Origin of the sequence: Streptomyces sp. NBC_01017 (assembly GCF_045162795.1) — a bacterium.
In the GTDB taxonomy this organism is placed as follows: domain Bacteria; phylum Actinomycetota; class Actinomycetes; order Streptomycetales; family Streptomycetaceae; genus Streptomyces; species Streptomyces machairae.
Genome location: NZ_CP108683.1, coordinates 3,735,303 through 3,792,973, shown reverse-complemented (window position 1 = coordinate 3,792,973; position 57,671 = coordinate 3,735,303). Strand labels below are relative to the sequence as shown.

The 57,671-nt window shown below is 71.1% G+C and carries 43 protein-coding genes and 1 riboswitch (2 of these 44 cut by a window edge); of the genes, 30 read left to right on the top strand and 13 right to left on the bottom strand.

What is annotated here, in order from left to right; genetic code table 11:
- Nucleotides 1-602: the 5' end (the start) of an ABC transporter ATP-binding protein gene (locus OG331_RS17145; RefSeq protein WP_406197036.1), read on the bottom strand. Its footprint begins 1,228 nt before the window's first position; only the first 602 of its 1,830 coding nucleotides appear in the window; the start codon lies at nt 600-602; its stop codon lies beyond the left edge, outside the window.
- Nucleotides 603-808: 206 nt separating this feature from the next.
- Here OG331_RS17145 and OG331_RS17140 point away from each other — a divergent pair, with 206 nt between their 5' ends.
- The 4 genes from OG331_RS17140 to OG331_RS17125 are packed head-to-tail and all read left to right on the top strand — an operon-like array spanning nt 809 to nt 4,409.
- Nucleotides 809-1,759: an ABC transporter ATP-binding protein gene (locus OG331_RS17140; RefSeq protein ID WP_406197033.1), complete on the top strand. Its 951-nt coding sequence runs from the start codon at nt 809-811 to the stop codon at nt 1,757-1,759.
- The gene (locus OG331_RS17135) at nt 1,756-2,490 is read left to right on the top strand and encodes an ABC transporter permease (protein ID WP_406197031.1); all 735 of its coding nucleotides are present in this window, start codon (nt 1,756-1,758) and stop codon (nt 2,488-2,490) included. The genes OG331_RS17140 and OG331_RS17135 overlap by 4 nt, the downstream gene beginning before the upstream one ends.
- Nucleotides 2,491-2,515: 25 nt before the next feature.
- Nucleotides 2,516-3,769 carry a sensor histidine kinase gene (locus OG331_RS17130; protein WP_406197029.1) on the top strand — a complete coding sequence of 418 codons (1,254 nt, stop codon included), beginning with the start codon at nt 2,516-2,518 and terminating at the stop codon, nt 3,767-3,769.
- Nucleotides 3,762-4,409 carry a response regulator gene (locus tag OG331_RS17125; RefSeq protein WP_406197027.1) on the top strand — a complete coding sequence of 216 codons (648 nt, stop codon included), beginning with the start codon at nt 3,762-3,764 and terminating at the stop codon, nt 4,407-4,409. The genes OG331_RS17130 and OG331_RS17125 overlap by 8 nt, the downstream gene beginning before the upstream one ends.
- Here the strand turns inward: OG331_RS17125 and OG331_RS17120 are convergent.
- Both OG331_RS17120 and glgX read right to left on the bottom strand, forming a co-directional pair.
- On the bottom strand, nt 4,406-5,821 hold the full coding sequence (locus tag OG331_RS17120) for a sulfatase (protein WP_406197024.1): 1,416 nt from the start codon (nt 5,819-5,821) through the stop codon (nt 4,406-4,408). The two genes, OG331_RS17125 and OG331_RS17120, sit on opposite strands and share 4 nt — an antisense overlap.
- A gap of 90 nt (nt 5,822-5,911) precedes the next feature.
- Nucleotides 5,912-8,167, bottom strand: a complete 2,256-nt coding sequence (gene glgX / locus OG331_RS17115; RefSeq protein ID WP_406197022.1) for a glycogen debranching protein GlgX — start codon at nt 8,165-8,167, stop codon at nt 5,912-5,914.
- 175 nt (nt 8,168-8,342) lie between these two features.
- On the opposite strand from glgX, the gene OG331_RS17110 reads away from it, so the two are divergent.
- A complete protein-coding gene (locus tag OG331_RS17110) occupies nt 8,343-9,584 on the top strand; it encodes an Ig-like domain-containing protein (protein WP_406197019.1) in 1,242 nt (413 codons plus the stop codon).
- 170 nt (nt 9,585-9,754) lie between these two features.
- The gene (locus OG331_RS17105) at nt 9,755-10,996 is read left to right on the top strand and encodes an Ig-like domain-containing protein (protein ID WP_406197016.1); all 1,242 of its coding nucleotides are present in this window, start codon (nt 9,755-9,757) and stop codon (nt 10,994-10,996) included.
- A gap of 291 nt (nt 10,997-11,287) precedes the next feature.
- On the opposite strand, the gene OG331_RS17100 is transcribed toward OG331_RS17105, so the two are convergent.
- Nucleotides 11,288-12,502: an IS110 family transposase gene (locus OG331_RS17100; protein WP_406209625.1), complete on the bottom strand. Its 1,215-nt coding sequence runs from the start codon at nt 12,500-12,502 to the stop codon at nt 11,288-11,290.
- 605 nt (nt 12,503-13,107) lie between these two features.
- Here OG331_RS17100 and OG331_RS17095 point away from each other — a divergent pair.
- From OG331_RS17095 to OG331_RS17080, 4 genes are all read left to right on the top strand, one after another.
- The gene (locus OG331_RS17095) at nt 13,108-13,875 is read left to right on the top strand and encodes an enoyl-CoA hydratase-related protein (RefSeq protein WP_362384403.1); all 768 of its coding nucleotides are present in this window, start codon (nt 13,108-13,110) and stop codon (nt 13,873-13,875) included.
- Between the two features lie 295 nt (nt 13,876-14,170).
- Nucleotides 14,171-14,674, top strand: coding sequence for an ATP-binding protein (locus OG331_RS17090; RefSeq protein ID WP_406197012.1), 504 nt, complete (start codon nt 14,171-14,173; stop codon nt 14,672-14,674).
- Between the two features lie 189 nt (nt 14,675-14,863).
- Nucleotides 14,864-16,051 carry a YncE family protein gene (locus OG331_RS17085; RefSeq protein WP_406197009.1) on the top strand — a complete coding sequence of 396 codons (1,188 nt, stop codon included), beginning with the start codon at nt 14,864-14,866 and terminating at the stop codon, nt 16,049-16,051.
- 91 nt (nt 16,052-16,142) lie between these two features.
- Nucleotides 16,143-16,775, top strand: coding sequence for an ADP-ribosyltransferase (locus tag OG331_RS17080; RefSeq protein WP_406197005.1), 633 nt, complete (start codon nt 16,143-16,145; stop codon nt 16,773-16,775).
- A gap of 3 nt (nt 16,776-16,778) precedes the next feature.
- Here the strand turns inward: OG331_RS17080 and OG331_RS17075 are convergent, their stop codons facing one another.
- The gene (locus OG331_RS17075; protein WP_406197002.1) at nt 16,779-17,414 is read right to left on the bottom strand and encodes a GNAT family N-acetyltransferase; all 636 of its coding nucleotides are present in this window, start codon (nt 17,412-17,414) and stop codon (nt 16,779-16,781) included.
- Between the two features lie 163 nt (nt 17,415-17,577).
- Between OG331_RS17075 and OG331_RS17070 the strand changes: the two genes are divergently transcribed.
- Nucleotides 17,578-17,796, top strand: a complete 219-nt coding sequence (locus OG331_RS17070; RefSeq protein ID WP_328879202.1) for an EF-hand domain-containing protein — start codon at nt 17,578-17,580, stop codon at nt 17,794-17,796.
- 72 nt (nt 17,797-17,868) lie between these two features.
- On the opposite strand, the gene OG331_RS17065 is transcribed toward OG331_RS17070, so the two are convergent.
- From OG331_RS17065 to OG331_RS17055, 3 genes are read right to left on the bottom strand one after another with little or no spacing between them, the layout of a single operon-like run.
- Nucleotides 17,869-18,426: a glycoside hydrolase family 25 protein gene (locus OG331_RS17065; RefSeq protein ID WP_328423224.1), complete on the bottom strand. Its 558-nt coding sequence runs from the start codon at nt 18,424-18,426 to the stop codon at nt 17,869-17,871.
- Nucleotides 18,427-18,440: 14 nt separating this feature from the next.
- A complete protein-coding gene (locus OG331_RS17060) occupies nt 18,441-19,706 on the bottom strand; it encodes an McrC family protein (RefSeq protein ID WP_406196998.1) in 1,266 nt (421 codons plus the stop codon).
- A complete protein-coding gene (locus OG331_RS17055) occupies nt 19,703-21,886 on the bottom strand; it encodes an McrB family protein (protein ID WP_406196995.1) in 2,184 nt (727 codons plus the stop codon). The genes OG331_RS17060 and OG331_RS17055 overlap by 4 nt, the downstream gene beginning before the upstream one ends.
- A gap of 433 nt (nt 21,887-22,319) precedes the next feature.
- Between OG331_RS17055 and OG331_RS17050 the strand changes: the two genes are divergently transcribed.
- The 10 genes from OG331_RS17050 (at nt 22,320) to OG331_RS17005 (ending at nt 42,272) form a co-directional block, all read left to right on the top strand.
- On the top strand, nt 22,320-23,042 hold the full coding sequence (locus OG331_RS17050; protein WP_406196992.1) for a Crp/Fnr family transcriptional regulator: 723 nt from the start codon (nt 22,320-22,322) through the stop codon (nt 23,040-23,042).
- Between the two features lie 243 nt (nt 23,043-23,285).
- Nucleotides 23,286-24,212, top strand: a complete 927-nt coding sequence (locus OG331_RS17045) for a hypothetical protein (RefSeq protein WP_406196989.1) — start codon at nt 23,286-23,288, stop codon at nt 24,210-24,212.
- Nucleotides 24,213-24,217: 5 nt separating this feature from the next.
- On the top strand, nt 24,218-26,971 hold the full coding sequence (locus OG331_RS17040) for a hypothetical protein (protein WP_406196986.1): 2,754 nt from the start codon (nt 24,218-24,220) through the stop codon (nt 26,969-26,971).
- Nucleotides 26,964-28,664 carry a hypothetical protein gene (locus OG331_RS17035; RefSeq protein ID WP_406196984.1) on the top strand — a complete coding sequence of 567 codons (1,701 nt, stop codon included), beginning with the start codon at nt 26,964-26,966 and terminating at the stop codon, nt 28,662-28,664. The genes OG331_RS17040 and OG331_RS17035 overlap by 8 nt, the downstream gene beginning before the upstream one ends.
- Nucleotides 28,661-29,212, top strand: a complete 552-nt coding sequence (locus OG331_RS17030; RefSeq protein WP_406196981.1) for a Pycsar system effector family protein — start codon at nt 28,661-28,663, stop codon at nt 29,210-29,212. The genes OG331_RS17035 and OG331_RS17030 overlap by 4 nt, the downstream gene beginning before the upstream one ends.
- A 149-nt stretch (nt 29,213-29,361) precedes the next feature.
- A complete protein-coding gene (locus OG331_RS17025; protein ID WP_406196978.1) occupies nt 29,362-31,644 on the top strand; it encodes a VWA domain-containing protein in 2,283 nt (760 codons plus the stop codon).
- A 69-nt stretch (nt 31,645-31,713) separates the two neighbouring features.
- A complete protein-coding gene (locus OG331_RS17020) occupies nt 31,714-35,394 on the top strand; it encodes a tubulin-like doman-containing protein (protein ID WP_406196976.1) in 3,681 nt (1,226 codons plus the stop codon).
- On the top strand, nt 35,391-38,141 hold the full coding sequence (locus OG331_RS17015) for a hypothetical protein (RefSeq protein WP_406196973.1): 2,751 nt from the start codon (nt 35,391-35,393) through the stop codon (nt 38,139-38,141). Before OG331_RS17020 ends, OG331_RS17015 begins: the two co-directional genes overlap by 4 nt.
- A 70-nt stretch (nt 38,142-38,211) precedes the next feature.
- Nucleotides 38,212-40,362 (top strand): hypothetical protein, encoded by a 2,151-nt coding sequence (locus OG331_RS17010; protein ID WP_406196971.1) that lies wholly within the window; start codon nt 38,212-38,214, stop codon nt 40,360-40,362.
- The gene (locus tag OG331_RS17005; protein ID WP_406196968.1) at nt 40,359-42,272 is read left to right on the top strand and encodes a hypothetical protein; all 1,914 of its coding nucleotides are present in this window, start codon (nt 40,359-40,361) and stop codon (nt 42,270-42,272) included. The genes OG331_RS17010 and OG331_RS17005 overlap by 4 nt, the downstream gene beginning before the upstream one ends.
- Before the next feature lie 18 nt (nt 42,273-42,290).
- On the opposite strand, the gene OG331_RS17000 is transcribed toward OG331_RS17005, so the two are convergent.
- From OG331_RS17000 to gcvT, 4 genes are all read right to left on the bottom strand, one after another.
- The gene (locus OG331_RS17000) at nt 42,291-43,658 is read right to left on the bottom strand and encodes an L-serine ammonia-lyase (protein ID WP_406196965.1); all 1,368 of its coding nucleotides are present in this window, start codon (nt 43,656-43,658) and stop codon (nt 42,291-42,293) included.
- Nucleotides 43,659-43,742: 84 nt separating this feature from the next.
- Nucleotides 43,743-45,017, bottom strand: coding sequence for a serine hydroxymethyltransferase (gene glyA, locus OG331_RS16995; RefSeq protein WP_328879070.1), 1,275 nt, complete (start codon nt 45,015-45,017; stop codon nt 43,743-43,745).
- 15 nt (nt 45,018-45,032) lie between these two features.
- On the bottom strand, nt 45,033-45,410 hold the full coding sequence (gene gcvH, locus OG331_RS16990; RefSeq protein WP_328423188.1) for a glycine cleavage system protein GcvH: 378 nt from the start codon (nt 45,408-45,410) through the stop codon (nt 45,033-45,035).
- Between the two features lie 120 nt (nt 45,411-45,530).
- On the bottom strand, nt 45,531-46,652 hold the full coding sequence (gcvT, locus tag OG331_RS16985) for a glycine cleavage system aminomethyltransferase GcvT (protein ID WP_406196961.1): 1,122 nt from the start codon (nt 46,650-46,652) through the stop codon (nt 45,531-45,533).
- 164 nt (nt 46,653-46,816) lie between these two features.
- A riboswitch (glycine riboswitch) is annotated at nt 46,817-46,915 on the bottom strand.
- Between the two features lie 168 nt (nt 46,916-47,083).
- Here gcvT and OG331_RS16980 point away from each other — a divergent pair.
- From OG331_RS16980 to OG331_RS16940, 9 genes are all read left to right on the top strand, one after another.
- Entirely contained in the window at nt 47,084-47,758 is a 675-nt protein-coding gene (locus OG331_RS16980; protein ID WP_406196959.1) for an AAA family ATPase, read from the top strand.
- An 81-nt stretch (nt 47,759-47,839) separates the two neighbouring features.
- Nucleotides 47,840-48,631 (top strand): enhanced serine sensitivity protein SseB, encoded by a 792-nt coding sequence (locus OG331_RS16975; RefSeq protein WP_406196957.1) that lies wholly within the window; start codon nt 47,840-47,842, stop codon nt 48,629-48,631.
- Nucleotides 48,632-48,799: 168 nt separating this feature from the next.
- Nucleotides 48,800-49,600, top strand: coding sequence for an enhanced serine sensitivity protein SseB C-terminal domain-containing protein (locus tag OG331_RS16970; protein WP_406196954.1), 801 nt, complete (start codon nt 48,800-48,802; stop codon nt 49,598-49,600).
- 362 nt (nt 49,601-49,962) lie between these two features.
- Entirely contained in the window at nt 49,963-50,961 is a 999-nt protein-coding gene (locus OG331_RS16965; RefSeq protein WP_391397719.1) for an ABC transporter permease subunit, read from the top strand.
- Between the two features lie 35 nt (nt 50,962-50,996).
- Nucleotides 50,997-52,769: an ABC transporter substrate-binding protein gene (locus tag OG331_RS16960; protein ID WP_406196950.1), complete on the top strand. Its 1,773-nt coding sequence runs from the start codon at nt 50,997-50,999 to the stop codon at nt 52,767-52,769.
- Nucleotides 52,770-52,838: 69 nt separating this feature from the next.
- The gene (locus OG331_RS16955; protein ID WP_406196947.1) at nt 52,839-53,846 is read left to right on the top strand and encodes an ABC transporter permease; all 1,008 of its coding nucleotides are present in this window, start codon (nt 52,839-52,841) and stop codon (nt 53,844-53,846) included.
- The gene (locus tag OG331_RS16950) at nt 53,843-54,940 is read left to right on the top strand and encodes an ABC transporter ATP-binding protein (RefSeq protein ID WP_406196944.1); all 1,098 of its coding nucleotides are present in this window, start codon (nt 53,843-53,845) and stop codon (nt 54,938-54,940) included. Before OG331_RS16955 ends, OG331_RS16950 begins: the two co-directional genes overlap by 4 nt.
- On the top strand, nt 54,937-56,271 hold the full coding sequence (locus OG331_RS16945) for a dipeptide ABC transporter ATP-binding protein (RefSeq protein WP_406196942.1): 1,335 nt from the start codon (nt 54,937-54,939) through the stop codon (nt 56,269-56,271). Before OG331_RS16950 ends, OG331_RS16945 begins: the two co-directional genes overlap by 4 nt.
- 63 nt (nt 56,272-56,334) lie before the next feature.
- Nucleotides 56,335-56,991 (top strand): trimeric intracellular cation channel family protein, encoded by a 657-nt coding sequence (locus OG331_RS16940; protein WP_328879060.1) that lies wholly within the window; start codon nt 56,335-56,337, stop codon nt 56,989-56,991.
- On the opposite strand, the gene OG331_RS16935 is transcribed toward OG331_RS16940, so the two are convergent.
- On the bottom strand, nt 56,900-57,671 hold the 3' portion of the coding sequence (locus OG331_RS16935; RefSeq protein ID WP_406196939.1) for an alpha/beta hydrolase. It continues 467 nt past the right edge of the window; the window shows 772 of its 1,239 coding nt (coding positions 468-1,239); the start codon falls outside the window, past its right edge; its stop codon occupies nt 56,900-56,902. The genes OG331_RS16940 and OG331_RS16935 overlap by 92 nt on opposite strands.

Sequence of the window (57,671 nt, the reverse complement as noted above, 5' to 3'; positions counted from 1 at the left end):
CGCCTCTCGAAGATCACGCAGGTGACCATCATGGGCACCGCCGGGATCAGGATCACCAGCCCGAGCGTCCAGTCCTGGAGCAGCATGATGATCACGCCGACGAGGATCGTCACGGCGTTGACCAGCAGGAACGTCAGCGGAAACGCGAGGAACATCCGCAGCAGCATCAGGTCGGTCGTGCCCCGCGACAGCAGCTGGCCCGACGCCCACCGGTCGTGGAACGCCACCGGCAGCCGCTGCAGATGCCGGTACAGATCCGCCCGCATCCCCGCCTCGACGCCGGCCAGCGGTCGGGCCACCAGCCACCGCCGCAGCCCGAACAGCAACGCCTCCGCGACCCCGAGCAGCAGCAGATACAGCGCCCCGAGCCAGACCCCGGCCGGATCCCGGTCGGCGACGGGCCCGTCCACCATCCACTTCAGAACAAGCGGAATGACCAGCGTCAGGCAGGAGGCGACGACCGCCACGAACGCCGCGGTGAACAACCGCACCCGCACGGGCCGCACATACGGCCACAGACGCAACAGCGTCCGCACGGCGGAACGGTCGGATCGGCCGGTACGGTCAGGGCTGTCCTCGGCGGTTGCACGTGTCGTCACCATCAGCAGCGAGCCTACGGATCGGCACTGACACTGCCCACCGAGTTTTGGCCGGTCCGCGATCGGCCGCTGGTCCTACGACCTGCGTGTTCGAGGGGTCGTACAGACCGAGGGCGTGGGGTCGTACGGCGGCATCAACCGATCGGCCGATGCCGCTTCGAGCGCGACGGCCGATGTGCCGGCCCCCGCCCCGCCGCGACCCTGATGCCATGTCCGTCATCGAAGTCACCGACCTGCGCAAGTCCTACGGCGGCCGAACCGTCGTCGACGGTGTCTCGTTCGCCGTCGACGAGGGCGAGATCTTCGGCATCCTCGGCCCGAACGGCGCCGGAAAGACCACCACCGTCGAGTGCGTCGAGGGCCTGCGCGTCCCCGACGCGGGCCGCGTCCGTGTCACCGGCCTCGACCCCGTCGCCGACCACGACCGCGTCACGCACGTCCTCGGCGCCCAGCTCCAGGAGGGCCGCCTCCAGGAGAAGCTCACCGTGCGCGAGGCGCTCCAGCTGTACGCGGCCTTCTACCCGAACCCCGCCGACTGGCGCCCGCTCGCCGAACGTCTGGGCCTGACCGACCGGCTCGGCGCCCGCTTCGGCAAGCTGTCCGGCGGCCAGAAACAGCGGCTGTTCATCGCGCTCGCCCTCATCGGCAACCCCCGGATCGTGGTCCTCGACGAACTGACCACCGGCCTCGATCCGCGGGCCCGCCGGGACACCTGGCAGCTCATCGAGGAGGTGCGGGACAGCGGGGTGACCGTCCTGCTGGTCACCCACTTCATGGAGGAGGCGCAGCGGCTCTGCGACCGGATCGCCGTGATCGACAAGGGGCGGATCGCCGCCCTGGACACGCCGGCCGGGCTGATCCGCGGCTCCGCAGGCGCCACGGTGATCACGTTCACGCCGTCCGCGCCGCTGGACGAACAGGAGCTGAGCGCCCTGCCCGCGCTGGCCTCCGTCGCGTACAAGGACGGCCGGGTCACCCTGGCCGGCAGCGACGACACGGTCAACGCCGTGATCACCCTGCTCGCCCGCCACCGCATCACCGCCCACCAGTTGCGCGTCAGCGACGCCACGCTGGACGACGCCTTCCTGGACCTGACGGAGACGGACCTGACGAAGACGGACCTGACGAAGACGGACGACCTCACGGAGACCACGCCATGAACACCGCCGTACTGCGCACCGAGGCCCGCCTGCTCGCCCGCGAACCGGGCAGCCTCTTCTGGATCCTCGTCTTCCCGCCCGCGCTGCTGGCCGTCCTGGGCGCCGTCCCCGCGTTCCGCGAGCCCCAGGACGGGCTCGACGGCCTGCGCATCGTCGACACGTACGTCCCCGTGACCGTGCTGGTCGGCATGATCGTCGCCGGTGTGCAGTCGATGCCGGCGGGCCTCACCGGCTACCGGGAGCACGGCATCCTGCGCCGTATGTCCACGACCCCGGTCCGGCCGTCGGCGCTGCTGTCCGCACAGATGCTGGTCCACGCCCTGGCCGCCGTCCTCTCGGCGCTGCTGGCGCTCGCGGTCGGGCGGCTCGCCTACGACGTACGACTGCCCGGACAGCCGTACGGCTATCTGCTCGCGCTCGTGCTCGCGGTCCTCGCCGCGCTGGCCCTCGGGTCGGTGATCTCGGCGGTGTCCCGGACCGTGAAGATCGCGGGTGCCGTCGGCACGGCGGTGTTCTTCCCGATGCTGTTCTGCGCGGGGGTGTGGCTGCCGGTGCAGGCGATGCCCGACGTCATGGCCGACGTGGTGGGGCTGACGCCGTTCGGCGCCGCCGCGCAGGCCCTCAACGAGGCCACGGCGGGGGACTGGCCCGGCTGGGGCCACCTCGGCGTCATGGCCGCCTGGACGGCCGTGCTGTCGCTGGCGGCCGCACGCTGGTTCCGCTGGGAGTAAGGGGCCGGACGTGCAGACTGGTGGCATGACCGCGGTGGACACCGACATCGAGCGGCGCTGGGAGCTGCTCCGCAGCAAGGGACCGTACGGGCTGCTCGCGTTCGCCACGCTGCTGTCGGCCGCCACCGCCGAGCTGACGCCGGACACGGCGGAACGGACCGCGGTCGCGGGACTGGTCGCCGCGGGGTTCGCACTCCAGCTGTGGTGGGTCCGGGCGAGCCGCACCCGGCCGGGCCCGTCCACCGCCGGCGCCGTGTACTACACCGTGCGCTGGGCGCTCGGCTTCGCGCTCACCTGGCTGAATCCGTTCTTCGCCTTCTACGCGGTCACCGGCTACTTCGACTCCGAGGAGCTGTTGCGCGGGCGGCGCCTTCCGTGGATCGGCCCGTTCGCCTGCTCCATCGCCGTCTCGGGCGCCCAGGCCGGGGGACTCCCGTTCAAGGAGCCCGTGCAGTGGGTGGTGTTCGGCGCGCTCCTGGTGGTCAACAACGTCATCCTGACCGTGGTCGGCCACCTCACCTCGCAGCAGGAGGAACGCTCCCGCGCCCGCGCCGAGACCATCGCCGAACTCGAACGCACCAACACGGCACTCCAGCAGGCGCTGGACGAGAACGCCGCCCTCCACGCCCAACTCCTCGTCCAGGCCCGCGAGGCCGGCGTCGCCGACGAACGCCGGCGGCTCGCCGCCGAGATCCACGACACCATCGCCCAGGGCCTGACCGGCATCATCGCCCAGCTCCAGGTCGTCGCGAACGCCCCCGACCTGCCCACCGCCCGCACCCACCTCGACCGCGCCTCCGCCCTCGCCCGCCACAGCCTCGGCGAGGCCCGCCGCTCGGTGCACAACCTCGCCCCCGTCGCCCTGGAGAACGACGGACTGCCCGAGGCCCTGAAGAGCACGGTCGCCGAATGGGCCGAACGGACCGGCGTACGCGCCGAGTTCACGGTCACCGGCACCACGGAGCAACTGCACGACGAACTCTCGGCGACGCTGCTGAGGATCGCCCAGGAAGCCCTCTCCAACACCTCCCGGCACGCCCGCGCGACCCGGGTGGGCGTCACCCTGTCCTTCCTCGGCGACGAGGTGATCCTCGACATCCGCGACGACGGCCGGGGCTTCGACCCGCTCGTTCTGCCCGAGCGCAGCCACGCCGGCGGCTTCGGCCTGGCCGGCATGCGCGCCCGCGCCGAACGCATGGCCGGTTCCCTCACCGTCGAGTCCGAGCCGGGGCACGGCACGGCCGTGTCGGCTCGCGTACCGTTGGTGCGCCATGAGTAGTGACGAGGCGTCCATCTCCCTGCTGATCGTCGACGACCATCCCGTCGTACGGGACGGCCTGCGCGGCATGTTCGAGTCCGCGCCCGGCTTCCGCGTCCTCGGCGAGGCCGCCGACGGGCTGGAAGCGGTGGAGAAGGCCGCCGCCCTCGACCCCGACGTGATCCTGATGGACCTGCGCATGCCGGGCGGCGGCGGGGTCGACGCGATCGCCGAGCTGACCCGGCGCGGCGCCCGCGCGAAGGTCCTCGTACTGACGACGTACGACACGGACACCGACACCCTCCCGGCGATCGAGGCGGGCGCCACGGGCTACCTCCTCAAGGACGCCCCGCGCGACGACCTGTTCACGGCCGTACGCGCCGCCGCCGAGGGCCGCACGGTTCTCTCCCCGGCCGTGGCCTCCCGCCTCGTCTCGGCGGTCCGCACCCCGAAGGCCGCCGGCAACGAGCCCCTCTCCGCCCGCGAGCGCGAGGTCCTGGCCCTGGTCGCCAAGGGCACGTCCAACCGCGAGATCGCCCGCGAACTCTTCATCAGCGAGGCGACCGTGAAGACCCACCTCACCCACCTGTACGCCAAGCTGGGCGTCAAGGACCGGGCGGCGGCGGTGGCCACGGCGTACCAGCGGGGGATCCTGGGCTAGCCCGGGTACGGCAGCAGGGTGCCGGCGGTCTTCTCCCAGGCTGCCTTCAGCTCGGCGAGCAGTTCGGGCTTGTCAGGGGCGAGATCCGCCTGCTCCCGCTGGTCGGCGCCGAGGTCGTAGAGGTGGTCGGCCCCCTTGTCGTCCCGGTAGTACTTCCAGTCGCCGCGCCGCAGGGCCCGATTGGCCCGCACCCGCCAGAACAGGTCCCGCTCCGGCAGCTCCGCGCCACGCAGCAGGTAGTCCGCGAGGCTGGTGCCGTCCAGCGGATACGCCGGGTCGGGCCGCGCACCGCCCAGCTCCAGCAGGGTCGCCGTCCAGTCGGGGGAGAAGACCGGCTCGTCGCTGACCTGCCGGCCGTCGATGCGGGCGGGCCAGCGCAGGATCGACGGAACCCGGATGCCGCCCTCCAGCAGCACGAACTTCTCCCCGCTGAGCGGCCAGTTGTAGGAGTAGCGCTCGCCCCCGTTGTCGCTGGCGAACAGCACGACGGTGTTCTCTTCCTGTCCCGACCGGCGCAGCGTGTCGAGCACCTCACCGACGGCCGCGTCGAGGCTCTCCACCATCTGCGCGTACTTCTCGACCGAGCCGCCGTCGTAGTGGTTCAGCGCCCGGCCGACCTCCGCCTGGCTTTTCGCGGACCGGATCCTCGCCTCGATCTCGGCACCGGTCTCCTCGTCACCCTCCGCGAGCCAGGGCCAGTGCGGGGTGGTGAAGTTGAGATTGAGCAGCCAGGGCGCGTCGTGGTCACGGCTCACGTACTCGACGGCCCGCTCGGTCAGCACGGTCGTGTAGTACCGCAGGTCCTTGTACTCGGCGTCACCCTCGTAGAGGTCGTACGTGCCCAGCTGGCCGAGCTTGGAGAAGTACTCCAGGACGCCCCCGAAGTTCCCGAAGAACTCGTCCCAGCCGGACTTGGTGGGGCTGTGGTCGGGCAGCCAGCCGCAGTGCCACTTGCCGATCAGCGCGGTGGCGTAGCCGGCCTTCTTCAGCAGCGAGGCCAGGGTGGGGTGGGTGGGGTCCAGCCCCTGCGCCCTGTTGGCGATCGGCTCGGCGAGCCCGCCCGGCGTACGGCCCGGATAGCGCCCGGTGTACAGGCTGAACCGGGTCGGCGAGCAGGTCGCAGAGCCGGAGTACGCGTTCGTGAACCGCACCCCCTGCCGGGCCAGCCGGTCCAGGTTCGGGGTCCTGATGTGCGGGGCGCCGTACGAGGACAGGTCGGCCCAGCCGAGGTCGTCGCCGAGGATGACCAGGATGTTGGGGCGCCTGCCGGACGCGCCGGGGCGGCGGGCCTTGAACGGGCGCTCGGCGGGGGCGGCTTCGGCGGCAGCTGCGGGGGTGGTCGCGGCGGCGACGGCGGTCACGGCGCCACCGCCGACGAGACCACCGAAGGCACGGCGGGATATCTCGGGCATGCGCCTCAGTCGATCAGCGGGCGGGACCCGTGACCAGGAAACCGGCGTGTAGTTCACGGGACTGCAACGCCGCCTCAGCAAACCGCTCAGTCAGTCGAGCACCCGCAGCAGCAGCACGGCCCGCGCCGGCACCGTGATCGCCGCCCCCGCCCGGTGCTCCACCCCCGGCGCCTCCCCCTGCTCCTCCCGTGAGGTGTCGACGACGACCTCGTACCGCTGCGCCCACGGCGGCCCCGGCAGGACGAACGTCACCGGACGGTCGCCGGCGTGCAGGACGGCCAGGAAGCTGTCGTCGAGGATCGGTGCGCCACGGTCGTCGCGGCCCGGGATGTCCCGGCCGGAGAGGTACATGCCCAGCGTGGCGGCGGGGGCGTACCAGTCCCGTTCCGTCATCTCCGAGCCGCGCAGGGTGAACCAGGCCAGGTCCCGCAGGCCGTCGGCCGAATGGGCCCGCCCGGAGAAGAAGGCGCGGCGGCGCAGCACGGGATGCCGGTGGCGGAGCTCGATCAGCCGGGCCGTCAGGTCGAACAGGGCCTTCCAGCCCGGGTCCTCCAGCAGACCCCAGTCCAGCCAGCTGATCTCGTTGTCCTGGCAGTAGGCGTTGTTGTTGCCCCGCTGCGTCCGCCCCAGCTCGTCGCCCGCGACCAGCATCGGCACGCCCGTCGACAGCAGCAGGGTGGTCAGCAGGTTCCGCAACTGCCGGCGCCGCAGCGCCCGTACGCGTTCGTCGTCCGTCTCGCCCTCGGCCCCGCAGTTCCAGGACCGGTTGTCGTTCGAGCCGTCCCGGTTGCCCTCCCCGTTCGCCTCGTTGTGCTTGCGCTCGTAGGACACCATGTCCCGTAGCGTGAATCCGTCGTGCGCCGTCACGAAGTTGACCGAGGCGTACGGCCGCCGTCCGCCCCACGCGTACAGGTCGCTCGACCCCGACAGCCGGTACCCCAGGTCCCGTACGTCCGGCAGCGCGCCCCGCCAGAAGTCCCGCACGGCATTGCGGTACCGGTCGTTCCACTCCGTCCACAGCGGTGGGAACGCGCCCACCTGGTAGCCGCCCGAGCCCACGTCCCACGGCTCGGCGATCAGCTTCACCCGCCGCAGTACCGGATCCTGCGCGATCACGGCGAGGAACGGCGAGAGCATGTCGACGTCGTGCATGGAACGGGCCAGCGCCGCCGCCAGGTCGAAACGGAAGCCGTCCACGCCCATCTCGGTCACCCAGTAGCGCAGCGAGTCGGTGATGAGGCGGAGCACGTGCGGCTGCACGACGTGCAGCGTGTTGCCGCAGCCCGTGTAGTCGGCGTACCTGCGCGCGTCCGACTGCAACCGGTAGTACCCCCGGTTGTCGATGCCCTTCAGCGACAGCATCGGGCCCAGCTCGCCCGCCTCCGCGGTGTGGTTGTAGACCACGTCGAGGATGACCTCGATCCCGGCCGCGTGCAGCGCATGCACCATCGCCTTGAACTCGCCGACCTGCTGACCGGTCGTACCGGACGCGGCATAGCCCGCGTGGGGGGCGAAGTAGCCGATGGAGTTGTAGCCCCAGTAGTTGCGCAGCCCCTTGCGCAGCAGATGGTCCTCGTGCGCGAACTGGTGCACCGGCAGTAGCTCCACCGCCGTCACACCCAGCTTCACCAGGTGCTCGATCGCCGCCGGATGCGCGAGCCCGGCGTACGTGCCCCGCAGCTCCTGCGGTATCCCCGGATGCAGCTCGGTGAAGCCCCGTACATGCACCTCGTAGATCACCGAGTCCGCCCACGGCGTCTTCGGCCGGCGGTCGTCCATCCACTCGTCGTCGGGGGCGTCGTCGTGGACGACGACACCCTTCGGGACGTACGGCGCCGAGTCCCGGTCGTCGCGCACGGTGTCGGCGACATGCTGCTGGGGCCAGTCGCGGACATGCCCGTACACCTCGGGCGGCAGACTGAAGTCGCCGTCCACCGCGCGCGCGTACGGGTCGAGAAGGAGCTTCGCCGGGTTCCAGCGGCCCCCGGTCCACGGGTCCCAGCGGCCGTGCACCCGGTAGCCGTAGCGCTGGCCCGGCATGACACCCGGCACGAAGCCGTGCCAGATCTCGTGCGTCAGCTCGGTGAGCCGGGCCCGGGTCTCCTTGCCCTGCGCGTCGAACAGACACAGCTCGACGGCCTCCGCGCCCCCCGCCCACAGCGCGAAGTTGGTGCCCGCCACCCCGTCCGGGCCGACCCGGAAGCGAGCGCCGAGCGGCATCGGCGCGCCCGGCCACACCGGCACGGCAGGGGTCTTGCGCTGCGCCCCGTTCACGACGGCGGCCGGGCGCCCCTCCTCAGCGGCGACCGCCCCGGCCACCGCCTCCTGCTCGGCTGCGCTCGACACCTGTCGGCCTCCCACGGCTCATGGACCACACGCACACGCACACACACGCACAGGGAAAGAGAGCCCACGGTGTCCCGGTCCGCGGCTCCCCATCGCGTCGTCCTCCCCACTGTTCTGCCCACCGCCGGGCTCGCACTCACGTTTCCCCAGGGCCACCCCGGTCGTTGGGGTCTTCGTGAGGCACGTACAAGGGCGCGCGCGGCGCGCGAGGGCCGTGTTGGCCGCCGTACTGACATGGGCAGGACTGCTGGCCGGTGCTGCCGGCTGTACTTCGGACGGCGGTGGCACGGACCGGACGCTGGGCAAACCCCGGGCACCCGAGGACGTCATCCGGGTCACGCCCGACGACGAGTCCAAGAGCGCCCGCCCCGACGACCCGCTGCTGGTCCGCGTGCTCAGCGGACGCCTGGAGTCGGTGAAGGTCGTCAAGTCCCAGGACGCCCAGGACACCCCGGTGCCCGGGCACATCTCCGCGGACGGCCGGCGCTGGGAGCCCGAGGACCCCGCGCTCGCGCTGGCCGCCAAGTACACGATCGACGCGGTGGCCGTCGACGGCCACGGACGCCGCAGCGCACGGCACACGACCTTCACCACGTACGTCCCCGAGGAGCGGTTCATCGGATACGTCGCCCCGGAGAACCGCTCCACGGTCGGCACCGGAATGATCGTCTCCCTGGACTTCAACCGCGAGATCGTCAACCGCGCCGCCGTCGAACGCGCCATCCAGGTCACCGCCGAACCCGACGTGGAGATCCGCCCGCACTGGTTCGGCCCGGGCCGCCTCGACTTCCGCCCCGAGCACTACTGGAAGCCCGGCACCCAGGTCACCGTCGCGCTGCGGCTGCGGGACGTCGAAGGGGCGCCCGGGGTGTACGGGCAGCAGTACAAGACGTTCTCCTTCACCGTCGGCCGCCACCAGGTCTCCGTCGTCGACGCGGCCAAGCACACCATGGAGGTCCGGCGCGACGGCGAGCTCCTGACGACCGTGCCGATCACGGCCGGCGCTCCGAAGAACACCACCTACAACGGCAAGATGGTGGTCACCGAGATGCTGGAACTGACCCGTATGAACGGCGCCACGGTCGGCTTCAAGAAGGCCGACGGCAAGGGCGAGTACGACATCCCGGACGTCCCGCACGCCATGCGCCTGACCAACTCGGGCACCTTCCTGCACGGCAACTACTGGGCGGACGCCTCCATCTTCGGACGGAGCAATGTCAGCCACGGATGCGTGGGGCTCAGGGACGTCAAGGGCGGCGGCTCGGAGACGCCGGCGGGCTGGTTCTTCGACCGCAGCCTGGTCGGGGACGTCGTCGAGGTCGTCCGCAGCAATGACAAAAAGGTCGCTCCGGACAATGGCCTCGGAGGATGGAATATGGGCTGGAAGGAGTGGAAGACGGGGAGTGCGGTGAAGTAACAGGACAGGGGGGTGGGTTGGCCGCCCGGCCGACCGTCCGTCGATGTTGGAACGGAACGGTGACAAACGCGCGGCGTCGGCGCCCTGGCCTTGTGGTTAATATGCGCCGATGCGCGTGGCAAATGCGCGGGCGCGCGGGCCTGACCAGGCCCGGGGGAGGGGAGAAGGACTTGAACGTGCGGCCGATATCGGGGGCGTCGGTTGACGCGCGCGGGAGGCGTGGGCGCAAGGGGCTGACGGCGATGGCCGGAGTGCTGCTGCTCGCCGTCACCGCGTGCGGCGGGGGCGGCGGATCGGACTCCGGGGCCGGTGACGGCAAGGGCGGCGACTCCGCCACGGCGGAGGCCAAGAAGTCCCGTGCCGTCGTGACCATAGCTCCGGGGGACGGCGCCAAGTCCGTCGAGACCAGCGGGGCGCTGAAGGTGACCGCGGCCAAGGGCAGGCTGACGGACGTCGAGGTCAAGGACACCAAGGGCAACGCGATAGCCGGGAAGATATCCGGCGACGGCGCCACCTGGACGCCGTCCACGCACCTCGCCGCCGCCACGAAGTACACCGTGCATGCGGTCGCCAAGGACTCCGACGGCCAGGAGGCCGCCAAGGAGGCCGACTTCACCACCCTGACACCGAAGAACACCTTCCTCGGCCGGTTCACCCCCGAGGACGGATCCAAGGTCGGTGTCGGAATGCCGTTCTCGATCCGCTTCGACCGGGGCATCACCAGCCCCGAGGACGTCGAGAAGGCCATCACCATCAAGACCGAGCCGGCCGTCGAGGTCGAGGGCCACTGGTTCGGCAACGACCGCCTCGACTTCCGGCCCGAGAAGTACTGGAAGGCCGGCACGAAGGTCACGGTCGACCTCAACCTCGACGGCGTCGAGGGCCGCGACGGCGTCTACGGCGAGCAGGACAAGAAGGTCACCTTCACCATCGGCCGCAACCAGGTCTCGGTCGTCGACGCCAAGGCCAAGAAGATGAAGGTCATGCAGGACGGCAAGGTCGTGAAGACCATCCCCGTCACCACCGGGGCGCCCGGGTACGAGACCTGGAACGGCCAGATGGTCATGACCGAGAAGTTCGTCCAGACCCGCATGAACGGCGACACGGTCGGCTACGAGGGCGAGTACGACATCAAGGACGTGCCGCACGCCATCCGCCTGACCGATTCCGGCACCTTCATCCACGGCAACTACTGGGCCGGCGGCGCTTTCGGCAACACCAACGCCAGCCACGGCTGCGTCGGCCTGCGCGACGTCAAGGGCGCGTGGAGCAAGGACACCCCGGCGGCGTGGTTCTACAACCACTCGATGATCGGCGACGTGGTGGTCGTGAAGAACTCCGCGGACGGGACGGTGGCCCCGGAGAACGGCCTCAACGGCTGGAACATGTCGTGGGAGAAGTGGAAGGCGTAGTGCCCAATTGAACGGCGTGCGGCCCTGGTGTGAGGTACGGCACCGGGGCCGCACGCGTTGGTCCCCGTGCCGTCCGTGCTGTGCCTGCCTGGGGGGGTGCCCCTATCTGTTTCGTCAACCCTGGCGGGGTTGACTTGTAGGGGTTCGTGATGGTTTTCGGGAACGTTCCGCGAAGCGGGACGTTCCCGGTGAATCGGGTGCGGTGCGGGCAGCCTGGTGGCCGCCTGGCAGGGGTGGACGTGCCGGTGGCGGGGTGGAGCGGGCTGGAACAGGTAGGGGGTGGTGCGGGTGTCAGGCGGCGAGACCTAGGGTGCGGGGTTCGTAGAGGGTGCCGGTGCGGATCATCGCGTGGATGACGTTCACGCGTTGCCTGGCCAGTCGCAGGATCGCCTGTGTATGGGTCTTGTTGCGGGCGCGTTGGCGGTCGTAGTAGATCCGCGAGGACGGATCGGACTTGCAGCCGATCGCGGCGAACGCGGCCTGGAACAAGGCGCGTTTGAGGAGCCGGTTGCCGCGGTGGGGTGCGTGCTCGCCGCGGATGGAGGTGCCCGAGGACTTGGTGGCGGGGGCGAGTCCGGCGTAGGAGGCGAGGTGTCCGGCGGTGGGGAAGCCGGTGCCGTCACCGATCGCGACGATCACGGCAGCGGTGGTCCTGACGCCCATGCCGGGCAGCGACGTCAGGAGGTGGAAAAGAGGGAGGGCCTCCAGCAGGGCGGCGATCTCCCGCTCGGTGGCCTGCCGCCGGCTGTGGGCGGCGGCGAGCTGGGCGGCCAGGCCGGGCACGATCAGCGCGGACGTCTCGGTGCCCGGGACGATCAGGGTCTGCTCGGCCAGTGCCTCGAAGATCTCCTCGGTCAGGTGCTTGGCCTTGCGCGAGCCATGCGCGGTGAGTAGGGCCTGGCAGCGGGCCCGGCCCAGCTTCCTGATCTTCGCGGGGGAGCCGTGCCGGGTCAGGAGGGCCTGGACATATGGGTAGGCCAGGCGCTTGCCCAGGACGCGTTCCAGGGAGGGGTGGATCTGGGAGATCAGGCCGCGCAGCCGGTTGGTGGTGCGGTTGACCTCGCCGGCCAGGTCGTTGTCGTAGCCGGTGAGCATGGTCAGCGCGGCCAGCGTCTCGTCGTCGCGGTCGATCGCGCGCAGGGTGTGCGGCAGGGTGCGGGCGGTGTCGGCGATGACGAACGCGTCGCGGGCATCGGTCTTGGCCTCGCCGGGATACAGGTCGGCAGCCCGCCGCATCGAGAGTCCGGGCAGGTAGGCCACCCGGCAGCCCGCCGCGCGGGCCGCGGTGATCGGCAGGGCACCGATATTGGCGACCTGGTCGACCACGACCAGAACGGTGCCGAACTTCGCCACCAACTTGGTGAACAGCTCGATCAGCTTCGGCTCGGTATTCGGCAGCCGCTTGTCGTGGACGGTCTTGCCCTGCTCGGTCAGACCATGGGCGTGGTGGAACTCCTTGCCCAGGTCCAGACCGAGGAACAGACGTATATCGACGGTGTCGACCATGCTCACGTGCCCCCAGATCCTTCTACGCGTACTCGATGTGCAGTTCCTGGCCGTCCCTGCGGCACCACACGCCGGCAACCACGTTACGCAGACATGCCACCCGGCAAGCGGCCCGGCGTTGCACCGGACCCGGGCGGTCGTCAGGCCCCTCATCAGCGGTCAAGCGGTGCCCCGAAGCCCGGCGGCAACACCCCCCAGGTCATCACCTCGACAGGGGGCAAACAGCCATACCGGACCCGGGGGCCAGGCGCCCCGTTGCAGGGCCATGAGAAAGGTAACGGGGCAACCCCCAGACCCCCGGCCGAGTGTGATCGACCGCACCCGAGCCGCAGCCGTTAGTCCCCGTGCTGTGCTTGCCTGGGGGGCAACCCCCAGACCCCCGGCCGAGTGTGATCGACCGCACCCGAGCCGCAGCCGTTAGTCCCCGTGCTGTGCTTGCCTGGGGGGGCAACCCCCAGACCCCCGGCCGAGTGTGATCGACCGCACCCGAGCCGCAACCGTTAGTCCCCGTGCTGTGCTTGCCTGGGGGGCAACCCCCAGACCCCCGGCCGAGTGTGATCGACCGCACCCGAGCCGCAACCGTTAGTCCCCGTTAACCTGCTGGCATGACCGTGAATCTCGAAGTCGCCGAAGGCGTCGGCACCCTCCGTCTCGACCGCCCGCCGATGAACGCGCTGGACGTCGCCACCCAGGACCGGCTCAAGGAGCTCGCCGAGGAGGCGGGCCGTCGTGATGACGTACGGGCCGTGGTGATCTACGGCGGGGAGAAGGTGTTCGCGGCGGGCGCGGACATCAAGGAGATGCAGGCCATGGACCATGCGGCGATGGTCCTGCGCGCCCGGGCCCTGCAGGAGTCGTTCACCGCGGTGGCCCGGATCCCGAAGCCGGTGGTCGCGGCGGTGACGGGCTACGCGCTCGGCGGTGGCTGCGAGTTGGCGCTGTGCGCGGACTTCCGGATCGCCGGGGACAACGCCAAGCTGGGCCAGCCGGAGATCCTGCTCGGTCTGATCCCGGGCGCCGGCGGCACCCAGCGGCTGGCCCGGCTGATCGGCCCGTCGAAGGCGAAGGACCTGATCTTCACCGGCCGTATGGTGAAGGCTGACGAGGCGCGGGACTTGGGCCTCGTGGACCGCGTGGTGGCGCCGGACCAGGTCTACGCCGAGGCGCACGCCTGGGCGGCGAAGCTGGCTCAGGGGCCGGCGATCGCGCTGCGTGCCGCGAAGGAGTCGATCGACACGGGCCTGGAGACGGACATCGAGACGGGCCTTGCGGTGGAACGGGGCTGGTTCGCGGGCCTGTTCGCCACGGAGGACCGGGAGCGGGGTATGCGGAGCTTCGTGGAGGAAGGGCCGGGCAAGGCCAAGTTCCTCTGAACGTCGGGAAATCCGGGTCTGAAACTCCCCCGAAGCACTTGCAATTGACAGGACGTCTGATCCGGGTCCCTCGATGGGGCGGTTTATGGCAGCTTTAAGGCAGCCTTAAGCGTGCCTTGTCGAGGGAGCCTGTCGATTGCCTCCAGCCGACCCTTCGTCGCAGCTCAGCTGGGCTGCGGATGGCTCCGAACTGCCTCCGTCATATGCCAACCGGGTCCCGCGGAATGACCGCTTCCGGGGGATGTATTCCTCCGGAACGGCCCCGGAGGGCCCCGCGGGCGGCCATGATGGGGGCATGGCGGGGCTGGATGGTATCGAACAGCCGCGGGGACACAGCCGTGCGACCGCGGCGCGCTGGTCGCCGGCGGTCGAGGACGAAACTGCTGCGAAGGCGCTTGAGCTGTTCGGCAATCCCACGGAGGCGGAGGTTCCGCTCCCCTCCCGCCCGGAATCGGCCGCCACGGCGCGACGACTGACACAGGTGGTGGTCCTGCGTCAGTGGGGCCTGACCCCGAAGATGACGGAGGACGCGGTCCTGCTCGTCTCGGAACTGGTCGGCAACGCCGTCCGCCACACCGGCGCCCGCGTCTTCGGCCTCCGCATGCGCCGCCGCCGCGGCTGGATCCGCATCGAGGTCCGCGACCCGTCCCGGGGGCTGCCCTGTCTTATGCCGGTCCAGGAGATGGACATCAGCGGCCGGGGCCTGTTCCTGGTCGACAAACTCTCCGACCGCTGGGGCGTGGACCTGCTGCCGCGCGGCAAGACGACGTGGTTCGAGATGCGGGTGGCGGACCGCTGACGGTTGCCTCCGGCGGTTCAGCCGGGTGCGGCGGCGCGGTCCCCTGCCCGTCCGGCGTTTGAGGCGGAATCAACTGGTCGACGGCGACCCGCGTAACCCCGGCATTGGGTAAATAACACGTTTTCCCACCCAGTGCTCATTAAATAGTCGCAGTCGCCGCCCTCCCAGCCACCCCCGGAAGACCTGCCGATGAACCTCACCCACCGCACCCTCCTCGCCGGCATCGGCCTCCTGGCCCTCGCTGCCTGCGGCACGGAGTCCCCCAAGGACAAGAGCCGCCCCTCCACGGACCCCCGCCACGGCACCCAGGCCGCCATCCCCGCCCCGGCGAAGAAGGACACCGTCCAGGGACTGCCCGGCATGCCCCCCGTACTCGACCCGAAGGACGTGTACGCCGCCGACCGCCCCAACAAGCTCTCCCCCGTCGTCAAGGACTTCCCGTCCCGCGTCTACGTCCCGAACACCGAGTCCGACACCGTCTCCGTCATCGACCCGAAGACGTACGAGATCGTCGAGACCATCCCCGTGGGCCGCCAGCCCCAGCACGTCGTCCCGTCCTGGGACCTGAAGACCCTCTGGGTCAACAACAACCGAGGCCACACCCTCACCCCCATCGACCCGAAGACCGGCAAGGCGGGCAAGGAGGTCGAGGTCCACGACCCGTACAACCTCTACTTCACGCCCAACGGCAAGTACGCCATCGTCATGGCCTCCCTCGACCGCGAACTCGTCTTCCGCGACCCGCACACCATGAAGCGGCTCAGGACCGAGCCGGTCACCTGTTACGGCGTCAACCACGCCGACTTCTCCCTGGACGGGCGGTACTTCATCGTGTCCTGCGAGTTCAGCGGTGAGTTGCTGAAGGTCGACACCGAGAAGATGAAGGTCGTCGGACAGCAGAAACTGCCCTTCGACGGGGCCATGCCGCAGGACGTCAAGGTCTCACCGGACGGCAAGCGGTTCTACATCGCCGACATGATGGCCCACGGCATGTGGGTCCTGGACGGCGACAAGTTCACCGAACCCACCCTCCTGCCCACCGGCAAGGGCTGCCACGGCCTCTACATCAGCCGCGACTCCCGCGAGATGTACGTCTCCAACCGCGGCGAGGGCACCGTCTCCGTCTTCGACTTCACCAAGAACGAGATCACCAAGAAGTGGCACCTCCCCGACGGCGGCAGCCCCGACATGGGCGGCGTCTCCGCGGACGGCAAGGTGCTGTGGCTGTCGGGGCGTTACGACTCCGAGGTGTACGCCATCGACACCCGCACCGGCGAACAGCTCGCCCGCGTCTCCGTCGGCAGCGGCCCGCACGGCCTCGCCGTCTACCCGCAGCCGGGCCGCTACTCCCTCGGCCACACGGGCGTCTTCCGCTGACGGACGGCCAGTTGACCGGCGTTCAGCGGACACGCCGCCGTACGGGTGACGATCCACGGCCCGCCGTCACCGGCCCGGGATCGTGCTTCCCATGATCTCAACTCGCCTGCGGCGGCGGGCCGCTGCCGCCGTCCTGTCCCTCTCGGCCGTCCTCGCCACCACCGCCGCCACGGCTCCCGAGTCCCCCGCACCGGCTCGCGCGGCCGCCGTCAGGGTCGCCGCCCCTGCCCCGGCCGCCGCCTGTCCCGTCCAGTACGACGACCCGATCCAGGCCGCCGCCGACCGCCGCGTCGACGTCGACCGGATCACCCCCGAACCGGCCTGGCGCACCGGCTGCGGCACCCTCTACCGCGCCGACGGCCGCGGCCCGGACATCGTCTTCGAGGAGGGCTTCCGGCCCAGGGACGTCATCGACGGCCAGTACGACCTGGAGCAGTACGTCCTGGTCAACCAGGCCTCCCCGTACGTCTCCACGACCTACGACCACGACCTCTACAAGACTTGGTGGAAGTCGGGCTGGAACTACTACATCGACGCCCCCGGCGGCATCGACGTCAACAAGACCATCGGCGACACCCACAAATGGGCCGACCAGGTGGAGGTCGCCTTCCCCGGCGGCATCGACCGGAAGTACGTCATCGGTGCCTGTCCGGTGGACAAGACCACCAAGGTCGAGATCATGAGCGACTGCCGGAGCAACCCGCACTTCGAGGCCTGGCACTGACGCCTACCAGGCGTGCAGCAGCAGCTCCGCGCCGACCGGCCGGTAGCCGGCCGCCTGGAACGCCCGCACACTGCGGGCGTTCCCCGGCGCGACCTGCGCCCACAGCGGCTCCGTGACGACATGCCGGGCCGCGCTCACCAGCAGTCGCCCCAGCCCCCGGTGCCGTACGCCCTCGTCCACCTCGACCGAGACCTCCAGGCGGCCCGCGACCCCGCGCCCCGTCACCAGCACGCCGCCCTCCACCGCCCACGCGCGTACGTCGTCCCGCCGGCGTCGGGCGTAGCCGACGCGGGGGTGCTCGGCGTCCTCGATCTCCTTCAGCGCGATCGGCGGCTCACCCGGCAGCGGGGAGCCGACCAGAACCGCGTCGATGGTCTCCGACGCGCGCCCCGTCCGCTCCACGAGCGCCGCCAGGAAGCGCGGGTTCATCGGCGCGGCCAGCGCGTCGCAGCCGACGTGGCGCAGTGCGGCGTACACCCAATCCGGATCCTCGTCCGTGAACACGACGGAGTGCGCCGTGAAGGCGAGGACGCCCGCGTTCCGGGCCGAGGGCTGGGGCACGACCGTCGTACGGCCGTCCTCGGGCGGGAAGACACCCCGCGCCACCGCCTCCAGAATTTCCTGCAAGGTCTCCGCCACGGCCGCCCCGTCCTGCCCCTTGACCGGCCCGCATCGGCGCACGTATGGAGCTCGCCTGGTGGTCGCCGCGCTGGAGGCGCGGGCGGGCGGTTAATCTGACCTGCGGCAGCATGCCAGCACAACACGACAGACGCGAGCAAAACGCGAGTAAAGGGGCGGACCGGTGGCGCACATCGACATCGAGGAAGCACGCAAGCAGTTCGAGCGCATCGATGCGGACGGGGACGGCACCATCACCGCCGCCGAGTTCAAGTCCGCCCTCGCTCAGGGCGGCGACTGGAACGTGACCGAGGCGGTCGCCGAGGCGATCATCAAGAGCCGCGACCTCAACGGCGACAAGCTGCTGTCGTTCGACGAGTTCTGGTCCCACCTGAACAAGTGACGTGTGGGAGGGGTGCCCTCCGCCCGAGCGGCGGAGGGCACCCCTTCGCCATGTCCGCCGCCGGAACCGCCGTCAGGCGTTCTCGGCCCACTCGCGCAGAGCCGCCTTGCTCGCGAAGTTCGCGACGTTCTTGTCCAGCGGGTTGTCCGTGTACTGGTGGAAGCGCCACTTGGCCTGGATGCGGGGCTTGCCCGCGGTGACGTAGTCGGCGATCCAGAGGCCGTCTCCGGCATAGGACGTGGTGTCCACATTGAGCCAGTAATTGCGATTACAGTACAGAACGACCGGATTGTTAGGTCGCTTCTCCTTCACCTTCCTGATGAACAGGTCCTTCTCCGCGTTGCTCGCATGCGTCCCCTCGCTCGTCGTCTCCCAGTCGACGGCGAGGATGTCGCCCGCCTTCTCGGGGGCCTTGCTGACGAAGTAGTCGGCCTGGGCGGAGAGGTTGCCGGGCCACAGGAAGTGGTAGAAGCCGACGACCAGGCCGGCGTCGCGGGCGCGTTTGGTCTGGGCGGTGAGTTTGGGGTTGATGTAGGAGCGGCCCTCCGTCGCCTTGATGAAGACGAAGGAGAGGCCGTCCGTGTCGTAGGACGAGGACTGGTACGCGCTTACATCGATGCCGCGGAGCATGGGGGGAGGCTCCTTCAAGTGTCAGTGTCAGTGGGGGGATGGGAGTTGGAATTGGTGTATGCCCCTCCTTCGTGGGGGCAGAACATCGCTATTCGTGTCGCCAGCTCCGTGACCGTGCTGAGGAGGTCCGCGGGGGGTTGGGCCAGGTCGACGGCGTGGGTCGTGACCGTGATGCCGGCTCGGCGGATGGTGTGGTGGGTGGGGGCGCTCGGGGAGTCCTGGGATGCGGCCGCGTACACCAGGTGGCCCTGGTGGAGGCCGAGTGCCGTGCAGTAGGCGAGCAGTTGGAACATGTGCTCCGTGCGGGGCGTGGTGTCGAGGTGGGCGTACTTCGCGTCCACGACCGAGACCGGGCGGCCGGAGCGGTACAGCACCAGGTCCGGCCGGAAGCGCACCTGCCCGGCCTCGTCGAGGCGGTGGTGGCCCTCCTGGGCGGCGCATCTGATGCCCTGGGGGGAGAGGGCCGCGCGCAGTGTGTCCTCCAGGAACCGCTCGAAGACCTTCGGCATGTCGAGCAGGAAGCCGTCCACCGTCACGGTCGCCTCGCCGTCCGGGCGTACGGAACGTGCCGACAGCAGCAGCTCCGCCAGGCGCAGTGCGTGTCGGTAGCGGGAGTTGAGGCGGGTCGGTGTCCAGCGCGGCAGGGGTGCGCCGGGCGGCATGTGCTGGACGCCGCTGAGGTGGTCGGCGAGGTGGCGCAGGGTGAGGGTGGTGGGGACGGGGACGCCCGGGAGCCGGGCGGCGAGGTGCAGGGCGGCGAGCAGGATGCGGTTCTCGGCGATGTCCGGGGTGTGGTCGTCGTAGCGGACCGCGACGGGGAGCGGCATGCCCACGCGGCGCAGTTGGTCGGCGGTGCGGATCCGGCCGCGCAGCAGGGGCAGTTCCTCCTCGACCGTGCGGTAGCCGTGCAGCACTCCGGCGTCCAGGGTGCGGCGTGCGGTGCGGGCGAGCAGGTCCGTCAGGGCCGGCAGCAGGTCGTTCGAGGCGGCGGCCGTGACGTCGTCCGGGTGCCAGGGGTCGGTGGGGGAGTAGGTGAGCAGGAACAGCAGGTCGTGGACGGCCAGTTTGGGGCGGAGGTGGACTCGGATCGCCTCGCCGGCCGGGGTGCGCAGCCGGATGAGGCCCACTTTCTGGTTGCCGGTCAGCCGCCATCGGCCGCCCGCCGCCGGGGTCAGCCGCAGCAGTCCCGGCACGCTCAGGAGGCCGGCGATCTGGTCGGCGGTCAGGTCCCGGACGGTGCCGGGGCCGGTCTCCCGTACCTCCAGGCTCAGTTGGGTCACGAGTCGAGTGCCGTGTGCAGGGAGTCGAGACCGTACTCCTTCGCCACGTCGACTCCCGTGCCGTACAGCTGGTCCTCCAGCAGGGGCAGGATCTGGGTGCGCCAGACGAGGTCCAGCACCTCGGGCCGGTCCACGCCCCGTCTCATCAGGTACGACGGTCCGATGGCACGGTCGGCGTCGCCCAGTCGCGCGTTGAGTTCGTCCAGCAGCCGGGCGGGGGTGCCGGGGAGGCCGCGGTCGCGTAGCCAGCGGTCCAGGAGGCCGTGGACCGGCGGTTGTTCGGGGGAGAGCCGGCGGAAGGCGAAGCGGCGTCGCATGGCGGCGTCGACGAGCGCGATCGAGCGGTCGGCGGTGTTCATCGTGCCGATGAGGAAGAGGTTGCCCGGCAGGTGGAAGGGGTCGTGCGGGCTGTACTGGGTGGTGACCGGCTCCTCGCGGTACTCCAGCAGGAAGTACAGCTCGCCGAAGACCTTGGCCAGGTTGGCCCGGTTGATCTCGTCGATGATCAGGATGTACGGGTTCGCCGGGTCCTTGGCGGCACGCTCGGCGAGCAGCCTGAACGGCCCCGGCAGGACGTCGAACACCACCGAGCCGTCCTCGCCCCGCACGGGCCGGAACCCCTCGAAGAAGTCCTCGTAGGTGTAGGAGGGGTGGAACTGCACGAGTTCCACCCGGTCGGGGCCGGCCAGGTGCCGGGCGAGGGCGCGGGCGAGGTAGGTCTTGCCGGTGCCGGGCGGGCCGTGCAGGACGAGCTGGCCCTGGTCGTGGAGCTGTTCGGCCGTCTCCCGCAGCCAGTCGAGCGGCATCAGCAGCCGCGTCGCGAGTCCCTCGGTGACGGGCGGCAGTTCGAGCGGCTTGGTGACGTCGACGTCGACGAGTTCCTCGGCCACGACGTCCTCCAGGCCCGCGCGTTCCGCCAGCTCGGCGGCCACGCTGCTGATGTCGTACACCGTCGGCGGCAGCGGGAGGCGGGCCTGCACCGTCCCGGGCAGCTCCGCGCGGTTGAGGGGCCGTCCGGCCGTCGCCCAACTCACGTGCCGGCGGCGGGCGTTGTCGAGGCCGTCCGAGGGGTCGTACGTCGCCGGGCCCTGGACCGTGCCGACGTGGACCTCGTCGGGGGTGACGGTGACCACGAGGTCGCCGGGCTGCATCACGGTGAGGAAGACGTGCAGCTGGTACGCGGCTTGGCCGCGCATCTGGGTGCTGGCCTCCGGCATGGCGTCGGCGACCGCGCGCTGGACCTCCTGCTTGGTGGAGTCGGCGGGGATCTCCGGTACCTCCCGCCAGGACACCGAGCAGTAACCGTGCTCGATCCAGGCCGGGATGAAGTTGCGTCCGTCGACGTTGTAGCCGCGCACGAGCCAGCCGCGCTGGTCGTGCTCGACGGTGCCTGCGCGCCATCGGCGGACCCAGGGCTCGTCGTAGAAGTCGACGTGTTCGCCGGTCTGTTCCTCCAGTGTCCTGCGCAGTTCCAGCAGGTCGCGGTCGTCGTCGCCGGACGGTTGCGGGAGCTCGTCAGCGAACGCCTTGACGATCTCCTGCTTGTGGTAGGCGCTGGCGATCGGCTGGAAGGTTGCCGGGAAGAGCGTGTACAGCAGGACGTGGATCTGGGCGCGGCCCTTCTTGTGTCCCACCGACCGCTGCACGTCGAGGCACTCGTCCCGCAGGGCCCACGGGTCGTTCAGCAGTGCCTCCCGCTCGGGCAGGGGCCTCGCGGCGATCCGCTCCACCAGCAGGACCAGGATCTGGAACTGCGCCCACCGGTAGTTCAGAAAGCCCTGTCCGCCGTGCAGGAAGCCTGTCAGCGCGGTCTCCAGATCGACGTCGATCGTCGCCGCATCCAGGTCGGCCCAGGACAGGACCTCGTCGAGGATCTGGAGCTTCTTCCTGATGCCGATCTGCTCGGGCACCAGCGGGGCCATGTTCACGAACAGCAGCTCGGCCGCGAGGGCGATCGTCGCCGCTGGCGCGCCGTCGAGCTGGCGCCGCAGCTTGACGAGGAACGTGTCCGACGACGAGTCCGGCTGGTCCACGAAGCGGGCCCGCAGGTCGGAGGCGGTCGCCGCGGTCCACGACTCCAGGTCCCGCGCGATGGCCGACTGCCCGCTCAGCAGCCCGCCCCGGAAGATCCGCTGTACCACCGCCACAACCCCGGCGGCGCTCTCCGGCCGTCCCGCCATGCCGCTCACCCCCTCGTGCTCGAAGTGTCCAGCCTAGAAGGGCTTTTGGGTGGGCGTCCCGGGATCGGCCGACTCACCGTCCGCTCACATTGCCCTCACCTCGCCACCAAGGCATCCACGCCACAAACCCGAGTTTGCGCCAACTCCTCCTCAGTAGGCCGATTATCGGCCTCCGGGGCCGACGGTCGTTCGTGCGCCGGGGTTGACCTCAAGGTCGTTCTCAAAGGCGCAGACAGGGGGCGCACGCTCTGTGATGTGCGCCCCCTGAGTGGGGTGCGACGGGGATGTCGAGGACAGGGTGATCTACCTGGCATTCCTCAAGTACCGGTCAGTACCCCCGGTGTGGCGCAATTCACTCGACCCGGAACATCGCTCTGCCAGCATCTACACCCATCGAAAATCCAGGCGTCCGGAATGCGGCGGGGGACCGGCCATGGGACTGCTCGGCAATGAGCTGGCATTCGCTCACGCACTGACTGCCCAGGAGCGCGAGAGCGTCATGGCCCTCGGCAGCCGGAAGCGTTTCCCGGCCGACGCCCACCTCCTCACGGAGGGCGACCGGTCCAGTCATGTCGTGATCATCATGCGGGGGTGGGTGACGGTGTCCGTGGTGACGGACCGTGGGGCCACCCGGCTGATACTCGGCCTGCGCGGCCCGGGTGAACTCCTCGGGGAGATGGCCGCGTTGGACCCGCATCCCCGCAGCGCCACCGTGCGCGCGCTGGGCCCCATAGAGGCCCAGGTCATATCCGGGGATGCGTTTCGTCGTTTCCTCGCCCTGCATCCCAGGGTTAGCGGCCTGGTGATACGTCAGCTCACCTTCCGCCTCCGCAGCGCCGACCAGGAGCGGTCCGCGCTCGCCTCGCTCACCGTGCTCCAGCGCCTGGCCAGCCGGCTCATCGAACTCTCGGGAGCCGAACCCGCCGGCCCGTACACCCCTTCCGGAGCGGGTCCTTCGAGTGACCCCTCCGCCTCCGGCCCCGTCGTGCACCTCGCCCAGGACGAGCTGGCCGCCACGATCGGGGCCACCCGGGAAGCCGTCGCCAAGGCCCTGCGCCTCCTGCGCACGCAGAACATCGTCCGCACCGGCAACCGCATGGTCGAGATCCTCGACCCCGCACTGCTGGCCCTTCTCGCGGACGGTCATCAGGAGTAAACCCGCGCCCCGCCGTGTGTAAACGGCTACAGACGCCACTCCTCCCCGGCCCGACGCTGAAGGGACGGAGCGTTTCTCCGGCAGGACGGACCACGCCTTCGCCAGGACGAACCACTTGCCCGGCGGGACGAAGGACCTCTTCGCCGGGACGAACGACCTCTCTTCGGCACGACGAACCACCTCCCTTCGGCACCACGAACCACTTCTTCGGCACGACGAACCACTCTTCGGCAAGGACGGAACATGCAGGGGGCACGGGTGAACCACGACGCTCTGGACATCACCGAAGCGCACTACGAGTTGGTGATCAGCGTCGACGCCAGACGTTCCGGCGCCTACGACGACGTCGACAAGGTGCGGATGCGCGAGCGCATCTACCGCGTGCTGGAGACGGCGTTCGCCCACGCCAAAGTGGCGCGGGACGCCGTACACCTGGAGGACCGCGGCGACGGGGTGCTGCTGTCGGTGCCGGGGCGGATCGCGGCGAGCCGGCTGCTCGGCCTGTGGCTGATCGAGGTGCACGAGAAGCTGCGGGACGAGAACCGTGGCCTGGCCGTGCCCCTCGGGCTGCGCATCGGCATGCATGTCGGTCCCGTACGGCACGACGGCCGGGGCATCAGCGGACGCGCCGTCGACCTCGCCTGCAGGCTGGCCGACTCCACCGTCGCCCGCCGGCTGCTCGACGCCGAGAAGGCCGACCTGGTGCTGGTGACGTCCCAGTCCCTGTACGACGACGTGGTCGGCGCCGGCGGCAAGTTCATCGAGCCCGCGCACTACTCGCCGGCCCGGCTGGAGCTGAAGGAGGGCGAGGTCACCGCCTGGTTCCATCTGCCCGGGCGGACCGCTCCGGTGATCCCGGAGCCCGACCCTGCACCGCCGTCGCCATCGCCGTCGCCGTCGCCTTCGCCGTCCCCTTCACCGTCGTCGTCCGCTGCCGCCGGCGGCCCCCTGCACGCCGTCAACGGTGACGAGTCCGACGACGCCGAGGAGTTCGACGACAACGACGAGTTCGAGGTCGTGGGCGACGGCATGGCCGGTCATCGGCCCGGTGGCGTCGGCATTCATTACAACGTCATCGGCGACATGTCCCATCACCACGACAACGAGTACCAGGGCAACGTGCACATCGGCCGGAACACCGGCCGCGACGCCGAGCAGGGGAGGGGCTGAGCCGAGTGAGCGACGACGAGCAGGCGGGCGGCGCGGCCGACGACGCCCCCGAGAAGCCGGCCGGTGGCCGGTCGTCCGACGCCGACGACAAGAAGGCCGACGACAAGAGGTCCGGCGACCGGAAGGCCGGGGACCGGAAGGCCGGCGACAAGAAGGCCGGCGACGACAAGAAGCAGGCCAGGGACGACAAGTCCCGGGACGACGAGGGCGAGGACGACGACGAGAAGTCCGCCGAGGACGAGGCGGAGGACGAGGAGGACGAGCGGGAGAAGGAACGGGAGCGCGCCGCCGGGCGGTTCAAGGCGTACACCCGCGATCCCCTCGCCGAGGACCAGGGCGAGGACGGGCCCACCGACCTCGCCGCCGCCGCCCGCACCCGCCGGGCCACCCGGCTGCTGTTCGACGTCGGCCGGGACCTGCACCGCTTCGACCGCTCGTACTTCAACAACGCCCACATCGGCGACATCAACCTGCGGCTCGGCGCCCGCCGGTTCGGCGCGGGCATGCGCAGCGGACCCGTGCCCGAGGACGAACTGCGCAGGCTCCGCCGGGCCCACGTCGAACCCGAGGGGTACGTCCGGCTGCGCACCGCGCTCCGCGCCCGGCGGCTGCTGGTGCTCGGTGCCGCGCCCGGTACCGGACGTACCAGTACGGCGCTCTCGCTCCTCGACGAGGTCACCACCTCGGCGGCGAACGGCACCGGCACCGGCCCGGACGCGGAGCCCCCGGCCGGCTCCCGGGTGCTCAGGGTCGATCCGGACGGCGGGGTACGGCAGTTGGCCGCGTCGCTGGACGAGTCGCGGGGCGGTGAGGGCGAGGAGGCGCGGGCCGGCGTCGGGTATCTGCTGGAGCTGTCCCTCACCCGGCCCGGAGCACTGCCCCCGGACGAGATGGACCTCGACGAGCTCGCCGCCGCCCTGGCCCGCTGCGAGGCCTTCGCGGTGATCGTCGTGACGGTCGGGTCGGCGGCGAATCCGCTGCTCGCCGGGCGGTACGGCATGATCTGCCCGCCCGCGCCGACCGAGGAACTCCTCGCCACCCGGCTGCGCGAGCGGCTGGAGGAGCACGCCGCCGGAGCCGGGGAGGACGACACCGCGCCCGCCGACCTGCTGGCCCGCGCCGAGCGGGTCGCGGACCGGGAGGAGGTCAGGAACGCCGTCGGACTGAAGGATCTGCGGCCCGCCGAGGCCGAGGTCTTCGCATCGCTGCTGGCCGGGCACGTGCTGGGGGATGTCTCCCGAGACGCGCTGCTGGACGGGTGCCGGAGCCTGGCCGCCGTACAGGCCCAGGAGTGGTTCGCCGGAGTGGACCGGGCGCTGACGGCCCGGCCGGCCGAGGCGGAGCGCGGGGACCGGAACCCGGGACGGTCGGGTACGGCGACGCTGTTCCACCCGGTGGCGTTCCGGATCGCGCTCGCCGTACTCGGCGGGGCCTCGCACAGTGCCGTTGCCGCCGCCGCGCACCTGCTGACCTGGGAACTGTCCGTGCAGTCGGACCCGGACAGCACCCCGGCCCGCCCGCTGTTCTGCGACGACCCGGAAGCCGACCGGGCGCTCTCGCGTGCCGAACTCACCGAAGGCAAGGTCGAGGTGGACGGGCACGAGGTGCCGGCCCGGCTGATCTGGTACCGGGGATCCGCCCTGCCGTCCGCGGTGCTCACCGAGTTGTGGGACCGGCACTTCCCGGTCCGGGCGCCGGTGGTGCGCTGGCTGCGGCAGCTGGCGGACGACCCGCGCGACCAGGTGTGGATGCGCGCCGCGGTCGCCGCCGGAGAGCTGTGCGTACGGGACTTCGACCACGGCTACACGGAACTGATCCGCCCCCTCGCCGAGGCGACCACGAACCGCCGGCTGATCTTCGCGGCCACCACGCTGGACCAGGCGGCCGGCCACGCCTCGCACCGCAAGGCCGTGCACCGGCTGATCGGCGACTGGAGCAAGAAGGGCACCCCGTCGCAGCGCTGGAGCGCGGCCTGGGCGCTGGGGTACGGCAACGCCGCGGCCACCATGGACGACACCCTGGACGCCCTGGCCCGCATCGGGGTCCGTGACGAGGGGGAACTGGTCACCGTCGCCTCCCACAACGTCGTACGGCTGCTGGTGCTGCCGGACGCCGCCGAGGTGCTGGCGCGGATGGCCGAGTGGACCCACCACAAGCGCGAGCCGTACCAGGACCTGGGGCTCGCGGCGACCGTCCGGCTGGCGCTGACGACGGTGGACGAGCTGCTGATGGACCCCGACTCCCTGGGGGACGACAGCGATTCCCCCTGGGCGGACCGCGGGGACTGGCCGGTCGCGCTCGCCCTCGCCGCCATCCGGCCCGAACTCGTCGAGCCGATGGCCGACTTGATGTGGACCGCGCTGAACACGGCGCGGTCGAAGGACGTGGCGATGGACGCGCTGGAGGAACTGCTGCGGTCGGCCGTGCGCAAGGACGGCACCGAGTGGACCCGGCCGGGGCTGGCGGAGCTGCTGCCCGCGCTGGCGACCGAGGAGCACGACCGGCGGCGGCTGGACTGGCTGCTGCGCCGAATGATGAGCGACCCGGAGAAGCCGCTCCCCGACGCGGACGCACGCGACCTGTGGTGGCTCGCCGTCGCGCCGGAAGAGCGGGCGAGGCAGGACGGGCCGCGCCAGGACCGGCGGCGTCATGAGTGGCCGGGTCCGCACCGGCCGCATCCGGACAGGCCGCGTCAGGAGCGGCCGCGTCAGGACCGGCCGCGCCGGGAGAGGACCCGCGAGGAGGAGAGGCATGGCTGAGAACGAGGACGAGGCGCTCGACGGGGACGAGGCGGTCGGCGCCGACCCCGCGGGGCCCGCGGGTCCGTTCCTTCGGGACTTCAACACGCTGACGGACGGGTTCCCCAAGGTGAGTCCCCGGTCGGCGCTGGTGCAGTTCTACCGGAACGGCGGCTACACGGTGAAGAGGGCCTCCGGGGTCCAGCATGTCGACAGGCCGGTGCTGGCCCGGACGCACAGCATGTGCGAGATCGCGCTCGGCACCTATGTGACACCGCTCCAGATGGAGCTCCCGGCCGCCGGCGGCACCACCTTCTTCAAGGCCGAGGTGGACATCCAGTGGGCCGTCACCGACCCGCACCTGGCCGCCCTGGAGGTCGTCACCGACGTCGCCAACCGGCTCACCTCCCCGGTGCTGGAACGGCTGCGTGAGGTCACCACCACCTACCGGGTGACCGAGGCCGAACAGGCCAACCGCGCCATCACACGCGAGTGCGCGGGCGGCCGCTGGGCCGACCTGGGCTCCGAACTCGGTCTGCGGGTACGGCTGTACGTCCGGCTGCGGGTGGACGACCGGACCATCGAGCACGCCGACGAGGAACGGGACGCGCACGCCCAGGCCAAGGTGATCCGGCTGCGGCAGGAGTCGTACCGGCGCATGTTGCAGGGCGGGGAGCTGGAACAGCTCAGCTTCATGCTCGCGGCCGACCCCGAGGGGGCCAAGGACTTCCTGGAGAAGATCCGCCAGGAGGGCAGGCAGGACGAGAAGGACCGGGTCGCCCGGCTCTTCGCCATGGCATCCCGCGGCGAACTCGCCACCGTGGACGTGGAGACGCAGGTCCTGAACCTCCTCAACCAGGGCGACGGACGGCCCATGGTGGGTCCCATCGGGACGGTGCCCGCTCGTCGGCCCCGGGAGCTGGAGGCGTCCTCCGGCCGTCCGTTCAACCCGGACTGGGCCTCGGACGAGCCGCCCAGACGGCGCCCCCAGCGGGCGGAGCCCTCCCGGGGCGAGCCCGACCGGCGGTCCGACGGACGGGGCGCCGACCGGCGGGGGCCGGACCGGCGAGACCCCGACCGGACGGAGCCGTACCGGGGAGGGGAGGGCGACTACGACGCCGACTACGACGCCGAGTACGCCACACCGGGCACCCGCAGCCGGCGCGCGAGCCAACGGCCGGCCCCGTACCCGGACGACGACCCCGTTCACGACGACGGGCGCGCCCCGGGCCGGCGCCGGACGCACCGGCCCGACCCCTACCCGGACGACGACCGCGACCACGAGGACCGGCGCGTCCCCGCCCGGCGTCCGACCTACCGTCCGGAGCCCTACTCCCCGCGCGACGACGCCGATTACGACGACCCGCGCTCCCGCACGCCCCGGCAGACCTACCGTCCGGAGCCCTACTCCCCGCGCGACGAGGCCGATTACGACGATCCGCGTGTCCCTGCCCGGCAGCGGACCCACCGGCCCGAGCCGTACCCGGGGGCGGACCCCCAGGACGACGACCCGCGCTCCCGCACGCCCCGGCAGACCTACCGGCCGGAGCCCTACTACCCGCAGGACGAACCCGAATACGACGACCCGCGCACCCGGGCCGACCGGCGCCCGACCCACCGGCCCGAGCTCTACCCGGTGGACGACGACCGGGAGCCGCCGCGCCGCCGCCGTGCCGAGGACGACGGCTGGTCCTGGGCGGAAGAGGACCGATGAGCGCCGACGGGGCGGCACGCACCTCCCCCGACCCGGTCGTGCCCGTGCCGGACGGGGGTCGGCACCACCACGACCGGGCGGGGGAGCGCATCGCGGAACGGCTGCTGAACTCCGCCCGGGAGGACCTCGGCCGGGCCGACTCCAAGGCGGCCGTGCTGCTCTCGGGGACGCTCGCGCTGCCCGCGTTCCTGGTCGGCTGGCACGGCACCCCGAGGTGGGACGGGTTCGCCGACGTGACGCTGATCCTCTCCGGGGTGCTCTGGGCCGTCGCGGTGTCCGCGCTGGTCGGGGCGCTGATGCCGCGCACCGGCACGGTCCGCGGCCGGGACGAGGTGACGTACTTCGGCGATCTGGTGGCCGCCCGCGACCTGGCGGAGCTGTCCGCCCGGGTCGCCGAGGCCGGGCGCGATCCGGCCGCGTGGCTGCTCGTCCAGGCCGTGGACGCCAGCTCGATCCTCACCGCCAAGTACCGCGCCATCCGCTGGGGAGTGGGCTCGCTCGCCCCCTCCGCGGCACTGGCCGTGGTCTGGGGGCTGACCGCGCGCTGACGCGACCGGCCGGCACAAGGCAAGCAACGCAAGCACCCGAGCAACGCAAGCACCCCAAGCAACCTACGCACGCAGAGCAGAGACTCTCCGAGAATCAGGGGACGGCCGTGGAAAGAGTCACGGGAAGACGGCAATCACGAAGGGGCCGGGTGCGCCGCGCCGCGGTCTCGGTGCTGGGCGGCACCGCGGTGTTCGCGTCCCTGCTGGCACCGGCCGGTCAGGATCCGGTGCCCGCGGCGGACTCCGAACCGGCGTTCCCCGCGGTCAACTACGCGGTGGCCGTGGACGAGTCGGCCAGCCTCGCGCCCGAGGACATGAAGGCAGAGAAGGCCGCCGCCGCGCGCATCGCGCTGGGCGACGTGTCCTCGTCCTCGCATGTCACGGTCTTCGGCTTCGCCGCCGCCGAGAACGACGACCAGCGCGCGGTGGACCCGGTCTGCCCGCGCACCACGCTCGACGCGGCGGGCCGCGAAACGGTCGGCAGGTGCGTCGGCAAGCTGCGCAGCCGCAAGGAGAGCGAGGGCACCGGCACCGACCTCCCGAGCGCCATCCGGCAGGGCGTGCACGACCTGACCGACGGCTCCGACGCCTCGGAGCCCCGGGTGCTGTTCCTGCTGACCGACGGGAAGATGGACGTCAAGGACAGCCCCAAGTACGGCGATCCCGCGCACCGCCAGGCCGAGGGCGAACGGCAGTTGAAGCAGGCGTTGAAGGACGCCGCCGCGCAGAACGTCCAGATCTGGCCGCTGGGCTTCGGCCCCGACCCGGACAAGGGGCAGCTCGACCAGATCGCCGCCGGCGGCTACCAGAGGGGCTGTGTCGAACTGCCCTCCGCCACCCCGAAGGCCCACAAGGTCAACGGGGCCAAGGACGTCGGCCCCACGCTGGAGCGGATCTTCGCCGCCGCCCACTGCCTGCGCCACGAGGAAGGCCCCAGCAAGCGGCCCCCGGCCACGCTGGAGATCGGCATCTCCCCGCTGGCGACCGTGGGCAGCATCGTCGTCGACAAGGGCGACCCCGAGGTCAGGATCAGCTACATCGACCCCAGCGGCGACAAGGTCCCCACCTCCGGGACGTACAAGAAGTCCCGCTTCGAGCTGGCCGGCGGCACCGGACCCGTCGAGGCGCTGAAGATCGTCGACCCGCTGCCCGGCACCTGGAAGGTGAAGGCCGAGGCACCGGAGGGACATCGCTCGCTGCCCGTCGCGGTCAGCGTGCTGTGGCAGGGCGAGCTGCGCGGCGCCATCACCATGGACCCGCCCTCGCCGCAAGCCGGCGAGAAAGCCACCGTGACCATGCGACTGCAGACACGCGAGGGCTACGAGATCAAGGACCCGCGCGACTACGAAGGGCTGCGCGTGCGCAGCGAGCTGACCGGGGACGGTTTCTCCCCGCTGGCACTCGACCTCGCCGACGGCGGCAAGGGCACCGACCCGAAGGCGAGCGACGGCTCCTTCACCGGCACCGTGACGATCCCGAAGGACGCCGACGGCGCGCTGAAGGTGAGCGCCACCCTGACGGCCTCCGGGCTCAGCGCCGACACCCGCAGCGAGGGCAGCACGGTCGCGCCCGGCGAGCTGCCCGTCACCGCCGCCCTCGAACTGCCCGCCGCCGACACCCACCCCGGCGCCACCGTCACCGGCACCCTCGCCGTCCACAACACCACCGACACCCCGCACACCCTGCGGCTGTCCGTGGCCGACCTCCGGTCCGGGCTGCTCACCGTCAAGCCCGCCGAGATCACGCTGAAGCCCGGCGAGTCCGGCACCCGCGAGGTGCAGGTCGAGGTCGCCCCCGCGGACGTCTTCGGCGACCGCCTCGGCGACGACGGGCTGAAGCTCGCCGGCACCGTCACCGCCGTCGACACCACCGACGGCGACCGCACCCTCGTACGGTCACCGCTGTCGGTGCGGGTCGTGCCGGAGCCGGGGATCTGGGAGAAGTACTGGTGGGCGTTCGTGTCGGCCGCCGTCCTGATCGCCCTCGCCGGCGCGGCCCTCGTCGCCTGGCGGCAGCTGCGCAACCGGCGCAAGGACCCCTACGGCCTGATGCTGCACCTGGTGTCGGAGGACGGCCGGGTCCTCAACGAGCACCCGGCGGGGCACGGCAACAGCAAGCACTGGTACGAGTTCGCCGTCGTCGAGGCCCATCGCAGCCCACGCATCGAGCGGCGCCCGCACGGCCAGTACGCCGTGCAGCGCAGCCGTGAGGGCGGAGCGGTGCTGCGCACCAAGGGCGCCGGCCGTACCGCGCTGACCACCGGCGGTCAGGTCCAGCTGACCGACACGCTGAGCCTTGCCCTGGGCGAGGACACCCGGCCGGGGCGCAGCAACCGCCGCAGGCCGCCCGCCGCGGGGGCCACCGTCGGCGCAGGCTCCTCGACCGGCCCCGGCGACAGCGGCAACGACAGCCCCTTCACCTCGTACCTGTGACCCGCACATCCACGGACGTACCCAGCACGAACCTGCGGCCGCGTCGGCCGTAGAGCGGGGAGGAAACCCATGAAGATCTTCCAGCCGATGCTCTTCGTCGGCCTGGGCGGCACCGGGGGACTGGTCGGTGCCGAACTGGAACGCAGACTGCGCGCCGAACTGTGCGGCCCCGACGGCATGGCGCTCAGCCGGCAGAGCGGCCACGCCCCCTTCCAACTGCCCGACTGCCTCCAGTTCGTGTACGCGGACTACAGCGAAGCCGACCTCCACCGGCTGCCGCAGTTCAATGTGGACCCGTCCCTGCGGGCGGCGTACGCCCGGACCTCCCGGGCCACCCACAACCTGCTGCCGAACTTCGACGCCTCACCCGAAGTCACCAAGATGCTCCGGGCCGTTCTGCGCGACGAGGTCGCCGACTGGTTGCCGCCGCGCATCGACGAACCGAAGGTCACCCCGCTGCACGCCGGTGCCGGCCAGCTGCCCACCGTCGGCCGCGCCGCCCTGTTCGCCACCCTGAGGCACAGCCTCGCGCCCGTCCTGGAGCCGCTGCTGCAGGCGATCGACTCGATGGCCAGGGCGGCGGGCGAACTGAGCGAGCTCGGCGGCGGCAAGGTCAACGGCTGCGACGTCTTCGTGGCCTTCTCGGTGGCCGGCGGCACCGGCGCCGGGATCTTCCTGGACTATCTGCACCTGATCAACCACGCCTTCCAGATGCGCCGCTTCGACGGCGTGAAGATCTACCCGCTGGTCGTCATGCCGTCGTCGTTCTCCGCCGCCACCGGTGGCGGAAGGGAGGCGGAGCTCAATGCGGCCCGGGCGCTGGTCGACCTGTTCCGGCTGGTCGACACGCAGAACGCGCCGTCGGAGGGCGCGGAGATCGGCGATCTCGACCACGAGGTCGGCCTCGGCATCCGCTACCCGGGCATGATGCCCATCCGGCTGCGCACCGGCATCCTGCCCACGGCGTTCCTTTTCAGCCCGACCGCCGGCATCCGCGCCGACGACCTGCGCCGCTCCATCGTCTCCCTGGTGATGTCGCTGATCGGCACCGAACTGGGCGACGGCCGCGCCCAGGGCCGCAAGCAGGCCTCCGACGACGACTTCACGACCTTCGCCGCGAGCTTCATCAACCGGGGCGTGCAGCGCAGCGCCGTCTCCCCGACCGGCATCGGCCGGCAGGGCGTCTCCACCAGCCTGGTGGCGTCCATGACCGCGCCGATGGACCAGCTCGCCGACCTGGTGGCCGGGCGGCTGCTGCGGCTCGCGGTCACCGATCTCGTGGCCCGGCCGCGGGCCGCGCTGCGGGACGGTGCGGTGCCGATGATCCGGGAGCTGTTCGCCGACTCCCACCTCGAAGAGCTCTGGGAACGCAGGCAGTTGCCAGTGCCCGAGCCCGATCCGCTGCCGCGCGGCGGCAAGAACATCGAGCAGGCGCTGGGCGAGCGCGTCGCGGACATGCAGCGACTGCTGTCCGACCTGCGGTCCGAGGCCGAACGCGCGGCCACCGCCATGGCCGACCGGTTCGCGCCGCGCCCCGCCATCGACAAACTGCTCCAGAGCGTGGACCCCTTCCTCGCCGAACGCGTCGTCAGGGGCGTCCCCGACAGCGACGAGCCGATCGCCCGGCTCGGCTTCCTCGGCATGCTGGACAACCGCGCCCGCAGCCCGCAGCGCCCGCCGGGCGTGAAGGAGCAGCCGCCCAAGATCCCCCGGATCAAGGGCCAGTTGGGCGGCCTGGCACCGGCCCGCTGGGGCGACGACGACGTCCAGGCGGCCATCCAGGAGCAGGACGCCTGGTACCAGTGGCGCTGCCGCACGGTGTGGCACGAGGCCTGGCGGGAGCAGCAACAGCACTGGCAACCCCACGCGGACGCGGCCGGCGCCGACATCGTGCGCCTGGTGAACGCCTTCCGCACGCACAGCGACCAGGAGCGCAAGACCTCCGAGCAGAAGGGCCGCGAACTGTACGAGGACCGCACCGGGATCTCGTATCTGCTGCCGCCGCAGCGCACCCTGAACCACTTCTACGAGGACGTCGTCACCCGGCTCATCCGCCGGGAGGGACTGCGGGAGAACGACGACGAGGCCGCGCTGCTGCTCAAGCTGGTCGACGGCGACACCTGGCGTCAGGTCCACACGCTCAGCCGGCGTGACCCGGAGGGCTCGGTGGCGCGGGTCAAGGGGCAGCTGGAGGCCCGGATCACCCGGCTGTTCGCCGAGAGCGGCGCGCACCTGGAGGAACGGCCGCTGCTGCCGTCGATGGGCATGCTGCTGGCCGCCGCGGCGGGCGACGCGGACGCCACCGAGCAGGTCAGCAAGGAGGCGCTCGACCTGTTCGGCCGCAAGCTCGCCGGGCTGCTGCCGGTCGGGTTCACCCCGGAGGGCACCGGACTGCTGCGGGTGCTGGTCACCCACCCTCGGGTGCAGGCCGTGGAGGAGGTTCAGGAGTACCTCGGCAAGACGCTGCGGCTGCCCACGGACGCGAAGAACTCCGTGGAGTACCGGGGCGTGGAGAGCGACTCCGTCACCGTGGTCCTCTTCCGCAGCGAGATGAGCCTCACGCAGGTGCCCGAGGCCCGCAAGGTGCTGCGCCAGTGGGCCCGCGCGAAGGACTCCGAGCAGGCCCAGGACGTCCTGCGGTGGCGGCAGCGGCTCGGCTTCCGCGACAGCTGGATGGTGAGCAGCGAGGAGGACCGGCGCGTCATCATGCACAGGCTGCTGTGCTGCATGTGGAACGGCCAGGTCGACGTGGTCGACGGCGACCCCGCGTCGCCGGAGCGGGTGCGGCTGCGGCTGTTCCCGGACAAGGGCGCGCACGTCCCCGGCGTGCGGCTGCGCCTCGGGGACTACCCCGGCGGGGTGTCCAGCTGGGCCGAGTTGCTGCGTGCGTACGAACGCTGGACGGTCCTCGACGACGAGCGGACCGTCGAGGACTACTGCCGTGAGCTGATGGGGGCCCAGCCCTCCGGCCTCGCCCGGACCGGCAGCGAACCGCACCCCCTCTTCACCGACCTCGTCGAGAAGATCGCCCCGCGCCAGCTGGAGCTGCTGGCGGACCGCCGGGAACAGGGCGGCGAGCGCGTCGAGGGCTGGGTGCGGCCGCTGTGGGAGTTCTGGGCGGAGACCCTCCCGGCCGCCCTGGACACCGAGTTCGGCGACCAGCGCGCCGTCCAGCCCACTCTGCGCACCCTGCTGGAACACGTCCGAGGCGGCACCCCGACCGGCCCCCGCACCCCGGACGGCCTCACGGAACCCCGCCGCCGCCCTCAGGACGACGACTTCGGCACCGCCCCGGTCGACTCCTTCGACTCCCGGGACACCTACCGACGCGACGACGGCGACCGGGACGAGAACGCCGACGAGCGAGCGCGGGGCGGGGGTCGGTACGGCGACGACGACGGGCCGTACGGCGGCGAACGCGGCGACAGCCGTCATGAGGGCTACGACGACTACGACCGGCCCGGCAGCGGGCGCCGTCGTGAAGAACCGGGCGAGGAGCGGGACTTCTGGGGTGAGCCGCGTGACGGTGGCGGCGGGCGCCGTCGCGGCGCACGTGGCGACCACGACGAGACCGGCGGCGACGACCGGCGGGACGGCGAGGACCGCGACGGACCGGGCGCCCGGCGGCGCGAGCGTGGTGAGGAGTACGGCACCCGGACCACCCCCCGGGACGGTGACGACCTGCCTCCACCGCCGTGGGACGACGACGCCGCCCGGCGCGGCGGCTCCTGGGACGGTGACGTGCTGTGAGCGTGCGGCAGGACTTCGGTGCCGTCATCCATCTCGACCTGCGGGCCGGGGCGGCAGCGCTGCACAGCCCGTCGGCACTGCGGGCCAGGGTCGCCCAGGAGTTGGGCCGGGCCGGGCTGCCCGAACCCGACGATCCGCTGTTCCTGGTGGTCGACACCCCGGCCGGGCTGACCGATCACCGGCCGCAGTACGAACTCATCACCGGCTACCGGGCCGTGGGCGAGGTCAGGCTCCTGGTGCTGCTGGTCGGCAGCGCACCGGGCTCGTTCGCGGGCGAGGAGGGCGGCTTCCAGCCCGACCGCCGGCTGCTGCGCCCCTCGGTGCTGCGGGCGCCGGGCAGCGCGCTGCTGTGGGCCGGCGACCTGCGCTCCGCCCGCACCGCGCTGGAGCAGCCCGCACCCGACGACCCGGACGCGCTGGCGGTCCTCGTCGACGTGCTGTCGGTCCCGGACGTCTACCTCAGCGTGCTGCACGGCATCCAGTCGCTGCCCGAGGCCGTCGCCGCGCCCGGCGTACGGCTGCTGGAGCAGGACTTGCCGCCGGAGGTGCGCGACCGGGCCTGGCGCGACGCGCTCACCCGGTTCGCCGGCGAGGACACCGAACTCGCCCCGGACGTCCTGCTGACCGCCTCCTCCGGCGCCGATCTGCCGGAGCCGCTGCGCCGTCTGGTGGTGGGCCGGGGCGGCCAGGACCTGGGACACCGGGAGCCCGGCGGAGTGGCGGAGGACGCCCACCGCGCCTGCGCGGACGCCCTCGACCACGCCGAGGACGCGCTGGCCGGGCTGCGGACCCTGCCCGGGCTCCTGCGCGCCTCGCGCCGTGAGGCGTTCGAGGCGGACGTCGACCAGGCACGTCAGGCGCTGGACAACTACCGGGACCTCGTCGCCACGGCCCTGCGCAGCGGCGGCGGCACGGCAGCGTCCGCCGCCGAGTCGGCGACCCGGCTCGCGGCCCTCGGACTGCGGGTGCCGTCGGCCGAGGGCATGGGCGAGCGGATCGGCGAGGGGCTGAAGGACTTCGCCGGGAAACTGCTCGGTCAGGGGCTCGCTCTGCGGTCGGTGGCCCAGCGCTTCACCGGCCTCGCGGGGCGCGCCGAGCCACTGCCGGGGACGGCGTTGCTGCCGAGGCTCGCCCCGTACTCCGCCGAGGCGGTGGCCCGGCAGACGGGGACGGCGGACGCCGGGGCAGCCGGCCTCCCGGTGACGGGGCCGTTGGCGGCGGCCTGCGCGGGCCTGCTCGGTGCCCTGTGGTCGGGGCCGTTCCTCGCCCTGGCGGTCGTCGTGCCGCTGCTGTTCGTCGGCATGGCGATGCTCGGGACGGCCCGGCTGCGCGGTGCGGGACGCCCCGGCCGCTGGGCCGTCGCCCCCAGGGTCGCGGCGGTCGGCGGCACGGCGGTCGGCGCCGGGGTGTCATACGCCACCGAACCCCCGGTCTGGCTCGGCACGATCGGGCTGCTGCTCGGCTTCGGCGTCGCGCTGGAGACGGTACGCCGGCTGTGGCGGTCAGCCGCCGCGGACTGGGCGCCGGGCCACACAACTGCCGTACTGCGCCGGGCTCTTGACGGGCTCGACGCCCTGCTGGCCGAGGCGGTCCGGGAGCACTGGGCCGTCGAGGAGCGCCTGTACTGCGCCGACGCCGCCCGTTCCGTCGCCGGCATGCTGCGGGCGACGGCTGCGGCGGCGGAGGCCGAGGCGGTGCCCGAGCCCGCGCGGGTCGCGGCGGCCGGGGTGCCCGGCGGCTTCGACATACCCGGCGCCCGCACGCCTGCCGAGGACGACTGGCTCGCCGACGACCTGGACCTCGGCCCGGACGACGCCGGTGCCGGGGCCGACGACGGTGAGAGCGACTGGGCGAGCGTGTACGCCTGGGACGACGGTCCGTCGTGGGAGGAGCCCGCACAGGAGAAGGGGCACGAGACGGGTCCGGAGCAGACGTCTGCCGCCCCGTCGCGGGACCGCGCCAGGGGGGTGCCGCGCTGGCTGGACCGGGAGAGCGGTGAGGGCGGGCCCGACCTGGTCGCCACCTTGTCGGCCGATCTGACGGACGCCGCCCTGGAGGCGATGAAGTCCTACTGGGGTGCCGTCGAACGCGGCCAGGCCGGCACCCTCGCCGTCCGGCGCACCGAGGAACGGGTCCGCGCACTGCTGTCGACGGCCCGTCATCACCTCCAGCACAACGGCGTCCTGGCCCCGCCTCCGTTCGCCGCTCCCCGCCGCGTGCGCGCCACCTCGGCCAACCTCCTCGGCACCGACCCGCACGGACCGGCCGACCTGGTCGGCGCCGAAGCCGACCGGCAGGCCGTCGTACAGCTGTCCTCACCCGAGCAGGGCGCACTGCTCAGCCGCGATCCGGCGGCCGCGGTGTGGCTCAGGTTCGCCCCCAGGGCCGTACGCGACGAGGTCGAGAAGGCCTGGCGGTCCAGCGGCTCGGTCCACCCGGACGAGGTCCTGTGGACGTCGTCGGGACGCTACGCCGGCCTGGTACGGCTCACCCCGCTCCGGATCGGCGTGGTGCACACCGTCCGCCCCCGGCACGGCGCCGAGCCCGACGGGACCGACGCCGACGCGGCACTGGACTTGGACGACGCGCTGGACACGTACGGCACGACGAACCCGTACGACCGTGCCGAGCCGGTGAACCGCCACGCGCGCGCCAACTCCCATGACTGGACGGCCCAGTCCTACGACTGGCCCGACACGGACGGACGGCCGGACGCCGGCGACCGAGGGGACGGCGACCCCTGGTGATCCGTCTCCCGCACCCCGTCCGGGTGCACCCGCACACCCCGGTGCTCAGGTACGAACGAAAGGACCGCCGGTGAGCAGCATCCCGTATCCCCCGCAGGGGCCGGGCGGTCCGCCTCCGGACAAGCTCGCGTTCACCGTGCCCTCGGGGCGGCGCCGGGTCACCCCGGTGCGCGTGGGCCGGGAGGTCCGTCGCGACCGGCCGCTGCCCCAGCTGATCCGCAAGGCGAGGCTCGACGACGAGGGACAGCAGTGCGTGCAGGTGCGCCTGAGCGCCAAGGACGCCGCGAATCCGGCGGCGCGCGCCCTGCTGGACACGGAGGCGGGCACCGCGCTGCAACTGCAACACCTGCTCGGAGACACGGAGTTCGCGGCCCTCTTCCCGAGGATCGTCGGCTACGAGCTGGACGCGGCCGAGCCGTTCCTGCTGTACGACCCGCCGCGTGGCACGCCCGTCGCGCGGATTCACGTGATGTCCGCGACCGACCAGGACGTTCTCACCAGGGATCTGATGCTGGCCCTGTGTCTGCTGGAGGGCCAGGGGCTGGTACCGCGCGACATCTCACCCAACTCCGTGCGCTGGGACGGCGCCAAGGTGCAGCTGTGGGGGCTGGAGTCGGTGACCCGGAGCGGCCGGCCGAGGCGCCCGTGGGGCCGGACGCCGTTCTGCCCGCCGGAACAGCGAAGGGGCGAGGGGCTCGCCGACTCCCGGGACGCGGTGTGGAGCGCGGCCCAGGTGCTCTACCAACTGGTGACCGGACGGCCCGGACCGGCCGACCGGACACCTCCCGACCTCGCCGAACACCGCAGGCTCGACCGGACGTTGCGGGACGCCTTCGCGCCGCGTGCGGCCGACCGGCCGACGCCCGCCGAGGTGCTCGACCTGGTGAAGCCGGGCGCCGCCAGCCGCGTCCGGCTCGCGGTGCCGCCCGACGAGACGCGCCCGCACCACGAGGCCTTCGACGAGGCGCTGCGCCTCAAGCGCGCGGCACCGGCCGGGCGGAGCGACGGAGCGGCCCGCGACGACGGCGAAGTGCTGTGCCCGTACTGCCTGGAGACCATCCAGCTCGACCTCACCAAGCTGTTCGTCACGGACAGCCGCATGCAGTACAAGCCACTGGACCTGGCGGGCATCACCAACCCCGTGCGGCGGACCGACATCATGCGCGGTGCCGTCCAGAAGTGCATGGCGGACCCGGACTTCCCCGAGCACTTCATCCCGGTGCCCTATCTGACGTACGGCCGCCCGCTGACCGTCGCGATGGTCGGCCAGTCCTCCACCGGCAAGAGCCATCTGCTGACCCAGATGATCGCGGCCATCACCGACGGCGGGCTGGAGCCGTACGGCCTGAAGTGGCAGTCCGTCAATCCGGAGCAGCATGCCCGGTTCGTGCGGGAACGGGTGCAGCCGCTGCGCAACGGCAAGGTCCTGGACCACACGGCCGCGCTCGGTCTGGACGATTTCGCCCGCTTCGTGGAGTCCCTGCTGATCACCGACGCCCGCGGGCAGGTGCGCCCGGTCGCCTTCTTCGACCTCGGCGGCGAGGACCTCGTACGCACCGACGCGGCGCTGCGGTTCCTGCTGGGCGTCGACGCCCTGGTCTTCGTCGTCGACCCGGCGCTGGCCCTCCCGCTGCCGCAGCTGGACCACGCCAGGGAACGCTGGGGAGTCGAGGTGAACCGGGACGGCGACCTCGCCTTCGGCACCGTCCTGGACCGGCTGCCCAAGAACGGCCCGTACGTGGACGTGCCGGCCGCGATGGTGCTCGGCAAGGCGGACCTGCTCAGGTTCCAGCCGCCCGTCGACCGGTGGCTGACCCGCCCGCCGGCCGGCTCCCTCGACCCGGCGCTGATGCGCGAGGAGAGCCGGGATGTCCACGGGCTGCTGCGCCGGCACGCCGGCCAGGCGTGGCTGCGCCCCTTCGACGCGATCCGCCGCTGCACTCTGCACATCGCGTCCGCGACCGGCGGCCAGGAGGACCAGGGCCGCTATCCGGCGGGCGCGGGGCCCCGGCGGGTGCTGGAGCCGCTCGTCGCGCTGCTGGCGATGCACGGCCTGATCCAAGTGCCGGGCGGCGCCGAGGCGTTGGCCGTGGGCGAGGCGCCCGCGCTGGAGGCGGTGCCGTGGGACGAAGCCGGGGGATTCGAGGCGACGTCCGCAGGATTCGAGAGGTCTGAAGGGCCCGAGGAGCCCGAGGGATCCGAGGGAGGGGAACATCGGTGAGCGACTTCCAGGACCGGGGACCGGTCCACCAGGCGGTCTTCCGCTGGGACGGCAACCACGGCCGGCAGGGCACCGGCATGAACGCCGTCGCGCACTCCTGCGAGCCCGAGCGGGCCGAGGAACTCGGCCGGGAACTGGGCCCGTTGCTGTGGGTGTCCGGCGCGGCGGCGGCACGCCCGAGCGTCGTGCGCACCGTGTCCCGCGACGGTGACGTCCTGCTCGTCCAGCGCTGGCCCACCACCGACCGGGGCGGCCGGCCCAGCACGGTCAGCCATGTCCTCATCGGCGACCGAGGCACCCTCAGGGTCCGTGAGTGCCTCGGACTGGCGTACCCCGGCTGGCGCAAGCAGGAGAGGGCCGAGCAGGCGTCGGGGCGGCTGCCCGAGATCGACTCCGCGAGACTCGACGACCTCGCGCACAAGCGGCTGCCGGAGATGCTGGAGCGGCTGCCCGAGGTCGCGCACGCGCTGATCCTCACCACCGCGGAGCTGCTGCGCGATCCGACGCAGCGGGTGTCGCTGCTCCTGGAGGAGGAGACCCCGCGCGACTGGCCGGACCGGGACGCCGTACCGCTGGTGTATCTCGGGCTCTTTCTGCTGTTCGGGCGCTGGCTGGGGCAGGAGTGGACGTTCGCCACCTGCGACTCCGTCGACACCCACGCGCTGCGGCTGATGGCCGTCCCGCGCTGGGAGCCGGACACGGGCGGTTCCGGCCCGCTGGCCAGGGTCATGGGCCGCCCGCACGGCAAACCACGCTTCGAGCACAAGGCGGCGACCCGGCTGGTGGACTACCTCCTCGCGCACCGGGAGGCGGCTCCTGGCGTACCGCAGCTCGTCGGGGAACTCCCCGACGGCGCGACCCTGGACTGGGAGCGACGCCGTGACCGGCTCTGGAGAATCCTGGGGGAGGAGAGGGAGCAGGACCGGGATCGGGAAGCGAGGCGAACGCGGGACCGGGAGCCGGAGCGGCCCACGACACCCGCCGCCGCCCGGGCCATCGTCGCCCCGGAGCCGTACGGAGAACCGTATGCGAGCCCCGCACTCGCGACCTCTCCACCGGCGCCGCCCCCTGCCCCCGTGACGCCGTTGCCGCCCCCTGCCCCCGTGACGCCCCCGCAGCCTTTCCAGCCGCCGCACACCCACGGGAGCCCGAACGGCCACGACCCCCATGCCCTGCATGTCCTGCGCCGGGACCTGCGTGAGTACCGGCGCGGGGACGGGAGCCGGCGCAGCATCCTGATGGCGGATCTGCGCACGCGGCCCGACGAGGTGCTCCTCGGCGAGCTGCGTTCCGCCGAACTGCCGCGGGACTCGGTGGAGCTGCTGCTGAACGAGCTGGGCCGGCCGGACCGTGTCGAGGTGCGTCACCTGGACGTGCGACACGAGCTGTGCGCCGAGGTGCTGCACAGGAACCTGTACTTCACCCCGCAGACGGCGAACGGGGAACACCCGTCGAGGAAGGCCATGACCGACCTCTCGGCCGACCTCTTCACCTGGGCCGTCGCGCCGCTGGCCCGCGACGAACGCTATCTGCGCGATCTGCGGGAACTGCTGTACCGCATGAGCCGGGACCCTCACCCCACCACGGGCAACTGGCTCCGGCAGAGCATCATCGAACCGGCGAACGGCAGGGTCCCCGACCTGCCGCCGGTGCTGTGGAGCCAGCTCCTGCGGGACGCGATGACCCGCAACGAGGGGCCACCACCCGCACCAGCCCTGCCCCGCCCCATGACCGTGCCCCCGGCGCCCCAGGCGATCCCGGCCCCCGCGCAGCCGGCCGCCTTCACGCCGGAGCCGCTCACCGCCATGGCGCGGATCTCCGACCTGATGAACAACCCCGGCTGCTTCATCGGAAGCAGCCTCGTCGTGATCGCCGTACTACTGGGGGTTGCCCTGATGCTCTTCGTCTAGCACGTGATCCCTACGGGATCAGCACTCGATGATGTTGACCGCCAGTCCGCCCCGGGCCGTCTCCTTGTACTTCACGGACATGTCGGCGCCCGTCTCCTTCATGGTCTTGATGACCTTGTCCAGGGACACCTTGTGCGAGCCGTCCCCGCGCATGGCCATCCGCGCCGCCGTGACCGCCTTCACGGCGGCCATGCCGTTGCGCTCGATGCACGGGATCTGGACGAGGCCGCCGACCGGGTCGCAGGTCAGGCCGAGGTTGTGCTCCATGCCGATCTCGGCGGCGTTCTCGACCTGCTCCGGGGAGCCGCCGAGCACCTCCGCAAGCGCGCCCGCCGCCATCGAGCAGGCCGAGCCGACCTCGCCCTGGCAGCCGACCTCGGCGCCGGAGATGGACGCGTTCTCCTTGAAGAGCATGCCGATCGCGCCGGCGGCCAGCATGAAGCGGACCACGCCCTCCTCGTCCGCGCCGGGCACGAAGTTGATGTAGTAGTGCAGGACGGCCGGGATGATGCCCGCCGCGCCGTTGGTCGGGGCGGTCACGACCCGGCCGCCCGCCGCGTTCTCCTCGTTCACGGCCATCGCGTAGAGCGTGATCCACTCCATGGCGAGCGCCTTCGGGTCGCCCTCGGAGCGCAGCTTGCGGGCCGTGTTCGCGGCGCGGCGCCGGACCTTCAGGCCGCCCGGCAGGATGCCCTCCCGCGACATCCCCCGCGACACGCACTCCCGCATCACCTGCCAGATCTCCAGCAGGCCTGTGCGGATCTCCTCCTCCGTGCGCCAGGCCCGCTCGTTCTCCAGCATCAGCGCGGAGATCGACAGGCCCGTCTCCTGCGTCAGCCGCAGCAGCTCGTCGCCCGTGCGGAAGGGGTACTTCAGGACCGTGTCGTCCAGCTTGATGCGGTCCGCGCCGACCGCCTCCTCGTCGACGACGAAGCCGCCGCCCACCGAGTAGTACGTCTTGGAGAGCAGCTCCCCGCCGGACGCGTCGTACGCCCACAGCGTCATGCCGTTCGCGTGGTAGGGCAGTGTCTTGCGACGGTGCAGGACCAGGTCCTCGTCGAAGGAGAACGGGATGTCGCGCTCACCGAGCAGCCGCAGCCGGCCCTCACTCCTGATCGCCTCCACCCGCTCGTCCGCCGTCTCCACGTCCACCGTGCGCGGCGAGGCGTCCTCCAGGCCGAGCAGCACCGCCTTCGGGGTGCCGTGTCCATGGCCGGTCGCGCCCAGGGAGCCGTACAGCTCGGCCCGTACGGACGCGACGGAATCCACCAGACCCTCATTACGCAGTCGGCGGGCGAACATGCGTGCCGCGCGCATCGGGCCGACCGTGTGGGAGCTGGACGGGCCGATGCCGATCGAGAACAGGTCGAAGACCGAGATGGCCACGGGGGACTCCTCAATACGGGGTGGAACAGGGGCGTGGGGTGTCCCGCTCACCTACGAGTGTGCGGGACACCCCACAAAAAGGAACTACTTGTTCAGACCGGGGTACAGCGGGTGCTTGTCCGCGAGCGCCTTGACCCGGGCCTTCAGCGCATCCGCGTCGTAGGACGGCTTCAGCGCCGCGGCGATGACGTCCGCGACCTCGGCGAAGTCCTCGGCCGTGAAGCCGCGGGTGGCCAGGGCGGGCGTGCCGATGCGCAGACCCGAGGTCACCATCGGCGGGCGCGGGTCGTTCGGGACGGCGTTGCGGTTGACCGTGATGCCGACCTCGTGGAGACGGTCCTCGGCCTGCTGCCCGTCCAGCTCCGACTCACGCAGATCCACGAGGATCAGGTGCACGTCGGTGCCGCCGGACAGCACGTTCACGCCGGCCTCGCGGGCGTCGGCGGCGGTCAGGCGGTCGGCGAGGATCCGCGCACCCTCGACCGTACGGCGCTGGCGCTCCTTGAAGTCCTCGCTCGCGGCGACCTTGAAGGAGACCGCCTTGGCCGCGATCACGTGCTCCAGGGGACCGCCCTGGAAGCCCGGGAAGACGGACGAGTTCAGCTTCTTCGCGAAGTCCTTCTTCGCGAGGATGATGCCGCCGCGCGGGCCGCCGAGCGTCTTGTGCGTGGTTGAGGTCACCACGTCCGCGTGCTCGACCGGGTTCGGGTGCAGCCCGGCCGCGACCAGCCCGGCGAAGTGCGCCATGTCGACCCACAGGTACGCCTCGACCTGGTCGGCGATCCGGCGGAACTCGGCGAAGTCCAGCTTCCGCGGGTACGCTGACCAGCCGGCGATGATCACCTTCGGGCGGTGCTCCTTGGCGAGCCGCTCGACCTCGGCCATGTCGACCAGGCCGGTCTCGGTGTCCACGTGGTACGGGACCACCTTGAACTGCTTGCCGGAGAAGTTCAGCCGCATCCCGTGCGTGAGGTGGCCGCCGTGGGCCAGGTCCAGGCCCAGGATGGTGTCGCCCGGCTGGGCCAGCGCGAACAGGGCGGCCTGGTTGGCGGAGGCGCCCGAGTGCGGCTGGACGTTGGCGTACTCGGCGCCGAACAGCTCCTTGACCCGGTCGATGGCGATCTGCTCGGCGACGTCGACGTGCTCGCAGCCGCCGTAGTAACGGCGGCCCGGGTAGCCCTCGGCGTACTTGTTCGTGGCGACCGAGCCCTGCGCCTCCATGACCGCGACCGGCGCGAAGTTCTCGGAGGCGATCATCTCCAGGGTGGACTGCTGGCGCTCCAGCTCGGCGTCGAGGGCGGCGGCGATCGCCGGGTCGAGCTCGTGCAGGGGCGTGTTCAGAAGCGACTTGTCAGACATAAGGGGTGTAACTCCTCAGCCGGCGGTGTGGGCGACGTACTCATCGGCGGAGAGCAGGTCGGCCGGCTCCTCCGTGATGCGTACCTTGAACAGCCAGCCGCCCTCGAAGGGGGCCGAGTTCACCAGTGCCGGGTCGTTCACGACGTCCTCGTTGATCTCGGTGATCTCGCCGGTGACCGGGGAGTACAGGTCCGACACCGACTTGGTCGACTCCAGCTCGCCGCAGGTGTCACCCGCGGTCACGGTCGAGCCGACCTCGGGGAGCTGGGCGTAGACGACATCGCCGAGCGCGTTGGCCGCGAACTCGGTGATGCCGACCGTCGAGACGCCGTCCTCGGCGGTCGACAGCCACTCGTGCTCCTTGCTGTAGCGCAGCTGCTGGGGGTTGCTCATGGCCTGAATTCTCCTGTACGCGCGGGAGTGGTGATGAAGGGGGGACCGCTGGAAACGTGCGTGAGCAGCGCAAATGTGCGCAGGCTCACCATTGGCCGCTGCCAGTCTCTACTTCTGGAGCTACTTCTGCCGCTTGTAGAAGGGCAGCGCCACGACCTCGTACGGCTCGTGGCTGCCGCGGATGTCCACGCCGACCCCGGCCGTGCCCGGCGCGGAGTGCGCCGCGTCGACGTACGCCATCGCGATGGGCTTGCCCAGCGTGGGGGAGGGTGCACCGGAGGTGATTTCGCCGATCACCTCGCCGCCCGCGACGACCGGGTACCCGGCACGCGGGACGCGACGCCCCTCGGCGATCAGGCCGACCAGGACGCGCGGCGGGTTCTGCGAGGCACGGTCGGCGGCCTCGGCGAGCGCCTCGCGCCCGACGAAGTCGCCCTCCTTCTCGAACTTCACCACCCGGCCGAGCCCGGCGTCGAAGGGCGTGAGGGAGGTGGTCAGCTCGTGGCCGTACAGCGGCATGCCCGCCTCCAGCCGCAGCGTGTCCCGGCAGGACAGGCCGCACGGGATCAGGCCGACGCCCTCGCCCGCCTTGGTCAGCGCCTGCCACAGCTCGACGGCGTGCTCCGGCTTCACGAACAGCTCGAAGCCGTCCTCGCCGGTGTAGCCGGTGCGCGCGATGAGGGCGGGGACACCGGCGACGGTGCCGGGCAGACCGGCGTAGTACTTCAGGCCGTCCAGGTCGGCGTCCGTGAGGGACTTGAGGATGCCGGGGGACTGCGGTCCCTGCACGGCGAGCAGGGCGTACGCGTCCCGGTCGTCACGGACCTCGGCGTCGAAGCCGGCGGCCCGCTCGGCCAGCGCGTCCAGCACGACCTGGGCGTTGGAGGCGTTGGCGACGACCATGTACTCGGTCTCGGCGAGCCGGTAGACGATCAGGTCGTCCAGGATGCCGCCGTCGGCCCGGCAGATCATGGTGTAGCGGGCGCGGCCGACGCCGACGGAGGCGATGTTCCCGACCAGGGCGTGGTTCAGGAGGGCCGCCGCGGCGGGGCCGGTGACGGTGATCTCGCCCATGTGGGAGAGGTCGAAGAGCCCGGCCTGGGTGCGCACGGCGTTGTGCTCGTCGCGCTCGGAGCCGTAGCGCAGGGGCATGTCCCAGCCGGCGAAGTCGGTCATCGTCGCGCCGAGCGAGCGATGCAGGGCATCGAGCGCGGTGTGACGGAGTTCTTCTGTACTGCTCATCGGACGGTTTTCTCCCAAGGCATGACGGGCGAGGTCGTTCCTCCCCATCTGTCATCGGAACCTGAGAGGTTCGCCATGACCGGCGAGGGCCAGGTCACGGCTTGCACCTTGGGTGGAGTCACGCCTCTTCTCGACGAAGAGGGGGACTCGCTTTTCAGATGTGCCTCGCCCGCGCGGTAACGGGGCCTGAGAGATTCAAGGGAGGGACTTGCTCCTTCGGCGCCCCAGCGATGGACTGCTGGGAACTCTCCCGCGCGGATTCAAACGGCCGGTATGCAGTTGGCGCGGACATCATTGCACGCCCGGCTCGTCTTCGGCAGGCCACGTCTGTAACGGGGTTGTGGCAGGAAGTGAACGAAAATGCGAGTGATCATCCATTACCTTCTCTTTACGCTCAGTGGGGATGGGGAATCCTGAACCGGAGGAGGACGATGACGGTGAAGCGCACCACGGCGTACGCCACGACGTCGGGCATCGCGCTGCCCAAGCAGCCCGCGGCCCCGGCCGTCGAGGCTCAGGGCACGCGCGTCGCACCGGTGGTCCGTGACCTCCGCGAGCGCTCCGGCCACAGCCCGCACGCGCTGCTCTTCGGCCCCGAGGACCTCGTCGTGATCACGGGGCTGCCCGGCAGCGGCAAGTCCACGCTGATGCGGCGGACGGTGAAGGGCGCCCGCATCGACTCCCAGGACACCCGGGACCGCTGGGCCGCCCGCATGCCCCGCTTCCTGCCCTACACCGTCTACCGCCCCCTGGTCCGACTCGCGCACTACGCCGGCCTGCGCCGCGCCGTGCGCTCCGGCAAGGGCGTCGTCGTGCACGACTGCGGTACGCAGGCCTGGGTGCGCGCCTGGCTGGCCCGCGAGGCCCGCCGCCGCGGCGGCACCCTGCACCTGCTGCTGCTCGACGTCGCCCCGGACACGGCCCTGGAGGGCCAGCGCGAGCGTGGCCGGGGCGTCTCGCGGTACGCCTTCCTGCGCCACCGCAGGGCCGCGGCCCACCTCCTGCGCTCGGTGGAGAAGGGCCATCTGCCCCCGGGATGCGGCTCGGCGGTGCTGATCGACCGGGAGGCGGCGGGCGTCCTGCGCAGGATCGGGTTCACGGGCTGACCGGCCGAGGACCTGTACATGACGGGCACCCGCTAGCCTTTTGAGCCACAGCAGCGGTTCACAGCAGGCGGTTGAGAGTAGATGGACTTCCCAGCGGAACTCCCCGCGGACTTCCCGGCAGGGGCACACCTCCACTCCCACGGCGGGTGGCCCGGCAATGAACTGGAGGAGGTGCTCTCGGCCTCCCTCGGCCTTCCCTCGGCCGGCGGCCGGATCATCGAGGTACTGGGCCGCAGCTTCGTCTGGGTGCCCCTGCCCAGCGGCGGCGGCCCGTCCAGCGGCCCGCTGGATCTGCCGACGGTGGAGATCGAGGGCCAGGCCTACGTGCCGGTCTTCAGCTCCGAGGAACAGTTCCGCCAGGTCGTCGGCTCCCACATGTCGTTCACCATCGCCCCCGCGGTGGAGTTCGCCCGTGGTCTGCCGCCGCAGGTGGGCATCGCCGTCAATCCCGACGGCGTGGTCGGCGCCCCGCTGCCCCCGGCGGCGGTGGCCGAGCTCTGCCGCGTGGGCCGCACCCCGCTGGACGGCCTCACCTCCGGGGGCCGCGTCAAGCTGTACGAGCCCGACTGGCAGGACGACCCGATCGACTTCCTCGCGGTGGCGTCCGCCGAGTTCGCCGAAACCGGCGTGGTCACGACGGCCCGCCGCTGCCTCGCGTCGATCGAGACGGCCGACCCGGTGATGTTCGTCGGCGTGGAACTCTCCCTGTGGGAGGGCGACTTGCGCGCCGCACCCATGGACGCCCTGGCCCGGGCCCTCAGCCGCGCCCCGCTCCCGTGGCCGGTCAACCTGGTCCTGCTGGACGTGGCCGAGGACCCGGTGATCGCCTGGATGCGCCGGCAGGTGCGCCCCTTCTACCAGCGGGGCCACTGAACGTCCCCAGGGCGCAGCGCCCCTGAAAGGGGCGCGGGGAACCGCGCGATCAACCACGAACCACCCGCACTCCGCAGTCCACACCAAGTCCCGAGCACTACGCGGCTTCCTCCCACGGACCGCCTAAGCTGGGCGACAAAACCATGTTTCCCGAAGGGGCGGTAAAAGGTGAGCGCGAGCGGCACCACCTCGACCGGACAGGTCGAGCACATGCTGCGCCAGGTGACGCCCGGGCGCTACGACGCCTACGAGGCCCTCCTGCGCGCCCTCGCGACCCCGTCCTCCGGCCAGGTCTGGATGCTGCTGTGGCACGGCCAGGGCGGCTCCCCGGACGCCCAGTACGGAAACATGGACGTCGAAGGCTACGGCTACGCCCCGTGCGTCACCTCCGCCCAGGAACTGTCGGCCAGCGGCTGGAACCGCAGCTACGAGGTCGTCGACGGAGTCGACGTGGCCCGCACCCTCTACCCGGACCACTACGGCCTCTGGCTGAACCCGCACGCCCCGGGCGGCGGCGTCGGCATCCCGTGGCTCGACCTGCGCCGCATCGCCACCGGCCTGGACCGCCAGCCCGCCGGACCGCTGCGCCTGTCGGAACCCGGCATCGAGATCCCGCAGTTCTACGCCCTCCTCGCGCAGAACGCCCACCGCACCCCGGCGGTCCGCGCGCTGCGCCGCGCCTGGGTGCAGCCGGCGCTCGGTGCGCCGTATCTCGCCATCGGGCTCGACGTGTACGACACCAGCCCGCCCGCGGTCGACTCGGTGCGCTCGATGATGTCGCAGTCGATCGGCGCGGTCCCCGACGGGCTGCCGGTCTCGACCGTGGCGATGTCCGACGAGGACGACCCGGTCGCCATGTGGATGAGAGCGAGCGCCCGCCCGTTCTACGACCGCGAGGCACACGTCGCCGCCCCCGCGCAGGCACCGGCGGCCGGTTACGGCTACCCACCGGCACAGGGCCGTTACTGATCATTCGTCGGCTAACCTGCCGATCGGTCGGCAACCCGACTGTCGTAGGTGCAAAGGGTCGTCGACTGCGGTTTCCCAGGTCGATCTCCGCGCGTAGATGCGATCGGAAGGTCCCGGTCCGCCCTCATACGCCCCAACTGGCCCCCGTCCGGCGGCCGATACCCACTGTTCGGATAACGGAACCCCTCAGACAGCATCACGGTTGCGCATCCTTTCCCCGCCAGCTCTGGCAACAGATCGCCAAAGCGTTGAAGACTCCCGGCAAGACACGGGCCGGTCGGTCCTGTGTACGAGTGGAAGCAACCGCTACAGCGGCAGCCAGGGGGGTCGGCAACCGCCGGCCGAGAGGGGTCAATCTCACTGTGACCGCACCGATCGAGACAACCGGAGCGGAGGCCGGAGCGCAGCCCGAGGCCGTTCTCGCCGGCGTCGAGAAGAGCCAGATCGAGGGGCGTTCCCTCGGCCAGATCGCCTGGTCCCGGTTCAAGAAGGACAAGGTGGCTGTGGCCGGCGGGGTCATCGTGATCCTGCTGATCCTGCTCGCGATCCTCTCCCGCCCCATCCAGGCGATGTTCGGTCTGGACCCCAACGCCCTCAACCAGGATCTGATCGACCCCAACACGTCGCTGCCCAAGGGTGACTTCGGCGGCATGAGCTGGGAGCACCCGCTCGGTGTGGAGCCGAAGTTCGGCCGGGACATCGCCACCCGCATCCTGGAGGGCTCCTGGGTCTCGCTGGTCGTCGCCTTCGGCGCCACGATCCTGTCCAACACGATCGGCGCCGTCCTCGGTGTCGTGGCCGGCTACTACGGCGGACGTGTCGACACGATCATCAGTCGCCTGATGGACACCTTCCTGGCGTTCCCTCTCCTGCTGTTCGCGATCGCCATCTCCGCCACCCTGCAGGGCGGTGCCTTCGGCCTGGAAGGCCTGCCGCTGCACATCAGCGTGCTGATCTTCGTCATCGGCTTCTTCAACTGGCCCTATCTGGGCCGCATTGTCCGGGGCCAGACACTGGCCCTGCGCGAGCGGGAGTTCGTCGACGCCTCGCGGGGGATGGGGGCCAAGGGGCCGTACATCCTCTTCCGGGAGCTGCTGCCGAACCTCGTGGGCCCGATCATCGTCTACTCGACGCTGCTCATCCCGACCAACATCCTCTTCGAGGCGTCCCTGAGCTTCCTGGGCGTCGGTATCCAGCCTCCGCAGGCTTCGTGGGGCGGCATGATCAACCAGGCGGTCGACTACTACCAGGTCGACCCGCAGTTCATGATCGTGCCTGGTCTCGCCATCTTCGTGACCGTCCTGGCGTTCAACCTGCTCGGCGACGGTCTCCGTGACGCTCTCGATCCGCGTAGCCGCTGACCAGCGGCCGCTGCGAGAGTCCCAAAATTCCAACAATGGAGGGGAAGCAGACCATCATGCGAAGGTCAGCGCTGGCCGCGGTAGCGGCCATCGGCAGTGCGAGCTTGCTGCTTTCGGCTTGCAGCAAGGCCGATGACAACTCGGACAACAACGGAAACAAGTCGGCTGGGGCCAACGCAGCGACCAAGGGTGTCGTCAACGCCTCCACCCAGAAGGGTGGGACGGTCACGTACGAGTACTCGGACGTCCCGGACTCCTTCGACCCCGGCAACACGTACTACGCGTACATGTACAACCTCAGCCGGCTCTACGCGCGCCCGCTGATGACCTTCAAGCCCGGCGCGGGCGAGGAGGGCAACACGCTGGTCCCGGACCTCGCCGCGAGCGCGGGCGTGGCCAGCGACGGCGGCAAGACGTGGACGTACAAGCTGCGTTCGGGCCTGAAGTACCAGGACGGCACGCCGATCACCTCGAAGGACGTCAAGTACGCCGTCGCGCGCTCCAACTTCGCGCGTGACGTGCTCTCCCTCGGCCCGAACTACTTCCAGCAGTTCCTCGACGGCGGCGACAAGTACAAGGGTCCGTACAAGGACAAGAGCGCCGAGGGCCTGAAGTCCATCGAGACGCCGGACGACACCACCGTCGTCTTCAAGCTCAACCGTGCCTTCCAGGAGTTCGACTACCTGGTGGCGACGCCGCAGACGGCACCGGTGCCCCAGGCCAAGGACAAGGGCATCGACTACGTCAAGAGCATCGTGTCCTCGGGCTCGTACCAGTTCGAGAGCTACGAGGAGGGCAAGCAGGCCGTCCTCGTCCGCAACAAGAACTGGGACCCGAAGACGGACCCGCTGCGCAAGCAGTACCCGGACAAGATCGTCGTCAAGCTCAAGGTCAACGCCGAGACGATCGACCAGGACGTCCAGTCCGGTGACGCGATCGACCTCGGTGGTACCGGTGTCCAGGCCGCGACGCAGGCGAAGGTTGTCAACAACCCCGACCTGAAGGCCAACACCGACAACACCTACGGTGGCCGCCTGGTCTACATGGCGATCAACACCCAGGTCGCGCCGTTCGACAAGGTCGAGTGCCGCAAGGCCGTCCAGTACGCCATCGACAAGGTCTCCGTGCAGACCGCCGAGGGCGGCCCGATCCGCGGTGACATCGCCACCACCGTCCTTCCGCCGGACATCCCGGGCTACCAGAAGGCGGACGTCTACGCGACCGACGGCAACAAGGGCGACGCGGCCAAGGCCAAGGACCAGCTGAAGGCCTGCGGCAAGTCGACCATCAGCACCAACATCTCGGCGCGCAGCGACCGCCCGCAGGAGATCGACGCGGCCACCGCGATCATCGCCTCGCTGAAGAAGGTCGGCATCAACGCCAGCCTGAAGCAGTACCCGTCGGGCAAGTACTTCACCGACTACGCGGGTGTGCCGGCGTTCGACAAGAAGCAGAACATCGGTCTGCACATGATGCAGTGGGGTGCCGACTGGCCGGGCGGCTACGGCTTCCTGCAGCAGATCCTGCACGGTGACGCGATCGGTGCCTCGGGCAACACCAACCTCTCGTACATCGATGACAAGCAGATCAACGAGATGCTGGAGAAGGCCATCGCCACCGAGGACGAGGCCCAGCGCAACAGCATGTACGCCGAGATCGACAAGCGTGCAATGGACCAGGCTGTCCTCGTCCCCCTGACCTACTTCAAGGTCCTGCTGTACCGCCCCGCCAACTTCACCAACCTGGTGTCCACGGCGGCCTTCAGCGGTCAGTACGACTACCTCAACATCGGCACGACCAAGAAGTAGCCCCGGAAGGCAGGTGAAGGCTTTGGTGCCCGCGGGCTCAGCAGCCCGCGGGCACCAGCGCCGGTCCCCGTGATCTCGTACATCCTCCGTCGGACGCTGGCGGCAGTGATCCTGCTGCTGGTCGTCACCGCGGTCACCTTCGCGATCTTCTTCCTGCTGCCACGGATGGCCGGCCAGACCGCCGACCAGCTGGCGCAGCAGTACATCGGAAAGAGCCCGACGAAGGCCGACATCGCCGCGGTCAAGCAGAACCTCGGTCTGGACCAGCCCTTGTACGTCCAGTACTGGCACTTCATCAAGGGGATTGTGGCCGGCGCCACCTATGACCTGGGCCCCACCACGACGCAGTGCAACGCGCCGTGCTTCGGCTACTCCTTCAAGAACCACGTCGAGGTGTGGCCGCAGCTCACCTCGCGCCTGCCGGTGACCATCTCGCTGGCCGGCGGCGCCGCCGTGCTGTGGCTGGTGTCCGGTGTGCTGATCGGCGTGATTTCCGCCCTCAGGCCCCGCAGCTTCTTCGATCGCGCGTTCATGGGCGTCGCGCTGGCCGGTGTCTCGCTGCCCATGTTCTTCACGGGCAACCTGGCGCTGCTCCTCTTCACCTTCCAATGGCCGATCTTCGGCCGAACCTACGTACCGTTCACCGAGAATCCGGCGCAATGGGCGAACACGCTCTTCCCCGCCTGGTGTTCGCTGGCCCTGCTGTACTCCGCCATCTACGCGCGGCTCACCCGCTCGGGCATGCTGGAGACGATGAACGAGGACTTCATCCGCACGGCCCGTGCCAAGGGTCTGCGCGAGCGCAAGGTCGTGGCCCGGCACGGGCTGCGGGCCGCGCTGACCCCGATCATCACCGTTTTCGGTATGGACCTGGGCCTGTTGCTCGGCGGCGCCGTGATCACCGAGACCGTGTTCTCGCTGCCCGGCATCGGCCAGTACGCGGTGCAGGGCATCACCGACAACGACCTGCCCCCGATCCTCGGCGTCACCCTGCTGGCCGCCTTCTTCGTCGTGATCGCAAATCTCCTGGTGGACCTGCTCTACGCCGCCGCCGACCCGCGCGTGAGGCTCTCGTGACCGAACTCTCCAAGACCGGTGCCGCCGTGGGCGAGCCGACGAGCTCACCCTCGAACGGGTCCGACGCCTTCCTCGCGGTCCGAGACCTCAAGGTGCACTTCCCCACCGACGACGGCCTGGTCAAGTCCGTCGACGGCCTCACCTTCCAGGTGGAGAAGGGCAAGACCCTCTGCATCGTGGGCGAGTCGGGCTCCGGCAAGTCCGTCACCTCGCTGGCGATCATGGGCTTGCACCGGCTCGGGGCACGCGGCAAGAACGTCCAGATGTCCGGCGAGATCTGGCTCGGCGGCAAGGAGCTGATCTCCGCCGAGCCGGACGAGGTGCGCCGGCTGCGCGGCCGCGAGATGGCGATGATCTTCCAGGATCCGCTGTCCGCGATGCACCCGTACTACACGATCGGCAACCAGATCGTGGAGGCGTACCGGGTCCACCACGACGTCAACAAGAAGACCGCGCGCAAGCGGGCTGTCGAGATGCTCGACCGGGTCGGCATCCCCGAGCCCGGGAAGCGCGTCGACAGCTACCCGCACGAGTTCTCCGGCGGTATGCGCCAGCGCGCGATGATCGCCATGGCGCTGGTCAACAACCCCGAACTGCTCATCGCGGACGAGCCGACGACCGCCCTCGACGTGACCGTCCAGGCGCAGATCCTCGACCTCATCCGGGACCTGCAGAAGGAGTTCGGCTCCGCGGTCGTCCTCATCACCCACGACCTCGGCGTGGTGGCCGAGATCGCCGACGACGTCCTGGTGATGTACGGCGGCCGGTGCGTGGAGCGCGGCAGCGTCGACGACGTCTTCGAGCGGCCGCAACACCCGTACACCTGGGGCCTTCTCGGCTCGATGCCACGCATCGACCGTGAGACCTCCGAACGGCTCATCCCCGTCAAGGGTCAGCCGCCGAGCCTCATCAACGTCCCCTCGGGCTGCGCCTTCCATCCCCGCTGCCCGTACGCGGACATCCCCAAGGGCGATGTCACCCGTACCGTGCGCCCGGAGCTCCAGCCGGTCGGCAGTGGACACTTCTCCGCCTGCCACCTCTCGGCGGAGGACCGTACGCGGATCTGGACCGAAGAGATTGCGCCGAAGCTGTGAGTGAGACGAAGAAAACGGACGAGGCCAGGACGGGCGCGGCGAAACCGGGCGCGGCCACGATCCCTGCCCAGGGCTCCGCTCCCGACGAGCGTGAGGTGCTGCTCAAGGTCGAGGGCCTGCAGAAGCACTTCCCGATCCGTAAGGGCGTCCTCCAGCGTCAGGTCGGCGCGGTCAAGGCGGTCGACGGCATCGACTTCGAGGTGCGCAAGGGCGAGACCCTCGGCGTGGTCGGCGAGTCCGGCTGCGGCAAGTCGACCATGGGCCGGGTCATCACGCGGCTCCAGGACCCGACGGGTGGCTCGATCCACTTCGAGGGCCAGGACATCACGCGGCTGAGCACGGCCGGGATGCGTCCGCTGCGGCGGGACATCCAGATGATCTTCCAGGATCCGTACGGCTCCCTGAACCCCCGGCACACCATCGGCGGCATCGTCTCGGCGCCGTTCCGGCTCCAGGGCGTCGAGCCCGAGGGCGGGGTGAAGAAGGAGGTCCAGCGGCTCCTGGAGCTGGTGGGTCTGAGCCCCGAGCACTACAACCGCTACCCGCACGAGTTCTCCGGCGGTCAGCGCCAGCGCATCGGTATCGCCCGGGCACTCGCCCTGAAGCCGAAGCTGGTCGTGGCGGACGAGCCGGTGTCCGCGCTGGACGTGTCGATCCAGGCGCAGGTCGTGAACCTGATGGACGACCTCCAGGAGGAGCTCGGCCTCACGTACGTGATCATCGCCCACGACCTGTCCGTCGTCCGGCACGTCTCGGACCGGATCGCGGTGATGTACCTCGGCAAGATCGTCGAACTCGCCGACCGCACCTCGCTGTACGAGGCGCCTATGCACCCGTACACCAAGGCTCTGATGTCGGCCGTGCCGGTGCCGGACCCGAAGCGCCGGGGCGCCAAGAGCGAGCGCATCCTGCTGCGCGGCGACGTGCCCTCGCCGATCTCCCCGCCGAGCGGCTGCCGTTTCCACACGCGGTGCTGGAAGGCGACGGAGATCTGCCGGACGGCGGAGCCGCCGCTGCTGGAGCTGAGGCCCGGCCAGCGGGTGGCCTGCCACCACCCGGAGAACTTCGAGGACCAGCAGCCGCAGGACACGGTGCTGCTGAGCGTGGCCAAGGAGGCCGCGGAGCTGGTGCCGACGGGGGATGCCCCGGACGCTCCGGTTTCCAAGGGGGCGCCCGCTGACGCTCCGGTTTCCAAGGAGACGCCGGCGGCGGCTGCGGCTTCCGAGGAGACACCGGCGGACGAGACTTCCGACGAGACCCCTGAGGCTGTGGCCCCCGAGGCTGAGGCCTCCGCGGAGTCCACTGCGGAAACTCCGGACGAAAAGAAGTAACCCAGCCCGGGCCCCCGCCTTCCTTTGCAAGGCGGGGGCCTCGCGCTGAGCGAGAATATGCGGGTGCTCCAGCAACTGTTCAGCCCGTCCGTCCAGCACACGCTCGACCTGATCGGCATCTTCGTCTTCGCCATCTCCGGCGCGCTGCTGGCCGTCCGCAAGAACTTCGACGTCTTCGGCATCGCCGTCCTCGCCGAGGTCACCGCCCTGGGCGGCGGGCTGTTCCGGGACGTGGTCATCGGGGCCGTGCCCCCGGCCGCGTTCACGGACCTGGGGTACTTCCTGACCCCGCTGCTCGCCGCGCTCCTGGTCTTCTTCCTCCACCCGCACGTGGAGCGCATCCAGACCGGTGTGAACGTCTTCGACGCCGCGGGCCTCGGCCTGTTCTGCGTCGCAGGGACGACGAAAGCGTACGACTACGGCCTCAACCTCACGGCCTCCGTCGCCCTGGGCCTCGCGACCGCTGTGGGCGGCGGTGTGCTGCGCGACGTCCTGGCGAACGAGGTGCCGTCACTGCTGCGCTGGGACCGCGACCTGTACGCGGTCCCGGCGATCGTCGGCGCCACGATGACCGTCCTGTGCATCCACTACGACGCCCTGACCCCCTTCACCAGCACGCTCGCGGCCGTCACGGCCTTTGTGCTGCGGCTTCTCGCGATGCGGTTCCACTGGCGAGCTCCGCGGGCCTGGAACCGGCGGTCGACGGTGCGAGAGGACTAGTCCCCGGCGCCGTACGGGTCTGCTGCCGGGGCCCCATCACCTCGCTCAGCCAGCGGAACGCCGGGACCACCTGCGGTTTCCACAGCGCCATGGTGTGACCGCCCGCGCTGCTCGGGATGAAGACCGCGTTCACGGTCGTCGGCGCCTTCGCGGCCCGCTCGACGGCCATGGCCGCCTCGTAACCGTCCTTCGGCTGACCGGAGAGGTAGAGCGCCACGCGCGGCGGGACACGGGACTTCTTGAGGAGGACGTACGGGTTGTTCGCGGCCCGCAGCGCCGGGGACTTGGCGGCGAGCGACTGGCTCACGGCGACGGGGTCGTTGTAGCCGGACAGGCTGACCGCGGCCCGGAAGCGGTCGGGGTGGGCGACGGCGAGCTTGGCCGCGCAGTGCCCGCCCGCCGAGTACCCGGCGACCGCCCAGCCGTCCGGCGCGGCCTGGGCGCGGAAGTTGTCCATGACCATCCTCGGCACGTCGACGCTGAGCCAGCTGTCGGCGTTCACCTTGCCCGGGATGTTCGCGCAGCCGGTGTCCACGCCGGGCAGCAGCGAGGTGCGCGGCGAGACGATGATGAACGGCTCGACCTGCCCGCTGCGCATCAGCGGCGCCAGCTGCTGTGGCGCGTCCATCGTGCCGTACCAGGCTTTGGACGAGCCCGGAAAGCCCGGCAGCACCTCGACG

Coding starts and splice junctions, on each gene's coding strand:
- OG331_RS17140 (WP_406197033.1), top strand. CDS start 809: ATGTCCGTCATCGAAGTCACCGACCTGCGCAAGTCCTACGGCGGCCGA.
- OG331_RS17135 (WP_406197031.1), top strand. CDS start 1,756: ATGAACACCGCCGTACTGCGCACCGAGGCCCGCCTGCTCGCCCGCGAA.
- OG331_RS17130 (WP_406197029.1), top strand. CDS start 2,516: ATGACCGCGGTGGACACCGACATCGAGCGGCGCTGGGAGCTGCTCCGC.
- OG331_RS17125 (WP_406197027.1), top strand. CDS start 3,762: ATGAGTAGTGACGAGGCGTCCATCTCCCTGCTGATCGTCGACGACCAT.
- OG331_RS17120 (WP_406197024.1), bottom strand. CDS start 5,821: ATGCCCGAGATATCCCGCCGTGCCTTCGGTGGTCTCGTCGGCGGTGGC.
- OG331_RS17100 (WP_406209625.1), bottom strand. CDS start 12,502: ATGGTCGACACCGTCGATATACGTCTGTTCCTCGGTCTGGACCTGGGC.
- OG331_RS17095 (WP_362384403.1), top strand. CDS start 13,108: ATGACCGTGAATCTCGAAGTCGCCGAAGGCGTCGGCACCCTCCGTCTC.
- OG331_RS17090 (WP_406197012.1), top strand. CDS start 14,171: ATGGCGGGGCTGGATGGTATCGAACAGCCGCGGGGACACAGCCGTGCG.
- OG331_RS17085 (WP_406197009.1), top strand. CDS start 14,864: ATGAACCTCACCCACCGCACCCTCCTCGCCGGCATCGGCCTCCTGGCC.
- OG331_RS17080 (WP_406197005.1), top strand. CDS start 16,143: ATGATCTCAACTCGCCTGCGGCGGCGGGCCGCTGCCGCCGTCCTGTCC.
- OG331_RS17065 (WP_328423224.1), bottom strand. CDS start 18,426: ATGCTCCGCGGCATCGATGTAAGCGCGTACCAGTCCTCGTCCTACGAC.
- OG331_RS17055 (WP_406196995.1), bottom strand. CDS start 21,886: ATGGCGGGACGGCCGGAGAGCGCCGCCGGGGTTGTGGCGGTGGTACAG.
- OG331_RS17050 (WP_406196992.1), top strand. CDS start 22,320: ATGGGACTGCTCGGCAATGAGCTGGCATTCGCTCACGCACTGACTGCC.
- OG331_RS17045 (WP_406196989.1), top strand. CDS start 23,286: ATGCAGGGGGCACGGGTGAACCACGACGCTCTGGACATCACCGAAGCG.
- OG331_RS17035 (WP_406196984.1), top strand. CDS start 26,964: ATGGCTGAGAACGAGGACGAGGCGCTCGACGGGGACGAGGCGGTCGGC.
- OG331_RS17030 (WP_406196981.1), top strand. CDS start 28,661: ATGAGCGCCGACGGGGCGGCACGCACCTCCCCCGACCCGGTCGTGCCC.
- OG331_RS17020 (WP_406196976.1), top strand. CDS start 31,714: ATGAAGATCTTCCAGCCGATGCTCTTCGTCGGCCTGGGCGGCACCGGG.
- glyA (WP_328879070.1), bottom strand. CDS start 45,017: ATGTCTGACAAGTCGCTTCTGAACACGCCCCTGCACGAGCTCGACCCG.
- gcvH (WP_328423188.1), bottom strand. CDS start 45,410: ATGAGCAACCCCCAGCAGCTGCGCTACAGCAAGGAGCACGAGTGGCTG.
- gcvT (WP_406196961.1), bottom strand. CDS start 46,652: ATGAGCAGTACAGAAGAACTCCGTCACACCGCGCTCGATGCCCTGCAT.
- OG331_RS16980 (WP_406196959.1), top strand. CDS start 47,084: ATGACGGTGAAGCGCACCACGGCGTACGCCACGACGTCGGGCATCGCG.
- OG331_RS16975 (WP_406196957.1), top strand. CDS start 47,840: ATGGACTTCCCAGCGGAACTCCCCGCGGACTTCCCGGCAGGGGCACAC.
- OG331_RS16960 (WP_406196950.1), top strand. CDS start 50,997: ATGGAGGGGAAGCAGACCATCATGCGAAGGTCAGCGCTGGCCGCGGTA.